Source organism: Sphingomonas elodea ATCC 31461, assembly GCF_000226955.1.
In the GTDB taxonomy this organism is placed as follows: Bacteria; Pseudomonadota; Alphaproteobacteria; order Sphingomonadales; family Sphingomonadaceae; genus Sphingomonas; species Sphingomonas elodea.
In genome coordinates this window covers 1-56602 of record NZ_AGFU01000003.1, presented here as the reverse complement: position 1 = coordinate 56602, position 56602 = coordinate 1, and the positions used below count along the sequence as shown (strand labels likewise).

At 67.9% G+C, this 56602-nt stretch carries 55 protein-coding genes and 1 tRNA gene (1 of these 56 cut by a window edge); 19 read left to right on the top strand and 37 right to left on the bottom strand.

The genetic code is table 11. From position 1 onward, the window contains the following. From argS to KK7_RS0101475, 3 genes are all read right to left on the bottom strand, one after another. Positions 1–343: the 5' portion of an arginine--tRNA ligase gene (gene argS, locus KK7_RS0101485; protein ID WP_010542879.1), read on the bottom strand. Its footprint begins 1382 nt before the window's first position; the window shows 343 of its 1725 coding nt (coding positions 1–343); it begins with the start codon at positions 341–343; the stop codon falls past the left edge of the window. Positions 344–404: 61 nt separating this feature from the next. Then, positions 405–929, bottom strand: coding sequence for a GNAT family N-acetyltransferase (locus tag KK7_RS19880; RefSeq protein WP_010542878.1), 525 nt, complete (start codon positions 927–929; stop codon positions 405–407). Further along, positions 922–1329: a rhodanese-like domain-containing protein gene (locus KK7_RS0101475; RefSeq protein ID WP_010542877.1), complete on the bottom strand. Its 408-nt coding sequence runs from the start codon at positions 1327–1329 to the stop codon at positions 922–924. The genes KK7_RS19880 and KK7_RS0101475 overlap by 8 nt, the downstream gene beginning before the upstream one ends. Before the next feature lie 84 nt (positions 1330–1413). Between KK7_RS0101475 and ftrA the strand changes: the two genes are divergently transcribed. Further along, positions 1414–2400, top strand: a complete 987-nt coding sequence (gene ftrA, locus KK7_RS0101470) for a transcriptional regulator FtrA (protein ID WP_010542876.1) — start codon at positions 1414–1416, stop codon at positions 2398–2400. A 12-nt stretch (positions 2401–2412) separates the two neighbouring features. On the opposite strand, the gene KK7_RS0101465 is transcribed toward ftrA, so the two are convergent. Together KK7_RS0101465 and KK7_RS0101460 are read right to left on the bottom strand one after the other, a co-directional pair. After that, on the bottom strand, positions 2413–3564 hold the full coding sequence (locus KK7_RS0101465) for a DUF1501 domain-containing protein (RefSeq protein WP_029622604.1): 1152 nt from the start codon (positions 3562–3564) through the stop codon (positions 2413–2415). A gap of 7 nt (positions 3565–3571) precedes the next feature. Then, complete coding sequence (locus tag KK7_RS0101460) at positions 3572–5032, bottom strand: DUF1800 domain-containing protein (protein ID WP_010542874.1); 1461 nt, start codon at positions 5030–5032, stop codon at positions 3572–3574. Between the two features lie 248 nt (positions 5033–5280). On the opposite strand from KK7_RS0101460, the gene KK7_RS0101455 reads away from it, so the two are divergent. Further along, on the top strand, positions 5281–5562 hold the full coding sequence (locus tag KK7_RS0101455; RefSeq protein ID WP_010542873.1) for a hypothetical protein: 282 nt from the start codon (positions 5281–5283) through the stop codon (positions 5560–5562). Between the two features lie 95 nt (positions 5563–5657). On the opposite strand, the gene KK7_RS0101450 is transcribed toward KK7_RS0101455, so the two are convergent. Beyond that, on the bottom strand, positions 5658–5918 hold the full coding sequence (locus tag KK7_RS0101450) for a hypothetical protein (RefSeq protein WP_010542872.1): 261 nt from the start codon (positions 5916–5918) through the stop codon (positions 5658–5660). A gap of 258 nt (positions 5919–6176) precedes the next feature. Here KK7_RS0101450 and KK7_RS0101445 point away from each other — a divergent pair, with 258 nt between their 5' ends. Further along, entirely contained in the window at positions 6177–6992 is an 816-nt protein-coding gene (locus KK7_RS0101445) for a TorF family putative porin (protein ID WP_010542871.1), read from the top strand. A gap of 39 nt (positions 6993–7031) precedes the next feature. On the opposite strand, the gene KK7_RS0101440 is transcribed toward KK7_RS0101445, so the two are convergent. From KK7_RS0101440 to KK7_RS0101335, 22 genes are all read right to left on the bottom strand, one after another. Beyond that, positions 7032–8198, bottom strand: coding sequence for a deoxyguanosinetriphosphate triphosphohydrolase (locus tag KK7_RS0101440; RefSeq protein WP_083836018.1), 1167 nt, complete (start codon positions 8196–8198; stop codon positions 7032–7034). 40 nt (positions 8199–8238) lie between these two features. Then, positions 8239–10020: an SPOR domain-containing protein gene (locus tag KK7_RS0101435; RefSeq protein ID WP_010542869.1), complete on the bottom strand. Its 1782-nt coding sequence runs from the start codon at positions 10018–10020 to the stop codon at positions 8239–8241. 87 nt (positions 10021–10107) lie between these two features. Next, a complete protein-coding gene (gene ftsZ / locus KK7_RS0101430) occupies positions 10108–11580 on the bottom strand; it encodes a cell division protein FtsZ (RefSeq protein ID WP_010542868.1) in 1473 nt (490 codons plus the stop codon). A gap of 109 nt (positions 11581–11689) precedes the next feature. Continuing rightward, positions 11690–12952, bottom strand: a complete 1263-nt coding sequence (gene ftsA / locus KK7_RS0101425) for a cell division protein FtsA (RefSeq protein WP_010542867.1) — start codon at positions 12950–12952, stop codon at positions 11690–11692. After that, the gene (locus KK7_RS0101420; RefSeq protein WP_010542866.1) at positions 12952–13926 is read right to left on the bottom strand and encodes a cell division protein FtsQ/DivIB; all 975 of its coding nucleotides are present in this window, start codon (positions 13924–13926) and stop codon (positions 12952–12954) included. The genes ftsA and KK7_RS0101420 overlap by 1 nt, the downstream gene beginning before the upstream one ends. Further along, positions 13923–14843 (bottom strand): D-alanine--D-alanine ligase, encoded by a 921-nt coding sequence (locus tag KK7_RS0101415; RefSeq protein ID WP_010542865.1) that lies wholly within the window; start codon positions 14841–14843, stop codon positions 13923–13925. The genes KK7_RS0101420 and KK7_RS0101415 overlap by 4 nt, the downstream gene beginning before the upstream one ends. Next, positions 14836–15732: a UDP-N-acetylmuramate dehydrogenase gene (gene murB, locus KK7_RS0101410; RefSeq protein WP_010542864.1), complete on the bottom strand. Its 897-nt coding sequence runs from the start codon at positions 15730–15732 to the stop codon at positions 14836–14838. Before murB ends, KK7_RS0101415 begins: the two co-directional genes overlap by 8 nt. Positions 15733–15922: 190 nt before the next feature. Next, positions 15923–17335 carry a UDP-N-acetylmuramate--L-alanine ligase gene (gene murC / locus KK7_RS0101405; protein WP_010542863.1) on the bottom strand — a complete coding sequence of 471 codons (1413 nt, stop codon included), beginning with the start codon at positions 17333–17335 and terminating at the stop codon, positions 15923–15925. Beyond that, positions 17332–18486: an undecaprenyldiphospho-muramoylpentapeptide beta-N-acetylglucosaminyltransferase gene (gene murG, locus KK7_RS0101400; RefSeq protein ID WP_010542862.1), complete on the bottom strand. Its 1155-nt coding sequence runs from the start codon at positions 18484–18486 to the stop codon at positions 17332–17334. The genes murC and murG overlap by 4 nt, the downstream gene beginning before the upstream one ends. Next, positions 18483–19715, bottom strand: coding sequence for an FtsW/RodA/SpoVE family cell cycle protein (locus tag KK7_RS0101395; protein WP_010542861.1), 1233 nt, complete (start codon positions 19713–19715; stop codon positions 18483–18485). The genes murG and KK7_RS0101395 overlap by 4 nt, the downstream gene beginning before the upstream one ends. Continuing rightward, positions 19712–21109: a UDP-N-acetylmuramoyl-L-alanine--D-glutamate ligase gene (gene murD, locus KK7_RS0101390; RefSeq protein ID WP_029622602.1), complete on the bottom strand. Its 1398-nt coding sequence runs from the start codon at positions 21107–21109 to the stop codon at positions 19712–19714. Before murD ends, KK7_RS0101395 begins: the two co-directional genes overlap by 4 nt. Then, a complete protein-coding gene (gene mraY, locus KK7_RS0101385; protein WP_010542859.1) occupies positions 21106–22179 on the bottom strand; it encodes a phospho-N-acetylmuramoyl-pentapeptide-transferase in 1074 nt (357 codons plus the stop codon). Before mraY ends, murD begins: the two co-directional genes overlap by 4 nt. Continuing rightward, on the bottom strand, positions 22167–23552 hold the full coding sequence (locus tag KK7_RS0101380) for a UDP-N-acetylmuramoyl-tripeptide--D-alanyl-D-alanine ligase (protein WP_010542858.1): 1386 nt from the start codon (positions 23550–23552) through the stop codon (positions 22167–22169). Before KK7_RS0101380 ends, mraY begins: the two co-directional genes overlap by 13 nt. Beyond that, on the bottom strand, positions 23549–24964 hold the full coding sequence (locus tag KK7_RS0101375; RefSeq protein WP_010542857.1) for a UDP-N-acetylmuramoyl-L-alanyl-D-glutamate--2,6-diaminopimelate ligase: 1416 nt from the start codon (positions 24962–24964) through the stop codon (positions 23549–23551). Before KK7_RS0101375 ends, KK7_RS0101380 begins: the two co-directional genes overlap by 4 nt. After that, positions 24961–26664, bottom strand: a complete 1704-nt coding sequence (locus tag KK7_RS0101370; RefSeq protein WP_010542856.1) for a peptidoglycan D,D-transpeptidase FtsI family protein — start codon at positions 26662–26664, stop codon at positions 24961–24963. Before KK7_RS0101370 ends, KK7_RS0101375 begins: the two co-directional genes overlap by 4 nt. Continuing rightward, positions 26661–27314, bottom strand: coding sequence for a hypothetical protein (locus KK7_RS0101365; RefSeq protein ID WP_010542855.1), 654 nt, complete (start codon positions 27312–27314; stop codon positions 26661–26663). The genes KK7_RS0101370 and KK7_RS0101365 overlap by 4 nt, the downstream gene beginning before the upstream one ends. Beyond that, positions 27314–28261 carry a 16S rRNA (cytosine(1402)-N(4))-methyltransferase RsmH gene (gene rsmH, locus KK7_RS0101360; RefSeq protein ID WP_010542854.1) on the bottom strand — a complete coding sequence of 316 codons (948 nt, stop codon included), beginning with the start codon at positions 28259–28261 and terminating at the stop codon, positions 27314–27316. The genes KK7_RS0101365 and rsmH overlap by 1 nt, the downstream gene beginning before the upstream one ends. After that, positions 28258–28740, bottom strand: a complete 483-nt coding sequence (locus KK7_RS22240) for a division/cell wall cluster transcriptional repressor MraZ (RefSeq protein WP_010542853.1) — start codon at positions 28738–28740, stop codon at positions 28258–28260. The genes rsmH and KK7_RS22240 overlap by 4 nt, the downstream gene beginning before the upstream one ends. A 575-nt stretch (positions 28741–29315) precedes the next feature. Then, positions 29316–29594, bottom strand: a complete 279-nt coding sequence (locus tag KK7_RS0101350; RefSeq protein WP_010542852.1) for a hypothetical protein — start codon at positions 29592–29594, stop codon at positions 29316–29318. A gap of 85 nt (positions 29595–29679) precedes the next feature. After that, positions 29680–30672: a cysteine synthase A gene (locus KK7_RS0101345; RefSeq protein ID WP_010542851.1), complete on the bottom strand. Its 993-nt coding sequence runs from the start codon at positions 30670–30672 to the stop codon at positions 29680–29682. Positions 30673–30718: 46 nt separating this feature from the next. Beyond that, entirely contained in the window at positions 30719–31048 is a 330-nt protein-coding gene (locus KK7_RS0101340; protein ID WP_010542850.1) for an Mpo1-like protein, read from the bottom strand. Between the two features lie 3 nt (positions 31049–31051). Continuing rightward, complete coding sequence (locus KK7_RS0101335) at positions 31052–31495, bottom strand: hypothetical protein (RefSeq protein ID WP_029622598.1); 444 nt, start codon at positions 31493–31495, stop codon at positions 31052–31054. Between the two features lie 215 nt (positions 31496–31710). Here KK7_RS0101335 and KK7_RS0101330 point away from each other — a divergent pair, with 215 nt between their 5' ends. Both KK7_RS0101330 and KK7_RS21410 read left to right on the top strand, forming a co-directional pair. Next, complete coding sequence (locus tag KK7_RS0101330; protein ID WP_010542848.1) at positions 31711–32217, top strand: DNA-deoxyinosine glycosylase; 507 nt, start codon at positions 31711–31713, stop codon at positions 32215–32217. A gap of 109 nt (positions 32218–32326) precedes the next feature. After that, on the top strand, positions 32327–33661 hold the full coding sequence (locus tag KK7_RS21410; protein ID WP_010542847.1) for a GAF domain-containing sensor histidine kinase: 1335 nt from the start codon (positions 32327–32329) through the stop codon (positions 33659–33661). Here the strand turns inward: KK7_RS21410 and KK7_RS0101320 are convergent. Then, on the bottom strand, positions 33658–34173 hold the full coding sequence (locus KK7_RS0101320; RefSeq protein ID WP_010542846.1) for a hypothetical protein: 516 nt from the start codon (positions 34171–34173) through the stop codon (positions 33658–33660). The genes KK7_RS21410 and KK7_RS0101320 overlap by 4 nt on opposite strands. Positions 34174–34391: 218 nt before the next feature. Between KK7_RS0101320 and KK7_RS0101315 the strand changes: the two genes are divergently transcribed. The 3 genes from KK7_RS0101315 to aat all read left to right on the top strand — a co-directional run bounded on the left by KK7_RS0101315 (position 34392) and on the right by aat (position 36340). Continuing rightward, positions 34392–34781 (top strand): hypothetical protein, encoded by a 390-nt coding sequence (locus KK7_RS0101315; protein WP_010542845.1) that lies wholly within the window; start codon positions 34392–34394, stop codon positions 34779–34781. Between the two features lie 102 nt (positions 34782–34883). After that, the gene (locus KK7_RS0101310; protein WP_010542844.1) at positions 34884–35624 is read left to right on the top strand and encodes a ParA family protein; all 741 of its coding nucleotides are present in this window, start codon (positions 34884–34886) and stop codon (positions 35622–35624) included. Further along, on the top strand, positions 35618–36340 hold the full coding sequence (gene aat / locus KK7_RS0101305) for a leucyl/phenylalanyl-tRNA--protein transferase (RefSeq protein ID WP_010542843.1): 723 nt from the start codon (positions 35618–35620) through the stop codon (positions 36338–36340). Before KK7_RS0101310 ends, aat begins: the two co-directional genes overlap by 7 nt. A gap of 30 nt (positions 36341–36370) precedes the next feature. On the opposite strand, the gene KK7_RS0101300 is transcribed toward aat, so the two are convergent. From KK7_RS0101300 to KK7_RS0101280, 5 genes are all read right to left on the bottom strand, one after another. Continuing rightward, positions 36371–37003 carry a DUF2155 domain-containing protein gene (locus KK7_RS0101300; protein ID WP_010542842.1) on the bottom strand — a complete coding sequence of 211 codons (633 nt, stop codon included), beginning with the start codon at positions 37001–37003 and terminating at the stop codon, positions 36371–36373. Then, the gene (locus tag KK7_RS0101295; RefSeq protein ID WP_010542841.1) at positions 37000–37392 is read right to left on the bottom strand and encodes an NADH:ubiquinone oxidoreductase subunit NDUFA12; all 393 of its coding nucleotides are present in this window, start codon (positions 37390–37392) and stop codon (positions 37000–37002) included. Before KK7_RS0101295 ends, KK7_RS0101300 begins: the two co-directional genes overlap by 4 nt. A gap of 83 nt (positions 37393–37475) precedes the next feature. Next, the gene (locus KK7_RS0101290; protein WP_010542840.1) at positions 37476–37892 is read right to left on the bottom strand and encodes a hypothetical protein; all 417 of its coding nucleotides are present in this window, start codon (positions 37890–37892) and stop codon (positions 37476–37478) included. A gap of 143 nt (positions 37893–38035) precedes the next feature. Beyond that, the gene (locus tag KK7_RS0101285) at positions 38036–38620 is read right to left on the bottom strand and encodes a cold-shock protein (RefSeq protein ID WP_010542839.1); all 585 of its coding nucleotides are present in this window, start codon (positions 38618–38620) and stop codon (positions 38036–38038) included. A gap of 66 nt (positions 38621–38686) precedes the next feature. Further along, positions 38687–39229, bottom strand: a complete 543-nt coding sequence (locus KK7_RS0101280) for a regulatory protein RecX (protein ID WP_010542838.1) — start codon at positions 39227–39229, stop codon at positions 38687–38689. A 121-nt stretch (positions 39230–39350) separates the two neighbouring features. Between KK7_RS0101280 and KK7_RS0101275 the strand changes: the two genes are divergently transcribed. From KK7_RS0101275 to KK7_RS0101240, 8 genes are all read left to right on the top strand, one after another. Next, complete coding sequence (locus KK7_RS0101275; RefSeq protein WP_010542837.1) at positions 39351–41117, top strand: fatty acyl-AMP ligase; 1767 nt, start codon at positions 39351–39353, stop codon at positions 41115–41117. A 155-nt stretch (positions 41118–41272) separates the two neighbouring features. Then, positions 41273–43639 carry a putative bifunctional diguanylate cyclase/phosphodiesterase gene (locus KK7_RS0101270; RefSeq protein WP_010542836.1) on the top strand — a complete coding sequence of 789 codons (2367 nt, stop codon included), beginning with the start codon at positions 41273–41275 and terminating at the stop codon, positions 43637–43639. Between the two features lie 121 nt (positions 43640–43760). Further along, positions 43761–44309, top strand: coding sequence for an FxDxF family PEP-CTERM protein (locus tag KK7_RS0101265; RefSeq protein ID WP_010542835.1), 549 nt, complete (start codon positions 43761–43763; stop codon positions 44307–44309). Positions 44310–44450: 141 nt separating this feature from the next. Continuing rightward, a tRNA-Trp gene (locus KK7_RS0101260) sits at positions 44451–44527 on the top strand. A 650-nt stretch (positions 44528–45177) separates the two neighbouring features. Further along, positions 45178–48168 (top strand): TonB-dependent receptor, encoded by a 2991-nt coding sequence (locus tag KK7_RS0101255; RefSeq protein ID WP_010542834.1) that lies wholly within the window; start codon positions 45178–45180, stop codon positions 48166–48168. Positions 48169–48296: 128 nt separating this feature from the next. Next, entirely contained in the window at positions 48297–49019 is a 723-nt protein-coding gene (locus KK7_RS0101250; protein ID WP_010542833.1) for a SapC family protein, read from the top strand. Between the two features lie 5 nt (positions 49020–49024). After that, positions 49025–50056: a cupin-like domain-containing protein gene (locus tag KK7_RS0101245; RefSeq protein ID WP_010542832.1), complete on the top strand. Its 1032-nt coding sequence runs from the start codon at positions 49025–49027 to the stop codon at positions 50054–50056. A gap of 8 nt (positions 50057–50064) precedes the next feature. Then, on the top strand, positions 50065–51573 hold the full coding sequence (locus KK7_RS0101240; RefSeq protein ID WP_029622591.1) for a tryptophan halogenase family protein: 1509 nt from the start codon (positions 50065–50067) through the stop codon (positions 51571–51573). Between the two features lie 31 nt (positions 51574–51604). Here KK7_RS0101240 and KK7_RS0101235 read toward each other — a convergent pair whose 3' ends face one another. Continuing rightward, a complete protein-coding gene (locus tag KK7_RS0101235; protein WP_010542830.1) occupies positions 51605–53563 on the bottom strand; it encodes a glycoside hydrolase family 127 protein in 1959 nt (652 codons plus the stop codon). A gap of 132 nt (positions 53564–53695) precedes the next feature. On the opposite strand from KK7_RS0101235, the gene KK7_RS0101230 reads away from it, so the two are divergent. From KK7_RS0101230 to nusG, 3 genes are all read left to right on the top strand, one after another. Next, positions 53696–54325: a DedA family protein gene (locus tag KK7_RS0101230; protein WP_010542829.1), complete on the top strand. Its 630-nt coding sequence runs from the start codon at positions 53696–53698 to the stop codon at positions 54323–54325. Between the two features lie 155 nt (positions 54326–54480). Beyond that, on the top strand, positions 54481–54678 hold the full coding sequence (gene secE, locus KK7_RS0101225) for a preprotein translocase subunit SecE (protein WP_010542828.1): 198 nt from the start codon (positions 54481–54483) through the stop codon (positions 54676–54678). A gap of 16 nt (positions 54679–54694) precedes the next feature. Further along, complete coding sequence (gene nusG, locus KK7_RS0101220) at positions 54695–55234, top strand: transcription termination/antitermination protein NusG (protein ID WP_010542827.1); 540 nt, start codon at positions 54695–54697, stop codon at positions 55232–55234. A gap of 85 nt (positions 55235–55319) precedes the next feature. Here the strand turns inward: nusG and KK7_RS0101215 are convergent, their stop codons facing one another. Both KK7_RS0101215 and KK7_RS0101210 read right to left on the bottom strand, forming a co-directional pair. After that, positions 55320–56075, bottom strand: a complete 756-nt coding sequence (locus tag KK7_RS0101215) for a helix-turn-helix domain-containing protein (protein ID WP_010542826.1) — start codon at positions 56073–56075, stop codon at positions 55320–55322. A 147-nt stretch (positions 56076–56222) separates the two neighbouring features. Further along, positions 56223–56602: flagellin (locus KK7_RS0101210; protein ID WP_010542825.1), on the bottom strand; the 380-nt coding region annotated here is incomplete at its 5' end.

The window sequence follows — 56602 nt, the reverse complement described above, 5'->3', positions numbered from 1 at the left end:
GGCCATAATCGGCACCCGCCTGCAGGATCGCGGCGACTTCGCCGCGCCAGCTGTCCTCGGTCAGCGTCAGGTTGATGAAGCCGGGGCCGGCGACCGACACGGCGGCGACCTCGTCCAGCTTCTGCAGCTCGGCGACCAGCTTCTCGGCAAGCGCGCGCGGATTGGTGCCGGCGGGCTTGGCGAGCACCATCGCGGCATTGGTGGCGAGATCGCCATGGCTCGGATCGCGCGGCGGCTCGACCGTGATCGCGCGTCGCTCCAGCCCGCCGGGCAGATCGCCGGCGAGGACGAGCGCATCCAGGGCCAGATTCAGATGCGCGGCGAAACGAGCATAGAGCGTCATTGAGCAATCCAATGGGGAATGGGAGCGGCGGCTGTAGCGCAGTGGCGTGGCGCCGTCATCCCTATTGGGAGTGTGGGGGCGGGACGGCAAGGCCTGCGGTTTCGCCAAGCTGGTCCGCGCGGAGGCGGAATCGCATCTTCGGCAGGGCCGTCGCGCCTTCGCGGCGATAGAAGCGTATCGCCTGTGCGTTCCAGTCCGGGGTTTGCCATTGCAGTTCGTCGACGCCAAGCTGCCGCGCATGACGACGCACCGTCTCCAGCAGCGCCGATCCAACTCCCGCGCCGCGCGCCTGGGCATCGACGAACAGGCAGTCGAGGTGCAGGAAGCGCCGGCACGCCCAGGTCGAGAAGTCGAGCGTTGCGGCGGCATAGCCGATCGGCACATGGTCCTGTTCCGCAATCCAGGCCAGCAGCAGCGGCGGTCGCTGGTCCAGCGCGGATCGGAGCGCGTCGATGGCGACCGTCGCCACACCGCCTTCATAGGCGGCATGGCGCTCGATCAAGGGCCGCATCGCCGCTGCGTCGCATCCGCGGGCGGGCCGAATCTGCACCCCGCCCACTTGCGTCGCGCCGCCGCGTTCAGGCATCGGACTGGCCGCTTTCCAGCGCGAAGCCTTCGTCGATCCAGCCGGTGATCCCGCCGGTCATGATCTTCACCGGCCGCGACAGCCTCGCCAGCCGCAACGCCCCCCGCGCGGCGCCGTTGCAGTGCGGCCCGGCGCAGTAGGTCACGAACAGCGTGTCGGCCGGCCAGTGCGCCAGCTTGGACGCAATGATCTTGCCGTGCGGAAGGTTGATCGCCCCGGGCACATGCCCTTTCGCGAACATCTCCGGCCCGCGCACGTCGAGGAGCACGAAACCGGGCTCCGGGCGGGACAGAGCATCGTGCACGTCCCAGCAATCGGTCTCGAAGCGGAAGCTGTCGGAAAAATGCGCTTCGGCCTGGGGCGACGGCGCGGCGGCAATGCTGGTGACCGGGTTAGACATGGCGTTCTCCTGTGGATGAGGCCGCCTTGTGTCGCAGATACCCTGGGGTGGCTATCGGCAGAATTGCCGTTTATCGTAAGTATCATGCCACCCGGTACCGCACCCAACCGCCTGGTCGTCGCGCTCGCCTATGACGGCCTCTGCACGTTCGAATTCGGCATCACCGCCGAGATTTTCGGACTTGCCCGGCCCGAGATGGGCGCGGACTGGTATCGCTTTGCGACCTGCACCGAACGCCCGGGCAGGCTCTCGACCAATGCAGGCTTGTCGGTGCAGGTCGACACGGGGCTGGAGACGCTGGCCGCCGCCGGAACAATCGTCATCCCTGGCTGGCGCGCCGACGGCGAGGCCCCGTCGCGCGACCTGCTGGACACCCTGATTGCCGCCCATCGGCGCGGTGCCCGGCTGGTATCGATTTGTTCTGGGGCGTTCCTGCTCGCGGCAACCGGGCTGCTCGACGGCCGCCGTGCGACGACGCACTGGCGATATGCCGACCGGCTGCAGGCCAGGCATCCGGCGGTTCTCGTCGATGCCGACACGCTCTATGCCGGCGACGATCGTGTTTTCACCTCCGCAGGTTCGGCGGCGGGGATCGACCTTCTGCTCCATCTGGTCCGCCTCGACTTCGGACCGGACGCCGCCAACAGCGTGGCGCGACGACTGGTGGTTGCGTCGCACCGCAGCGGCGGCCAGGCGCAGTTCATCGAGCGCCCGGTCCTTACAAGCCCGAACAGCCCGCTCCAGAGCCTTCTCGACCAGTTGCGACGCGATCCCAGCCGATCCTGGACGATCGGACAGATGGCGCGGGTCGCAGCCATGAGCGAGCGGACACTGGCACGACGTTTTCAGGAGGAAATTGGAGACAGCCCGATGGCGTGGCTTATCAAGCAGCGGATCGCGCTGGCCCGCGACCTTCTCGAAACCACGAGCCAGCCGATGGAGCGTATCGCCGAACGGACAGGCCTTGGAACGGCGACCAACCTGCGACTGCACTTCACGGCGCAGCTCGGGATCCCGCCGAACCTCTACCGCAAGCAATTCCGTCGTACAGACACCGTCGCCGCTGCATAGGCACAATAGCCCCTACCCCCGCACCAACCCCTCCATCCCCGCCGCCATGGTCATCGCCGGGAACAGCGCCTTCGCCGTCCCCGCCGGGGCCAGCCCGAAATGCCGCGAAACCGCGCTCGCAATCAGCACATCCAGCGCGGTCGTTGGCTTCAGATCGCGCCCCTCATACAGCGCCGCGTCGCCCAGCCCCGGCCAGTCGGCCTGGACCCGGCCGCCCTGCACCGCGCCGCCGAGCAGCATCGCGACCGATCCGGTGCCGTGATCGGTGCCGCCGGTGCCGTTGGCCTTCACCGTCCGGCCGAACTCGGTCGCCACTACCACCAGCGTATTGTCCCAATGCGCCCCCAGCCCGGTCTTGAGCGCGGCGACCATCGCGTCGAGGCCCTTGAGCTGATTGCCCAGCCGCCCGCGCTGGCCCGAATGCGTGTCCCAGCCGCCGGTCTCGATCATCGCGATCCGCGCGCCGCCGGGGGCGACAAGCAGCTTGGCCGCCAGCGTGCCGGTGTCCGCGGCGCGCTTGCCGCCGTCGCTGCCGAGGTCGCCGGTTAGCATCCGCGTTGCCATCGCCTCCTGCCAGAGCGGGTGGAGTTGGCGGTCGCCTTCGTACATCGCGGTCACCCGCGCGAGCAGGTCGTCCGAGGCGTCGGGCAGCGAGGAGGGCGCATAGCTCGCCACCTCCACCGGGCCGCGCAGCGCCATCGGCACGGTCGCGGCGAGCGCGATCGCCTTGTCCCCGGCGGGCAGCAGCCGCAGCAGCCGGTTCATCCAGCCGTCCTTGAGCTGATAGGCCGAGACGCCGCCGGTCTCGAGCACGTTCTGCCCGTCGAAATGCGAGCGGTCGCGATAGGGCGAGGCGACAGCATGGACGAACAGCGCCTGCTTGGCCTGGTAGAGCCCGAGCGTGCTCGCCATCGCCGGGTGCAGCGCAAACATGTCGTCCAGCCTGGGGGCGCTGGCGAAATCGCCGGCAAGGTCGCCGCGCGCGCCGGCATAGGCCGGGTCGCCCACCGGGGCTACGATGCCGAGACCGTCGGCCGCCCCCCGCTGAATGATGAAGACGAAGCGGCGCTCGGTCGGCGCGGCGGCAAGGGCCATGCGCCCGCCCAGCGGCGAGACGAGCAACGCGGTGGCGCCGGCGGCGAGCAATTGACGACGATGCAGCATCATGACCCTATCTCCGCAGGAACTCGGGCGCGACCAGCATGAGCGCGACCCCCTGGCTGTTGCTTTCCGCCCGCGCGATCGCCTGGGCCGTTGTGGGGCTGAGCGCATCGGGGAACATCTCCGCGGCGCGGGCGCGCGGATCGATCTGGTCGCGGGTGCGCTGGGCCATCCGCTCGGCAGCCTCGACCCGGCGCAGCACCGCATCGGGCCCGGCCCACGCCCCGGCGACATCATCCCACCCCGCCGGCGAGCCCGGCTTCCATACCGGCTGGCCAAGCTGGACCATCAACCCCGGCACCGCATTCGGCTGCAACTGTTCGGTGCCGACCGCGCGCATGGCGGAGATCGACCATTCCCAGGGCGACTTGAACTTGACCGCCCCGGGCGTCCAGCATTCGGGGGCGGCGATAAGGGCGCGGTAGAGGCTGGGCAGATCGCCCCCGGTCTTGCGGAAATTCGCCTCCAGCCGCGCGACCAGCTTGGGCGGCGGATCGTCACCGGCAAAGTGGCGGGCGAGCTTGGTGGCGATGTGCCTCGCGGTCGCCGGATGGGTGGCGAGATGGTCGAGCACCGCGGCCGCCTGCGCCTCGCCCTGCTGGCTCCACTGCCTGCCGAGAATCGTACGGGAGCCCGGCTCGTGCATCGCCTCGGCGAAGACGAAGTCGCCCTGCCGCCCGGTGGCGCCGGTGAACTTCGCCACCGGCCCGCGACCGAAGCCCGCGACGGTCCAGCCGGTCATCGCCCGCGCGAACTCGGTGACGTCGGCCTGGCTGTAGCCGGTGCGCACGCCCAGCGTGTGCAGTTCCAGAATCTCGCGGGCGAGGTTCTCGTTGAGGCCCAGGTTGCGGCGTGCATTGGGGCGATTGCCCGCGCGCACCGCCAGCGGGCTGTTCGGCCCCACCGATACCGCCTGGTCGAGAAAGAGCAGCATCGCCGGGTGGCGCTCGACCGCGAACAGCATGTCGCGGAAGCTGCCCATCACATGCGGGCGGATCGCCTCGAACTCGAACGCCCCGGCGAGGTTGGTCACCTCCATCTTGTCGCCCGAGACGGCGAAGTGATTGGCCCAGAAGTGCACGAGCCGCTCGGCGAAGGGCGCAGGCGACTGAATCGCGGCGAGCGCGCGGGCGGTGACCGCGCCGTTGTACAGGTCGCGGCTCTGCTGGTTGAACTGCCTGCGCAGCGCGTCGACCGGATCATCACCGGCCTGCACCATCGGCGGCGGCGCCATTGCGCTCGGGGGAGCGGGCGGCGGCCCGGCAGCGCGCTTCAGCTGCACGAACCGCTCGCGATAGTCGGCAAACGCCGCGACGAGCGTGCCGCTCGCCGGCTGCCCCGCCAGCACCGGCGGCGCGGCGACGTAGCGGGCAAGCTGCTGATCGAGCCAGGCGCGCGGATCGCCGCCGGGGTCCTCACCGGGGCGGGCGCCCAGGCCAAAGCGGTTCAACGCGATACTCTTGTCCGCCATCGGCGAAACCTCCGCTGGGATGGAGGTGCTTCTACGCCCCAGCTGTCGCAGAAGTTTGCCAGCGGCAACGCTTCGTCGCATCCGCCAACGGCTCGTCCCACGCCGTTACACTTGCAAAACGTGCATGCATGACCCCCGGCTTTTGCGATTGTCGAATCTGCTGCAGCGCAACATTTTGTCTACAAAGATCGTAAGAACATAAGAAGGATGCCGATCTGGCTCTTTTGGACCCACGAAGGAGAAAGATCGTGACCCGTTTCACCATCGCCCTTGCCGCTACCCTGTTCGCTGCCGCTCCCGCTTTCGCCGCCGACGAAGCCGCCACCCGCAGCTTCACCCGTGACGGCGTGACCTATGTCTACACCTCGACGCCGAAGGGCGATGCGCGGGTGCTGGACGGCGTCGCCAAGCCCGGCAACCAGAAGTTCCACCTCGTCGTCCGCAACGGCTGGGTCGACGGCAATGCCGCCGGTACCCGCGTGTCGTTCCGCGTGCCCAAGGCGACCAAGGTGCAGGTCGCGTCGCGCTGAGCGACGCCCCACCGGCTCCCCGGAAATGAAGGACCCCGCGGCTGCCTAGGCAACCGCGGGGTTTTCCGTTCTGGGGGGACGGAAACTGAAAAAGGTTAGTCGCTGGCGCCCGTGATCGCGCTGCCGCTGCGGCGCGCTTCGTCGGTCGGCGCCTTGTGGACCCGAAGGTGCTGGTGCTTGCCGGCCTGGTGATGCGCCTGGGCGGCTTCGACCTTGTGGCCCTTCATCCGCCAAGCAACGACCTGGTTCTTGCCCGCCGGCGCCCACACCCGTTCATGGGTCTCGTGGAGCGACTGCGCCGCAGCCGGTGCGGCGATCAGCGTCGCTGAAAGCATCGCAATGGTGGCAAGCTTCACGGCGGCGGTCCTTATGGTTGCGGCATCTCTCCTGCCGCGATCCCTACCCGCCCGCTTTTTCCTCAGACTTGCGCCGCTGTAACGAAACATGTCGCACCACCGCGGCAGAGGCCAGCAACACTTTCTTACATTTTTGCCAAGAAATGGCCATGCTGCACCGCGAAGATGATTTTCGGAACGGCAGGGTAGTCCATTGAGAACTGCTCGCTGCACCGCCGCAGGCTGGGACTTTCACTCGCAACCGAGAGGGAATGTTCCATGAAGACCCGTCTTGTCGCCGCAGCCCTGCTCGGCCTGTCCTCTCCCGCTTTCGCGCAGGAAACCGAGGCGCCCAAGTCGATCACTGTTTCCGGCAGCGTCGCGCTCGTATCCGACTATCGTTTCCGCGGGGTCTCGCAGAGCGACAAGGAAATGGCCGTGCAGGGTGGTCTTACCGCCACGCATGAAAGCGGCCTCTACGCCTCGGTCTGGGGCTCCAACCTTGCCGGCTGGGGTACGTTCGGCGGCTCCAACATGGAGCTGGATCTGGTAGGCGGGTACAAGCTGCCGATCGGCGGCGGCGCCGCGCTCGACGTGGGCGTCACCTGGTACATGTATCCGGGCGGCGCCTCCAAGACCGACTTCGCCGAGCCCTACGCGAAAGTCAGCGGCAGCATCGGCCCCGTCTCGGCGCTGGCCGGCGTCGCCTATGCCCCGCCGCAGCAGGCACTCGGCAACTGGAGCAACACGCCCGAGAGCAAGGCCGGCGACAAGAAGCACAATCTCTATCTGTGGACCGATGTGAGCACCGCGGTGCCGAAGACGCCGATCACGCTCAAGGCGCATCTCGGCTATTCGGACGGCAACCCGGGCCTCGGCCCCAACGGCACGAGCGTCGCGCCGACCGGCAGCTACGCCGACTGGCTGATTGGCGCCGACCTGGCGCTCGGCAAGGTAGTGCTCGGCGTCGCCTATGTCGATACCAGCATCACCAAGCGCGAAAGCGCGTACCTGCTCCCCAACTTCTCGAGCACCAAGGACGGATCGAGCATCTCCGGCAGCCAGGTCGTGTTCTCCCTGAGCGCCGCGTTCTGAGACAAGTCCCAGGTTCTAATCCTCCCCCGCGGGGGAGGATTAGAACTCCTCGGGAAGGTCGATCGTCCCGCACAGTTCGCGGTAGCGAGCGATCGCATAACGGTCGGTCATGCCGGCGATGAAGTCGGCGATGTGGCGGCTGCGCCACGGCTCGTCGCCCGGAAGCGCCTCGCGCCACTCCCACGGCAGCAGCGCCGGATCGGCCACATAGGCCGAGAACAGCCCCGACACCACCTGCTGCGCCGAGTCGGCCGCCGCCAGTTGGCTGGGATGGTGGTAGAGGTTCGCATACATGAACCGCTTCAGCCCGCGCTCGGCATCTCGCATCGCGGGCGAGAACCCAGCCAGACAGCGCCCCGCGCGCCGCACGTCCTCGGCAGTCTCCACGCCGGACTCGACGATCCGTGCCTTGGTCTCGGCAATGAAGTCGTTGACCATCGATCCGATCTGCGAACGGATCAGCTCGCCGGTCAGCCGCTTGGCGCTCACGCCGGGGAAGCGCGCCTCCACGTCGGCCCATGCCGACGCGATCATCGGCACCGCCATGATCTGATCGAGCGTCAGCAGCCCGGCGCGCAGGCCATCGTCGATGTCGTGATTGTCATAGGCGATGTCGTCGGCGATCGCCGCGACCTGCGCCTCCAGCGAGGGCCAGCTGTCCAGCTCCAGCGGGAATTCCGCGTCGGCGGCGGCCAGCGCCCATTGCGGCTCGTGGATCGGCCCATTGTGCTTGGCCAGCCCTTCCAGCGTGTCCCAGGTAAGGTTCAGCCCGTTCCACGACGGGTAGGGACTGTCGAGCAGGGTCAGCGTGCGCAGCGTCTGGCCGTTATGGTCGAAGCCCCCCTTCCCCGCCAGCGCCGCCTCCAGCGCATCCTCGCCGGCATGGCCGAACGGCGGATGGCCGATGTCATGGGCGAGGCACAGCGCCTCGGTCAGGTCCTCGTTCAGCCCCAACGCGCGGGCGATGGCGCGGCCGATCTGAGCGACTTCCAGGCTGTGGGTAAGCCGCACGCGGAAATGGTCGCCATCGGGCGCCAGAAACACCTGCGTCTTGTGGCGCAGGCGACGGAAGCTGATCGAGTGGATGATGCGATCGCGGTCACGCTGGAACGCGTCGCGGGGACCGCGCGCGCCTCCGCCCGCTTCGGGATGCAGGCGGCCGCGGGTATCGCCGGGCATACAGGCCCAGGAGGAAAGCTGTTTCACGCGCCCGCCCCTAGCCGAGCCTGCCGCCCATGTCGAAGGGTCAGGGTACGATCTTGGTCACCTTCTGACCGGCCTCGCTGGTCACGGCGAAGGCGGAGACGCCCTCCCCCGCCAGCTTGTTGACGAAGGCCTGCGCCTCGGCGCTGGTCTTGAACGGGCCGGTGACGATGCGATTGGTCGCCTTGAACGGCATCCACCAGCCGCCCCGCGCCCTGAGCAGCTTGGGCGACTTGGCCGCGACGCTCTTCCAGGCGCGGTCGACGGTCGATTCGTTCGCGCCGCTCGCCACCTGCACCCAGACCCGCTCGGGATCGGTCTTCTTCGGATCGGGCTTTTTCGGCTCGCCCTTCTTGCCCTTGGCGGTCTTGGCGCCGGCGAGTTCCTCGCACTGGCCCTTCCTGGCCCCGGGCTTGCAAGACTTGCCGGGCTTGACGTCGGCCTCTTCCTCGGCCTTGGCGCCCTTTTTCGGCGGCACCTTGGCGAGCTTCGTATCGGCCTCGTCCTCCGGCTTCGCCCCCTTCTTTAGTGGTGCCTTGGCAGGTTTGGCGTCCGCTGCGTCCTCGATCTTCGCAGCTTTCTTGAGCAGAGGCTTGGCAAGCGCCGCCGCTTCTTCCTCCACCGGCTTGGGTTGGGGCTGGGGCTGGGGCTTGGGACGGGCACGATAGGTATCGATCCAGGGCGGAAGCGCCACCGGCTTGGCCGCCGCCTCGCGCTCGCTCGCCGGCACGTCGACCCGGGCGATGATCGAGGCGAGTGCCGAATCCTCGGCACCTACCCGCCGCGGCTGCGGCGCGGGCTGCACCGGCGCCGGCTGCGGCGCGGGGCGTGCGACAGGCGAAGCGGGCGTTACCGGCATGGCCGCGCTCGTCACCGGTCGGGCAAGCGGCGCCACATCGGCGCGCGCCACCTGCGCCGGCGCGGGGGTCGGGGTGGGCAGCGTGGGCCGGGCACGCGGATCCTCGCGAACCGGGACGGCTGCGGACTTTACCGGCTGGGCCTGCGCCATCTGCACCGGCAGCGGACCGCTATAGGCGGGCAGCGACGGCGCCAGCCGCGCATCGGCAAGCCGCGCCGGCGTAGGCGAAAGCCCGCCGAAATGGACGGCGAAGGCGCGATCGGCGGGCGGCAGCATCGCCATGCGGCGGAAGAAGGGCAGCAAATTCTTGCCCGCCGCTCCGGGCATCATCGTGTCGGCAATCTTCTCCGCACCCGCCAGATCACCGTTCATCGCCAGGATGAAGGCGCGCGCGCGCCATGCCGGACGGTCCTGCGCGCGCAGCAGCGCATCCAGCTCGCGCTCCGCCTCGACGCGGTTGCCGCTGATGCCGAGCGACAGCGCATAGCGTCGCACCAGTTCGTCCTCGCGCCGGGTTGCCAGCGCCAGCTTGTAGTCGCGCTGGGCAAGCAGCGGCTGGCCAAGCAGGTCATAAGCGAAGCCGCGATCGGCGGCGAACTCGCGTACATCGACGCCCTGCGCTTCCGCCCGCTGGAACAGCCGCAGCGCCTCGCCGGGGCGCTCCTGCCGCACCAGCACCGCGGCGCGATTGCTGGCGATGCGCGGGTTGCTCGGCTCGGTGCTCTCGGCCCGCTGGAGCAGCGCCAGCGCGCCGGACAGGTCGCCCAGCCGCGTGCTCAGCCGCGCCGCCGCCAGCAGCGCCTCCACGTCGCGCGGATTCTCGGCGAGCACCCGCATCTGCGTGGCGAGCGCATCCGCATCCGGGTTATGCGCTTGGACGACTTCGCCCTGCGCCAGCGCCGGAGACGCGCCAAGGAGAAGCGCCGACGCGAGCGCGCCGATGCCGAGATGTTTCTTGCTGATCATGCTGGCCACATTGCTGGCACAGCGGCGCTGAACCGCCGCTGAAAAAGCGACGGGTGGCCGGCGAACCGTGCCACCCGTGCGCCGATCTTACTGGTTGTTCTGGCTGCGCAGGAAGCGCGGGATATCCAACGGATCCTTGTCCTCTTCCTCGGCCGGCTTGCTGCCGCGCGAGGCCGAGGCCATGCGCTCGAACAGCGTGCCGCCGGTCTTGGGGCGCGGACGGCTATCCGTGTCCTCGTCACCGCCGGTCAGCCAGCGACGACGGCCGGCCGGGGCCTCCGGTGCGGGCGCGGGCGCCGGGGTAGGCGCAGGCGTCGGGACCAGCGCCTCGGTGCCGAGCAGCAGCTCGTCCGACGGCGGGGCCGGTGGGGTCGGCTCAGGAACGGGCGCGGTCGCAACGGGCTCGGGCGCGGCGATGACCGGCGCCGGCGCTTCCTCGATCACGGGCGGCGGCGCGACCGGCTCGGGCGCAGCGGCGATCGGCGCGGGCGCGGCAACCGGCTCCGGCGCGGACGTCGCCGCGGTGGTGCGGCGCGGGGTGGAGAAGGAGAAGACGCGCGGCTGTTCGGCCGGGGCGGCCGGGCGGTTCTCGACATTCGCGTCGATGCCGGTGGCGACCACCGACACGCGGATGCGGCCTTCCAGCTCCGGGTTGAACGCCGAACCCCAGATGATGTTCGCGTCCGGATCGACCAGTTCGCGGATATGGTTCGCGGCCTCGTCCACCTCGAGCAGGCGCATGTCCTCGCCGCCGGTGATCGAGACGATCACGCCCTTGGCGCCGTTCATGCTCACGCCGTCCAGCAGCGGGTTGGCGATCGCCTTCTGGGCGGCGATCAGCGCGCGGTCGTCGCCGTCCGCCTCGCCGGTGCCCATCATCGCCTTGCCCATCTCCTGCATCACCGAACGGACGTCGGCGAAGTCGAGGTTGATCAGGCCGGGCATCACCATCAGGTCGGTGATGCCGCGCACACCCTGCTGCAGCACCTCGTCGGCCATCTCGAACGCTTCCTTGAAGGTCGTGTTCGCATTGGCGATCAGGAAGAGATTCTGGTTGGGGATGACGATCAGGGTGTCGACGTACTTCTGCAGTTCCTCGATGCCCGCCTCGGCCGATTGCGCGCGGCGCTTGCCTTCGAAGGCGAACGGCTTGGTGACGACGCCCACCGTCAGGATGCCCATGTCGCGCGCCGCCTTGGCGATCACCGGTGCCGCACCCGTGCCGGTGCCGCCGCCCATGCCGGCGGCGATGAAGCACATGTGCGCGCCTTCGAGCGACTGCTGGACCTGCTCGATCGTCTCCTCGGCCGCCGCACGGCCGATTTCGGGCCGCGAGCCCGCGCCCAGGCCCTGCGTGATCTTCGCGCCCAGCTGAATGCGCTGCGGCGCAACCGACTGCTTCAGCGCCTGCGCATCGGTGTTGGCGACCAGGAACTCGACCCCCTGCACCTCCGCGCGGATCATGTTGGCGATGGCATTGCCGCCCGCCCCGCCCACGCCGATCACGGCGATCTTCGGCGTCAGCTCGTCCACGTCGGGCGGAAGGAAATCGATACTCATTCTATGGTCTCCCTGGCGGCGCACTCTCGACGCTGCACCGCCTGATAATCTGTGATGCACGAACCGAAGCGACGACTCTAGTGAGTATCACCCCGCCGGACGCTTTTCCTTAATAATTCGCCCGGAACGCAGCGATCAACCGCTGGAACAGTGCGCCCGGGCTCGCCCGCGTGACGAGTTGGTGCCGGCTGGGCTCCAGCGTGCGCAGGTCGATCGGGTCCGCCGCGGCGAACTGGGTGAGTCCCGCCAGCGTCGAAAAGGCCGGGCCGGCATGCGCGGTGGGCATCGCGAGCAGCCCGCGCGGCCGCCCCACGCGCACCGCATTGCCCAGCGCCTGCTGCGCGTAATCGGCGATCCCCGCCAGTTCGGCGCCGCCGCCGGTCAGTACGATCTGGCGCCCCACCGGGTCCTGGAAGTTGAGCTTCTTCAGCTCCTTGCTGATTTCCGCGATCAGCCGCTCCAGCCGCTGGCGGATCACGGTGTTGAGCGCGGCCTTGGTGATCCGCGGCCCTTCCAGTCCCTCCTCGGTGGTGGCCGGCACCACGTCGATCGTCTCGCGATTGTCGCGCGGGGAAAGATTGGCCGAGCCGTGGAAGCATTTGGTCCGCTCCGCCCAGGCGCGCGCGGTGCCGAAGGCGGCGGCGATGTCGTCGGTAATGTCGGCAGACCCCATCGGGATCGACGCCAGCCCGGCCAGCACGCCTTGCGCGAAAACGGACACGTTGGTCACGCCCGCGCCGATCTCGACCAGCGCAACGCCCAGCTCGCGTTCTTCCTCGGTGAGGCAGGCCAGCCCGGTCGCCACCGGCGCCGCGATGATCGAGCGGACCTCCAAATGCGCCGAGCGAACGCACAGGTCGAGGTTGCGCACCGGCGAGCCCTCGGTGGTGACGACGTGCACGTCGACGCCCAGCCGATCGGCATGCAGCCCCAGCGGCCGCTTGACGCCGCCCAGCCCGTCCACCGTGTAGCGCGTCGGCTGCGCGTGCAGCACCATCCGGCCCTGCGGATCGATCGCGCCGCGCCCAGCCTTCAGCAGATCGTCAATGTCCGCCTGCTCGACGCGGTGACCGCCCAGATCCGCCTCGACCTTGACCACGCTGGAGACCAGCCCGCCCGCCGAGAAGCTGACCCAGACATCCTCGATGTTGAACCCAGCGATCCGCTCGGCCTGCTCCACCGCCTCGCGGATCGCGATTTCGGTAGCGTGCATGTCGGCGACATAGCCGCGCTTCACGCCGCGGCTCTCGCGCTGACCGGTGCCGAGCACGATCAGATTGCCCTCGTCCGTGCGCTGCGCGATCAGCGCCGAGACCTTCGACGATCCCACGTCGAGCGCGGTGATCAACCCCTCGGGTGCTACCTTAGCCATCAGCCTTCCCCCGTGCCGGTACCCGCCGGCGGCGTCGTTGTGGGCGTTGTCGTCGTCGGAACGCTCGGCGCTGCCGGCGCCGTGGAAACCGGCGGCGGCGGCTCGACCACGCCCTGCCTGCGCACAACCAACTTGTTTGCGACGCGCATGTCAAATCCGACATAGCCGCGGCCGAGCAGGCGCTGTGTCGCGTCGATCGATACGAACTTGCGGAGCGCCCCGACCGCTTCGTCCTCGCCTTCCGGCAGCTGCAGCTTCTCGCCCGAGGTGAAATACACGTCCCAGCGGCGATTGCCGACCCAGCTCATCGCCTTGACCAGCGGCTTGAGGCTCGGCTGCGTCTCCAGTAGATGCTTGCGCGCAGCCTCCTGCGTGTTGGCGCCCTCACCGATCAGCAGCGGCAGATCGGGCATCGCCTCGGGCGAGACAGGCTCCAGCGCGACACCCGTGGGGTCGATCAGCATCAGCTGACCATGGTTCTGCCAGACCGCGGCGGGGGCGCGTTCCTCGATCGCGATGTGCAGCGTCGAGGGCAGCCGGCGCGAGACGCGGGCATCCTTCACCCAGGGGAAGGTCAGCAGCTTGGCGCGGACCTCGGCCAGATCGACCAGCGGCATCGCCCGCGAATTCTGGTCGAGGACCTGGTCATAGACGGTCGCGCGATCCATCCGCTTCAATCCGTCGATCTGGATTTCGTCCACCTTGAGGCCGGCATCGCCGACCGCCTGCGCGAAGCCGATCCCGATCATCTGCGGCACACCGGCGAGAATGCCGATCGTCAGCACCACCGCGCCGACCGTGCCGACGATGCTCCACGTCGTGAGCTTGTGCAGCGTCTCCGGGCTGAGCGGGATGCCTGCGATCGCCTGGTCGAGCACGCCCGCCCGCTGCGGCCGGCGCGCGGTACCGCGCGGCTTCGGCTTCTCGCCGCGCCGGGTGGTCGCGCGCTGCGCTTGGGCGGGCCTGCGGCTCACAATGCCTCCTCGACGATCCGTTGGACCAGACTAGCATAGTCGATGCCGAGATGGCGCGCCTGTTCGGGCACCAGGCTGAGCGGGGTCATGCCGGGCTGGGTGTTGACCTCGAGCAGAAACAGCCCGTCGACGCCTTGCGTGTCGTCCCAGCGGAAATCGGCACGCGAGGCGCCCTTGCAGCCGAGCAGCCGGTGCGCGTCGAGCGCGATCCGCTTGCAGGCTTCCGCCACATCGTCGGGGATCTGCGCCGGGAAGACATGCTCGGTCAGGCCGTCGGTGTATTTGGACTCATAGTCGTAGAAGCCGCTTTTGGGCTTCAATTCGGTCACGCCCAGCGCCTGGTCGCCCAGCACCGCGGTGGTCAGCTCGCGCCCGCGGATGAACGGCTCGGCGAGCAGTTCGTCGAATTCCTGCCAGGGGCCGCGCGCCTGCGGGTCGATCGGGTTGCCGACATTGCTCTCGGCGGTGACGATCGCCACGCCCACCGACGAGCCTTCGTTGACCGGCTTGAGCACATAAGGACGGGGCAGCGGGTCCTGCCGGTACAGCTCCTCGCGCGACACCATCCGCCCGCCGGGCATCGGGATGCCGTGCGGCACCAGCGCCTGCTTGGTCAGCTGTTTGTCGATCGCGATGACCGAGGTGACCATGCCGGAGTGGGTGTAGCGGATGCCCATCAGGTCGAGCATGCCCTGCACGCTGCCATCCTCGCCCGGCGTGCCGTGGAGCGCGTTGAACACCACGTCCGGCTTGGCCTCGGCGAGGCGCGCGGCGAGGTTCCGGTCCATGTCGATCCGGGTAACGCGGTGTCCGAGGCTCTCCAGCGCATCCGCGACGCCGTTCCCCGACATCAGCGACACCTCGCGCTCGGCCGACCAGCCGCCCATCAGCACGGCGATGTGAAGAGGTTCAGTCATGCCGCGCAATACCCACTCGCTGAATTTCCCATTCCAGTTCCACGCCCGACTGCGCCTTGACCCGCGCGCGGACATCCTCGCCCAGTGCCTCGATATCGGCGCTGGTCGCCTCGCCCAGGTTGAGGAGGAAGTTGCAATGCTTCTCGCTCACCTGCGCGTCGCCGCGGCGCAGGCCCCGGCAGCCGGCCGCATCGACCAGCGCCCAGGCCTTGTGCCCTTCCGGGTTCTTGAAGGTCGAGCCGCCGGTCTTCGAGCGCAGCGGCTGCGATTCCTCGCGCGCGGCGGCGATGCGGTCCATCTCGGCCTGAATGTCCTCCGAGGCCTTGGGGAAGCCGCGAAAGGTGGCGCTGACCACGATCGCACCCTCGGGCAGGCTGCTGTGTCGATAGGTATAGCCGAGATCGGCATTGGCCAGCACGCGCCGCTCGCCCGAGCGGAGCACGACCTCGCAGTCGACCAGAATGTCGCAGGTCTCGCGGCCATAAGCGCCGCCGTTCATCCGCACGAAGCCGCCGACCGTGCCGGGGATCGAGCGCAGGAACTCGATGCCGCCGATACCCCAGTCCCGCGCCTTGGAGGAGACGAGGATGCCCGAGGCGCCGCCGCCACAGCGCAGGGTAGTATCGTCGAGCTGCTCGACCGCGGCGAAGGCCTTGCCGAGGCGGATCACCACGCCCGGCACCCCGCCGTCGCGGACGATCATGTTCGAGCCGAGGCCGAGGCCCATTACCGGGGTGGCGGGATCGAGCGCGGCGAGGAAGGCGGCTAGGTCGTCGGCATCGGCGGGCTCGAACAGCCACTCCGCCGCACCGCCGCTCTTGAACCACACCAGCGGCGCAAGCGGAGCGTTCGGCGTAAGTTTGCCGCGAACGGGGGGCATGTCCGACATCAAAGCCCCTCCCCTTCAGGGGAGGGGTTGGGGGTGGGGCATGATCGATCCGCGAGTCCTCCGCGCGTGGCGGAGTCCCCCACCCCAACCCCGTGCTGGGTGAACAGCGCCCCGCGCTGTTCAGGCTCTGCCGGGGGCAGAGCCGACCCAGCACGCCTGAAGGGGAGGGGCTTAAGAAGAACCGCGTCGCTCACGCATCCCCCCGCGCAGCCGCGATCGCGGGCGCCAGGCCCGCCGCCCACTTCGTGATGTCACCCGCGCCGAGGCACACCACCATGTCGCCCTCGCGCACCACGCCGCCGAGCGCGGTTGCCAGTGCCGTCGCATCCGTGGTCGACGCCACCGCCCGGTGCCCGCGATGCGAGATCTGCTCGACCAGCGCATCGGCATGGACGCCCTCGATCGGCGCCTCGCCCGCCGGATAAACGGGGGCGACATACACCATGTCCGCATCGTTGAACGCCTGGGCAAACTCGTCCATCAGATTACCCAGCCGCGAATAGCGGTGCGGCTGCACCACCGCGATCACCCGGCCGCGCGTGCTCTCACGCGCTGCCGCCAGCACCGCGCGAATTTCCACCGGGTGGTGGCCGTAATCGTCGATGATCGAAGCACCCGCGACTTCGCCCACCTTGGTGAAGCGCCGCTTGACCCCGCCGAACTTGGCGAAACCCTGCTGGATCGTCGCGTCCGGAATGCCGAGTTCGAGCGCCACGCCGATCGCCGCCAGCGCGTTCTGGACATTGTGGCGGCCGGGCATCGGCAGCTCGATATTCTCGATCGAGCGGGTCGAGCCGTCGCGATTGCGGATGATCGCCTCGAACCGATTGCCCCCGGCATGCGGGGTGACGTTCACCCCGCGCACATCGGCGCTGGCGGCGAAGCCATAGGTCACGATCCGCCGGTCGCGGACGCGCGGGATGATCGCCTGCACTTCCGGGTGATCGAGGCAGAGCAGCGCCGCGCCGTAGAAGGGCACATTCTCGACGAATTCGACAAAGGCCGCCTTCACCTTCTCGAACGAGCCATAATGGTCGAGATGCTCGGGATCGATGTTGGTGACCACCGCGATCGTGCCGTCGAGCCGCAGGAAGCTGCCGTCGCTCTCATCGGCCTCGACCACCATCCACTCGCTGTCGCCAAGGCGCGCGTTGGAGCCGTACTGGTTGATGATCCCGCCGTTGATCACGGTCGGGTCCACCCCGCCGGCATCGAGCAGCGCCGCGACCATCGAGGTCGTCGTCGTCTTGCCGTGCGTGCCCGCCACCGCGACGGTGGACTTGAGGCGCATCAGCTCGGCGAGCATCTCGGCGCGGCGCACCACGGGGATGCGGTTCTGATAGGCGGCTTCCACCTCGGGGTTGGTGCGGACGATCGCGGTGGAGACCACCACCACGGCAGCCTCGCCCAGATTCTCGGCGGCATGGCCAATCGTGACCGGGATGCCCCGGTCGCGCAGCCCCTGCACGACATAGCTGTCCGCCACGTCCGAGCCCTGCACCTGATAGCCGAGATTGTGCATCACCTCGGCAATGCCGGACATGCCGATCCCGCCGATGCCGACGAAGTGAATGGTACCGATGTCGGTGGCGACGCCCTTCATGCGTAAGCTGGCCTTCCGTTCTTGTTGGCTTTCTGCACCTTGCCCACCGGGGCGCGCGGCGCATGGATCGATTCGACGAGGTCCGCCAGGTCGCGCACCGCATCGGGCCGGCCGACGCCGCGGGCGCGCGCCGCCGCATTCTCCAGTGCCTTGGTGTCGAGCCCCAGCTTCTGCATCTGCTTGGCGAGCTCCTGCGCGGTGAAGGCGCGCTGCGGAATGGTGCGTGCGCCGCCCGCCTCGGTGATCTCGCGCGCATTCGCCGTCTGATGATCGTCGGTGGCGCTGGGCAGCGGCACCAGGATCGCGGGACGCCCGGCGGCGGTCAGCTCGGCGATGGTCGAGGCCCCTGCCCGCGCGATCACCAGATGCGCCCAGGCCAGCCGCTCGGGCATGTCGGGCAGATAGGTCGCGACCTCTGCCGGAATCTCGTGTTCCTGATATTTGGCACGGACCATCTCGATGTCCTCGATGCGCGCCTGATGGGTCACCTGCAGCCGCCGCCTGAAATGCACCGGCAGCAGTGCGAGCCCGTCCGGCACCACCTGGCTGAGGATCGAGGCGCCCTGGCTGCCGCCGGTCACCAGCACGCGGAACAGCCCGTCTTCCTCCAGCATCGGATAGGGCTTGGCGCGCAGTGCCAGCACCGCCTCGCGCACCGGGTTGCCGGTGAGGTGGGTCTTGGCCGCCCAGCCGGGCTTCATCCGCTCGACCTTGTCATACGAGGTGGCGATCGCCGCCACCCGGCCCGCGACCAGCCGGTTCACGCGGCCCAGCACCGCATTCTGCTCGTGGATCACGGTAGGGATGCGCGCGCTGAACGCCGCCGCCAGCGCCGGAAACGCGGGATAGCCGCCAAAGCCGATCACCGCGGCGGGGCGCATCTGCTTGTAGAGCTTGCCGGCCATCGCCCGGCCCGCCAGCATCTGCCGCGCCGCCTTGAGATACCCCAGCGGCCCGCCGCCCAGCCGCCCGGCGGGCAGCACATGCGTCTCGACGCCCTCGAACAGCCCGGGAAAGCGCACGCCGCGTTCGTCGCTGACCAATGCCACCTGATGCCCGCGCCGTGCGAGCTCCACCGCCAGCGCGGCCGCGGGCACCATGTGCCCGCCGGTGCCACCGGCGGCGAGGACGTAAGTACGGCGTTCGGTCATGCGGCTTTGCTCCAGCGGCCGGTATAGGGAGACCGCTTCAGATACGGGTTTCGTCGCGTGAAAGCGAGCAGCAGGCCATAGCCGATCGAAAGCGCGATCATCGACGAGCCGCCATAGCTGATGAACGGCAGCGTCATGCCCTTGGACGGCGCGATGCCGGTGTTCACCGCCATGTTGATCAGCGCCTGCACGCCGAACTGCGAAGCGAGGCCCGCCGCCGCGAGCAAGCGGAACGGATCCTCCTCGTCGAGCAGCTTCATCAGCACGCGGACGACGATGGCGAGATAGAGCAGCACGATCACCGCGCAGGCGATCAGCCCGAACTCCTCGCCGATCACCGAGAAGATGTAATCGGTATGCGCCTCGGGCAGGCGGAACTTGATCTGGCCGCTGCCCGGCCCCGCGCCGAACAGCCCGCCGGCGCTCAGCGTGTCGTGCGCCATCTCCACCTGGTAGCGATCGGCCAGCGCTGCTTCCTTGGTCGGGAACAGGAAATTGTCGATGCGGGTGCGGGCGGTGCCGTAGAAGAAATAGGCCGCGACGACGCCGCCGATAGCCACGCCGCCCAAGCCGGCGATCGCGGCCGGCGAGATGCCCGAGAGCATCAGCAGGATCACCCATATGGTGGAGAACAGAATGGTCTGGCCGAAATCCGGCTGGAGCATCAGCAGCACAGCGATCAGCGCGGTGATCGCGCCGGTGACGATCATCACCGGCAGTTCGGGATCCTTGGCGCGAAACGACAGGATCCACGCGGTCGAGACGATGAACATGGGCTTGAGAAACTCGGACGGCTGCAGGTCCGATATGCCCAGGCCGATCCAGCGCTTGGCGCCGTTCACCTCATGCCCGATGATCGGCAGCAGCATCATCAGCCCGAGGAACACCACCGCGCCGGCAAGCGACAGCCGCCGCGCCGCCGAGGTCGGCAGCATCGAGACGATCACCAGCACCGGCACGCAGATGCACACCCACATCAGCTGGCGCCAGAAATAGTACATCGGCGGCACGATGTGCGCCGCGTCCGAGTAGCGCCGTGCGGTGGCGGGCGAGGCTGCGGCGACTGCCACCAGCCCGATCGCGATCAGGAACAGCGGCAGGAACAGCAGCACGCGGTCCACTTCCCAGAACCACATGCCCGCACGGGATTTGCTGGCGCGGCTCAATTGGTTGGAGATGCGCGGCCGGCCGCTCTTGTTTTCGTCCGCGTCTCCCGGCTGGCGGCTCACCCGAGCGCCTCCACCGCGGCCCGGAAGGCATCGCCGCGCGCCTCGAAATCGCGGAACTGGTCGAAGGAAGCGCAGGCCGGGGAGAGCAGCACGGCGTCGCCCGGCCGGGCATTTGCCGCAGCGGCGCGGACGGCTGCCTCCAGCGTGCCGGACTGCTCGACGGGCATCTCGCCCTCCAGCAGACCCGCGAACAACAGGCCCGCCTCGCCGATCGTATAGGCGCGCACGACATGGCCGAAGCCTGGGCGGCACGCCTCCAGGCTGTCGGTCTTGGCGACGCCGCCGAGGATCCAGTGGATGCGCGGATAAGCCGCGAGCGCAGGCGCGGTCGATTCCGGGTTGGTCGCCTTGCTGTCGTTGACGAACAGCACGCCGTTCCGCGTGGCGATCCGTTCCATGCGGTGCGGCAGGCCGGGGAAGCTCTCCAGCCCCCGGTCGATCGCGGCGCGGTCGATGCCGAGCGCCTCGCACGCGGCGATGGCAGCGAGCGCGTTCTGGGCGTTGTGCGGCCCCTGCAGCGCCGGCCAGCGCGATTGGTCCATGCACACGCCCGGCGCGATCTTGGTCACGTCCTCGGCGCGGCCGGAAAGCGCGACCCGCCGGGCGATGGTCGCCGAAGCGGCGTCGCCGATGCCGATGATCGCGGCATGGCCCTTGGACTGCATCGCGAACAGTCGTGCCTTGGACGCGGCATAGCCCTCGAACCCGTCATAGCGGTCGAGATGGTCCGGCGTGATGTTGAGCAGCACCGCGACATCGCAGTCGAGGCTCTGGGTCAGGTCGATCTGGTAGCTCGACAGCTCCAGCACATAGACGCCGCCCTCCGGCAGCGGCTCCTGCCCGAGGATCGGCAGCCCGATATTGCCGCCGAGGCGCGTCGGAATGCCCGCGGTCTCGATGATGTGGTGGATCAGCGCGGTGGTGGTCGACTTGCCGTTCGTCCCGGTGATGCCGACCACGCGGTGCGCCGGCAGATCGGCGCGCGCTTGCGCGAACAGCTCGATATCGCCGATCAGCGGCACGCCCGCCCTGCGCGCATGCGGCGCGATCGGGTGCCGGTTCAGCGGCACGCCGGGGGAGACGACCATGCCCGCGAAGCCGGTGAGATCGGCAGTGAGCGGGTCGGCGAACTCCAATAGCCCCTCCCCTTCAGGGGAGGGGTTGGGGTGGGGCATGGCCGATCCACGCACCGGCTCGCTGGTGGAGAGTCCCCCACCCCAACGCCTCCCCTGAAGGGGAGGGGCTTTAGCTAGCGACTCCCGCGCCGCCTCGTTCGAATCCCACGCCAGCACCTCCGCCCCGCTCGCCAGCAACGCGTGCACCGTCGCCGCGCCCGAGCGCGCAAGCCCGAGCACCGCGAAGCGTTTGCCGCGCCAGACCGGGCTGGTGATCACCGCAGCTTGAGCGTCGCGAGACCGGCCAGCGCCAGCACGAAGGCGATGATCCAGAAGCGGATCACCACCGTCGGCTCCGACCAGCCGAGCTGTTCGAAATGGTGGTGGATCGGCGCCATGCGGAACACGCGCTTGCCGGTGCGCTTGAAGAAGAACACCTGGATGATGACGCTCAGCGCCTCCATCACGAACAGGCCGCCGATGATGCCCAGCACCAGCTCATGGTGGGTGGTGACGGCGATGGTGCCGATCGCCCCGCCCAGCGCCAGGCTGCCGGTATCCCCCATGAACACCGCCGCCGGCGGCGCATTGAACCACAGGAACGCCAGCCCCGCCCCGATCATCGCGCCGCAGAAGATGGCGAGGTCGCCCGCCCCCGGCACGTGCGGGATGCCCAGATAGGTCGCGTAGATCTTGTTGCCCGCGAGGTACGCGATCAGCATGAACGCCATGCCCGCGATCACCACCGGCATCGTCGCGAGCCCGTCGAGCCCGTCGGTCAGGTTCACCGCATTGCCGAACGCCACGATCGTGAACGCCGCGAAGGCGATGTAGAAATAGCCGAGATTGGGATGCACCCAGCTGAAGAAAGGCACGTAGAGCTGGGTATTGCCCTCGGCGAAAATGATGATCGCGCTGGCGATGCCGGCGATCAGGAACTCGCCGAGCAGCCGCACCTTGCCCGAGACGCCCGCGGTCTTCTGCTTCCGCACCTTGTCGTAATCGTCGAGGAAGCCGATCATGCCGAAACCGAGCGTCACGAACATGCACGCCCACACATAGGCGTTGCGCAGGTCCATCCAGATCAGCAGCGAAAGCGTCAGGCTGGTCAGGATCATCAGCCCGCCCATCGTCGGCGTGCCGCGCTTGGCGAGGTGGCTCTGCGGCCCGTCGGTGCGGATCGGCTGGCCCTTGCCCTGGCGCAGGCGCAGCCAGCCGATGAACTTCGGCCCGATCAGCAGGCCGATCAGCAGCGCGGTCGCCACCGATCCGCCGGTGCGGAACGACAGGTACCGGAACAGATTGAGGACGCCGGGGAAGCCCAGCTGCTCCGCGATCAGATAGAGCATGTTTGCCTTTCCGCCAGCGCCGCGACGATCGTCGCCAGCCGCACGCCGTTCGACCCTTTGATGAGAACCGCATCGCCCGGCGCGAGCGTCGATTCGAGCTCGGCCTTCGCAGCTGCGGCATCGGCCACATGAACGAAATCCAGCCGCCCCTCAAGCGCAGCGGCCAGCGGGGCCATCGCTTCGCCCACCAAAATGGCTCGGCTCACCCCGGCTTCCGCGATCGGATCGGCAAGCTCGGCATGGAGCGCATCCGAATGCGTGCCCAGTTCGCGCATCTCACCGAGCACGGCGACCTTGCGACCCGCTTCGGCGGCGAGCACCTTCAGCGTCGCGCGCATCGATCCGGGATTGGCGTTATAGCTTTCGTCGATCACCAGCGCGGTGCCCTCGCCCACCGGCACGGTCATCCGTGCGCCGCGCCCCGCGAGGCCACCCAGTTCAGCAAGCGCGAGGCCGGCGATTTCGAGATCGCCGCCCACCGCGTCGACGGCGGCGAGGATCGCCATCGCGTTGGAGACCCAATGGTCGCCCGGCTGGGAGATGGTGAAGCTCAGTTCCCGGTCGCCGAAACGCGCCATCACGAAGGTGCCGCCACTCCGCGCACGCATCGTCTCGACCGCGCGATAGTCGGCGCCCTCGCCGAGACCGAAGGTCACGATCCGGCTGGCATAGGGCCGCGCGGCATCGAGCAACCGCTCCCGATAGGGGCTGTCGAACGGCACGATCGCGGTGCCGCCAGGCTCGAGGCCCTGGAATATCTCGCCCTTGGCGTCCGCGATGCCTTCCACGCTGTCGAAAAAGCCGAGATGCGCGGGGGCGATGGCGGTAACGATCGCGACATGCGGGCGCACCAGCCGGGTCAATTGCGCGAGTTCGCCGGCATGGTTCATGCCCATCTCGAACACGCCGAAACAGCTCTCGCGGGGCATGCGGGCAAGGCTCAGCGGCACGCCGGTATGGTTGTTGTAGCTCTTCACCGAGCGGTGCGCGCAGCCGGGATCGATCCGGTCGAGCGCGGCGAACAGCGCCTCCTTGGTGCCGGTCTTGCCGACCGAGCCGGTGACGCCGATGATCTTCGCGGCCGAACGCTGGCGGGAAGCGGCGCCCAGCGCGTTGAGCGCGTCGGTGGTGTCGGCCACCTGCACGCTCGGATACGTCGTCGCATCCGAAACCACCGCCCCCGCCGCGCCCTGCGCGAACGCCTGATCTAGGAACCGATGCCCGTCGGTGCTCTCGCCCTTCAGCGCGAGGAACAGGTCACCCGGGCCGACCTCACGGGAGTCGAAGGCGACGCCGGAGACGGCGAAGTCCGCAGCGGCGGTGCCGTCCGTGGCGGCGGCGATTTCGTCCGAGGTCCAAAGCTTGGAAGTCACGCCGTACACTCCCGTGCAACCGATACATCGTCAAACGGCAGCACCATCTCGCCCACGATCTGCCCCTGCTCATGCCCCTTGCCGGCGACCAGCACGATATCGTGCGGCGCGGCCATCGCGATCGCGGCGGCGATGGCCGCGCGGCGGTCGCCGATCTCGGTCGCTTCCGGTGCGCCCTTCAGGATCGCGCGGCGGATCTCGGCGGGGTCCTCGGTGCGCGGATTGTCGTCGGTGACGATCGCCACGTCGGCGCCCGACGCGGCCACCTGCCCCATCAGCTCGCGCTTGCCCGGATCGCGGTCGCCGCCGGCGCCGAACACCAGGATCAGCCGGCCCTCGGTATGCGGCTTCAGCGCCGCGATCGCCGCCTCCAGCGCATCGGGGGTATGGGCATAGTCGACATAGACCGGCGCGCCATTGGCGGCGATCACCGCTCGCTCCAGCCGCCCGCGTACCGGCTGCAACCGCGCGCAATCGGCAAGCGTCTGGGCAACATCGCCGCCGGTCGCGATCACCAGCCCCGCCGCGGTCAGCGCGTTCGCCGCCTGGTACGCGCCGATCAGCGGCAGCTTGACGGTATGGACCTTGTCCTCCGCCTCGATCTCCAGCGTTTGGCCGAGCAGCGAGGGCGTGCGGCCGACCAGCCGCAGCGTCTTGCCATGCTCGCCCACCGTGATCAGCCGGTTGCCCCGCATCCGCGCCAGATCCTCGACCTGCGGGCTGTGCGGATCGTCCGCCCACACTACCGCCGTGCCGTCGTCCGCCAGCACTTCGGCGAAAAGGCGCATCTTGGCGGTGAAATAGGTCGCCATGTCGCCATGATAGTCGAGATGGTCGCGGCTGAGATTGGTGAACGCTGCCGCGCGCACCGGCAGCCCCTCGGTGCGGTATTGCGACAGCCCGTGCGAGGAAGCCTCGAACGCCACATGCGTCACGCCCTCGCGCGCCAGCCCGGCGACGTTCGACAGGAAAGTGACGATGTCGGGCGTGGTCAGGCCGGTGGAGACGCGCTCATCCGCCGTGGTCACGCCGAGCGTGCCGATCGAAGCGGCGTGGAAGCCCGCCATCCGCCACAGCTGGCGCACCATCTCGACGGTGGAGGTCTTGCCGTTGGTGCCGGTCACCGCCGCGGTCGTGGTCGGAAACGGCGCGAAGAACCGCGCGGCGAGTCCTGCGAAGCGCTGGCGCGGATTGGCGTCGGCGATGTGCAGCGCGCCTTCCACCCTCGCCTCGGGCCGGGCCACCACCGCGATCGCCCCCGCCTTCACCGCGGCAGGGATGAAGTCCTCGCCGTTCACCTTCGCGCCCTCGAACGCGCCGAAGATCGTGCCCGGCGCCACCTTGCGGTGGTCGATCGCGAATCCGGTGACGACCGCGTCGTCCGCAGTGCCGATCAGTTGTCCCAGTCTCATTCGGTTCCGGCTCCCGGCTCCGGCGAGCGATCGACCAGCGGCAGCAGCCCGCTTTCGTCGATGTCGCGGGCATTGTCGGGCGCAATGCCCAGAAGGGCGCCGGTCCGCGAAATTACCCGCGAGACAACCGGCGCGACGGTCCAGGCCGCGGTGGTGCGCGGCGTATTGGCATTGGCCTTGGGCGAGTCGAGCATGGCAACCACCACATAGCGCGGCGCGTCGATCGGAAAAGCAGAAGCGAAGGTCGAGACGTTGCGATGCTTGTCATAGCCGCCCTCGCTCGCGGCCTCCGCGGTGCCGGTCTTGCCCGCGACGCGGTAGCCGGGTGCCTCGCCCTTGCGACCGGTGCCCTTCAGCACGATCAGCCGCAGCAGCTGGCGCATCCGATAGCTGGTCGCCTCCTGAAAGATGCGCTTGCCCTGCACCGGATGCTCGGCATCCACCTTCATCAGCGTCGCCGGATGCCAGGTGCCGCCATTGACCATCGCCGCATAGGCGGCGGCCAGGTGCAGCGGCGTCACCGCGATGCCGTGGCCATAGGCGGTGGTCATCACCGTAATCCGCCCCCAGTTCGCCGGCCAGAGCGGACGCACCGCGCCGATCTCGATGCTCGGCCGCTGATCGAAGCCGAGGCGGCGGAACACGTCCTGCATCTTCTCCGCGCCCAGTTCGTCGGCGATGCGCGCGGTGGCGATGTTCGAGGAATAGATCAGGGTCTCGGGGATGTTGAGCCAGCGGAACTGCTCGTCGCCCGGATCGTCATGGATGGTGAACCGGCCGACCTTCATCGGCGCGGTTGCGTCGAACCGCCGCGACATCGAGGTGATCGTACCCGAATCGATCGCCGCCGCCACCGCGATCGGCTTGAAGGTGGAGCCCAGCTCGTAGACGCTCTGCGTCACGTTGTTGCGCGGCGGCGGGCCGCCCAGCTGGTTGGGGTTGAAGCTCGGCAGCGAGGTCATCGCGACGACTTCGCCGGTATGCACGTCCAGCACCACGCCGGCCGCGCCACGCGCCTGCAGGTCCACCATCGCGCGGCCCAGCTCGCTTTCCAGCGCCGCCTGGACGCGCGTGTCGAGCGACAGCGTTACCGGCTTGCCGCGCAGCGCCGGGTCGGTCAGCCGCGCCTCCAGCACCTTTTCCATGCCGGTGACGCCATGGCCCTTGTCGTCGAGATAGCCGAGGACATGCGCCGCCATGTCCGACTGGGGATAGAGCCGGTCCGTCTCGCGCTGGAACTCGATCGCCGGCTCGCCCAGCGCGTTCATCTGGTTGACCAGTTCGGGCAGCGCCCGGCGCTTGAGGAAGGCGAAGCCGCCGCCGCTGTTCAGCAGCGCATAATATTGCGCCTGGCTGCGCTCCGGGATCAGCTCGGCGAGCTTCTGCGCCAGGGCCGCCTTGTCCCCGATCACCTGGTTGGGATGGATCGCGATCGTCCAGGCGTCGATGCTGCGCGCGAGCGGCGTGCCGTTGCGGTCGACGATATCGCCGCGCGCGGGCACCAGCGCGTTGGTCAGGTCGCGCGGGCTGGCCGGCCCGGCCGAGAGCGCAAGAAAGGCGAGCTTGCCCAGAATCGCGAGAATGCCCGCCCCGAACAGCAGCGCGAGCACCATCAGCCGCAGATGCGCGGTGGCGACGAGCGCCTCGCGCCCGCCGCCCGATCCGCGCGCCCGCGCCGGGGGGGCGACGACGACGATCATTGCTTCGCGGTCTGCTCGCGCTTCGCCACCCGGCGCAGATCGCTGATCGTGGTCGCACTCAGCAGCGACCGATCGGGCTTGGCGAGCCGTGCCTTGTCGACCTTCTGCATCAGCCTGCCCAGATCCTCCTCGGGCTTGTTGTCGCGCGCGGCGACGCGGACGACGGTCGACACCGACGGCTTGGCCGCCGGCGCCTTCACCGGCGCGGCCGATGCGGTCGCGACCGGCTTCACCGGTGCCGCCGGGGTCGGGGTCGGCGTCGCTACCGCCGCCGTCTCCACCGGCCGGGTGCCAGTGGGGATCACCAGCGCCGCGGTCTGCACCCTGGCGTCACCGCCCGCCGCCGGGGTCGCGGTTACCGGCTGGTCGAGCGCAGCAAGGCCGCTCGCGCTCGCCAGATATTGCTGCGGCTGCGGCGCGTTCATCGCCAGCACGTCGCCGTTCCACCGCTCGATCTGGGCCATGTTGGCGCGGGTGTCGAACTCGGTTTCCAGGCCGCGAATGTCCTTCTGCGCCTCGATGATGGCGACCTGCGTCGCCTTCAGCTTGGCGCGCTCGGCCGCACCGTGCGAATTCACCATGTAGCAGGTCGGCGCCACGACCGCGACGCACAGGAACCAGCCAAGCCCCCTGAAGCCATAGACCGCCATTACGCCACTCCATCCCCAGCCCACGGCGCCGCATCCGTCCGCCGCGCCGCGCGCAGCGTTGCCGAACGGGCGCGCGGGTTACGCACCAACTCCGCCTCGCCAGGGCGCACGGCCTTGGCGGGCGTCTCAAAACTCGGTTCCGCCCGCGGTCCCACCGCCGGGCGATGCCGCGAACCCGCCGGCGTGCTGCCGCTGCGTTCGCGGAAGAAGCGCTTGACCAGCCGGTCCTCCAGGCTGTGGAACGTCACCACCACCAGCCGCCCGCCGGGCTTCAGCACGCGCTCGGCGGCGACGAGCACGTCGGTCAGCTCGTCCAGCTCGCGGTTGATGTGGATGCGCACCGCCTGGAAGGTCCGCGTCGCGGGATCCTTCTTGTCGTGCGGGCGATAGCCGAGCGCGCGGCGCACCACCGCCGCCAGCTCCGAGGTGCGGGTCAGCGGCCGCGCTTCCACGATGAACTTCGCCACCCGGCGGGCGCGCGGTTCCTCGCCATAGTGGAACAGTATGTCGGCGATCTCGCCCTCGTCGGCGCTGTTCAGCCAGTCGGCCGCGCTCATCCCTTCACCGGCCATGCGCATGTCGAGCGGCCCGTCCTGCTGGAACGAGAAGCCGCGCTCGGCCTGGTCGAGCTGCATCGAGGAGACGCCGATATCGAGCACCACCCCGTCGACGGGCGCCAGGCCGCGTGCTTCCAGTTCCTGCGCCATGCTGCTGAACGGCGCATGGATCAGGGTGAACTGCCCCGCGCTTTCCGCGACCAGCCGCACGCCGTTCGCGATCGCGGTCGGATCGCGGTCGAACGCCGCAACGCTGGCGCCCGCACCCAGCATGGCGCGCGTATAGCCGCCGGCACCGAAGGTACCGTCGACATGGGTCTCGCCGGGCTGGATCGCCAGCGCGTCCAGCACCTCGTCCAGCAGCACGGGGATGTGGGGCGCGTCGGTCACAGCGCCCCCTTCTGCTGCATCAGGTACAGGCAGATTTCCTTGAGTTCGGGATCGGCGGTTTCGCTGGCGAGCAGCTCGTCGGGCGCCCAGATGTCGAACGTGTCGCCGCTGCCGACGAAGAACGCCCATTTCTGGATCTTCGCCTTGGCGCGGAAGAAGGGCGGCAGCACGAACCGCCCACTGTCGTCGTACGGCGCCTTTTCGACCAGGCCGAAGGCGCGGCGCTTGGGGCGCACGCTCGGCTGTTCGCCGCGATCCAGCGCCTGCTGGTCGAGCCGGTCGATGCGCTCATATTTGGTGCGCGACCAGCCGGTGTCGTGCGCGGAGAGGCACGGATCCTCCGCATGGACCCCGATCACGATCTGGCGGACGTCGGAATTGCGCTCGGCAGCAGCGCGCAGGTCGGCGGGTATGGCGACGCGACCCTTCTGGTCGACCGCCTGGAGCGCAAATCCTTCGAAGAGCTCCCTGTCTGCCACGCCAAAACCCCAAGCCGGGCACGACTCTCCCGCCGCCGGAATCACGCGGACCGTGCCCAGCTGACGATGTTCGGGAGAAAAGGGTTCGTGCCCCCCTTTAGTGTGCCCTTTTAATCACAATATAGCGGGGGAAACAACGGGAGAGTTGGGGACAGGCAGGGATTTCACCCCACTGATCGCCACCGTTGACCGTTTTTCATGGAATGGTCTTGCTATGTTCGTGTTTTACCCCCTTCAAATGGGGTAGTCGTTCCGGAAAAATGCTTAATGCCGCGGCTACCACCGCCTCTCCGCATCCGTCGGCAGGCCGAGAACGGCGGGGCGCGCCACGCGACGGCCAGCCACCACCATATTGAAATCGCGGTATATTTACCACGCTCGCCGCACCATGGCCGGAGTCGGCCGGGGGGTCGTCCCGGAAAAGTGGGGCCATTTCCCCGACCGTCCCCGATCGCGTGCCCGCAGGGCGTGAAGTCCCCGCATGCCCCGCTGCACGCCGATGATACGACTTCAGCAGGTGCGCAACTGCATGGCAGCGGATACCCGGGCGCCGCGCGCGCTCCGGAGTCGCGGGGTCAGTTGCCCGCCGCGTCCTCGCGCTGCGCCTGTTCGCGCGCCTTGGCGGCGGCATCGTCGGCCCCCGGCGCCACGCCCAGCTCGGCGAGCGGCTCGTCGCGGGTGCGATCGGCCGCGGCATTGTCGACGCCGGTCAGGTTGGCGACCACGGCGGCGTTGGAGGCGCCCGCCGCGCTCACCGGCGCCTCGCGATTGGCCGAGGAGAAGATCATGAACGACAGCGCCATCAACAGGATCACCGCCGCGAGTCCGGTCATGCCGACGCGGATGCGCTGCATCGCCTCTGCTGGATCCTGGTGCGAACCGAATTTCATGACTGTGGCATAAATGTAACGCACAAGCGCGCGCTTGTCGAGAGAAGCCTCAACGCGCGGCCGGCGCCTCCGGCTGCGCCAGTCCCTTGGCCTCCAGCCAGGCGGGATTGTACAGCGTCGAGAGGTAGCGGAAGCCGGTGTCGCACAGGATCGTCGCGATCCGCTTGCCCGGCCCCAGCGCTCGCGCCAGCCGCACCGCGCCGGCGACGTTGATGCCCGAGGACAGGCCGAGGCACAGCCCCTCCTCCGCCAGCAACCGGCGCACCCATTCCATCCCCTCCGCGTCGGAAATGCGGAACTGGGTATCGATCGGCGCCCCTTCCAGATTGCCGGTGATCCGCCCCTGGCCGATCCCCTCGGCCACCGAAGAGCCCTCGGCGCGCAGTTCGCCACAGGCGTAATATTCGTAGAGCGCGGCGCCGTGCGGATCGCTGAGCGCGATGGTCACGCGCTCGTCCTTGGCCTTCAGCCCCAGTCCCACGCCCGCGATCGTGCCGCCGGTGCCCGCCGCGCAGGTAAAGCCGTCGATCCGGCCATCCATCTGCATCCAGATTTCCTCCGCCGTGCCCACGATATGCGCCTTGCGGTTGGCGATATTGTCGAACTGGTTGGCCCAGATCGCGCCGGGCGTTTCCTCGGCGATGCGCCTGCTGGTGTGGACGAAGTGGCCGGGGTTCGAATAGGGTGCCGCCGGCACCAGCACCAGCTCGGCGCCGAGCGCGCGCAGCGTATCCATCTTCTCGCGCGACTGGGTCTCCGGCATCACGATGATCGTGCGATAGCCCTTGGCGTTGGCGACCAGCGCGAGGCCGATGCCGGTATTGCCCGCCGTGCCCTCGACGATCGTGCCGCCGGGCGCGAGCGTGCCCTGCTCCTCGGCGTCGTTGACGATGTAGAGCGCCGCGCGGTCCTTCACCGAGGCGCCGGGATTGGCGAACTCGCACTTGGCGAAGATGTCGCAGCCGGTCGCGTCGCTGGGCCCCTTCAGCCGGACGAGCGGGGTATTGCCGATCAGCGCGAGCGTATTCTGGGAAACGTGCATGGCCGGTAGATAGGGGCCTGCCCGCCCGCTTCGCAAGCAATGCAATCTATTCGGCGACCCCTGCCTGCTTCAGATGCGGCCCCAGCCGCCCGGTGAGCCACAGAAAGAACATCCGGTAATCCGAGGCGAGCGACCAGAGCGGGTAGGTGAAGGTCGCCGGACGATTATGCTCCACCGCGAAATGCGCGCCCCAGGCAAAGCCGTATCCGGCCAGCGGAATGGCGAGCAGCCACAAACTGTCGAGCGTCAGACCCGCCGCCAGCGCAACGAAGGTCAGCGCGGTCCCGGCATAATGGAGCCGGCGCGTGGCTGGCTTGCCGTGCTCGCGGAGGTAATGGAGCCAGAAGTCCGGGTAGCGGGTGATCGTGCGGGCCATGGCTCAATGCTCCCGCAGCAGCGCCCGCAACGCCTCGATGCTGGCCGCGAACGCCGCCTGGTCCTCGGGCCGGTCCGACGCGCGCAGCAACGCCAGGTCGTGGCGCAACCCCTCGATGCGATCGGCGGCGGCTTCGTGCTTGATCCGATCGATCCGCGCAGCGAGGTCGGCGATGGCCGCGAAGGCGGGGTTCTCGGCATGATCGGGCTGTCGTTCGACCAGCACGGCGACGGCATCCAGCAGCTTGCCGATCTGCCGGCCGTAGCTTTCCTGGGAGAGGATGCGTTGCTCCGTCTGCGGCGCGCTCGAATTCTGCTCGTTGATGGTGATGTTGCCGAAGGTCCAGCCGGGATTGATCGACTGCCAGAGCTTCTGCGGCGCGAATGCCGCGTTGATCCAGGGGCGCCAGCTCTCGGCCCACAAGTCACCAGACGAAGGTTGCGTCATCTCGGCTCCGATCGCGACAGAACACGGGTTGGACCGGCACAGCATGACCGTTTGGGGAGGGAACTTCCAGTATGTCCTGTTCGCGCGTGCGAATTTCTTTATCCCCGTCGTGGGCGGAACCCCAGCCTACGCCAAAGACCTCCTCGCCAGCCGGTGCTGCGGGATGCGGCTGCGCCCCCTTCCCGTGCCCCGCCCCCGTCCCTACACCCACGCCCATGCCCGAGCGCAAGCACAGCTTCCCGCCCATCGTCGCGCCCGATACGCGCCTGCTGGTGCTCGGCTCGCTGCCCGGCGAGCGGTCGCTGGCGGCGGAGCGCTATTATGCGCATCCGCAGAACCAGTTCTGGCAGTTGCTCTCCCCCGCCGCCGGTTGCGACCTCGCCGCGCTCGCCTATGACGCGCGCCTCGCCGCACTCCGCGCCGCGCGGATCGGACTGTGGGACGTGGTCGCCAGCGCGACCCGGCCGGGGAGCACGGACGCGGCGATCCGCGATGTCGCGCCGCACGACATCGCCGCGCTTGCCGCCACCCTGCCCGATCTGCGCGCGATCGCGTTCAACGGCGCCACCGCGCACCGCCACGGCCTGCGCCAGCTCGGCGCCGCTGCCGCCCACTACGCGATCCTATGCTTGCCCTCGTCGAGCCCGCTGCACACCGTCGGCCTCGCCGCCAAGCTGCCGGCCTGGACCGCGCTATGCGCCTGTTTGGATGATAACGCTTAGCAATAGCGAACCATCAGAACCGCCGCATCAGGGCAGTTAAGACCAAGTAGCAATACGGAATAGGGGCATCTGCGCAGATGCAATACCGTCATTGTCGAGCAATCATATCATGTTGGACTGCAGCGACCTCTCCCGCGATAGCGCCAAGGCCTGCGAGACCGGCAGCGAGGACCATTGGCACCGCCAGTTGCTCGAACTGCTGGCCGATACCGCCAGCGAGTTGCTCCAGGCCGAAGACCTTGCCCCCGCGCTCGATCGCATCTTCGCCCAGATCCGCAATGCCCTCCAGCTCGACGTCTTCTTCCATTATGCCTTTGACGAGGCGGCGGAGATGCTGGACCTGGTCGCCTGGGGCGGCGTCGACGAAGCGAAGATGGCGGACTGGCGCCGCATCGGCATCGGCCATTCGGTGTGCAGCGTGCTCGCGCAGGAGCGGCGCGTATCCATCGGCGAAAACATCCAGCGCTCGGACGATCCCCGCCATGCCGTGGCCAAGGGCATGGGGATCGACGCCTTCTACGGCACGCCACTGCTCCACAAGGACAGGCTGCTTGGCACGCTCGCCTTCGGGCGACGCTGCCGCCCCCGCTTCAGCGACGCCGAGATCCGCTTTCTCCAGACGCTGTCGAGCTATGTGACCCTTGCCGACCACCGCATCGGCGTCGACCGCGAGCTCCGCGCGCGCCTGCAGGAGCGCGACCGCATGCTCGCCGAGCGCAGCGCGATCGAGCGGCAGATGCTGGAGCTCACCCGGGCGAGCGCGCTGGGTTCGATCGCCGCCACCGTTGCGCACGAACTCAACCAGCCGCTGGCCGCCGCGGCCAACTATCTGGCAGCGCTGCGCCTTTCGCCCAACAGCGCCGAGTCCACGCGCGCCCTGGCGGTTTCCGCCGAGCAACAGATGCACCGCGCCGGCGAGATCATCCGCCGCATCCGCCGGATGGTCCGCCACAACGACCTGATGCTGGAAGACCGCGCGCTCGCTCCGGTGATCGAGGACGCGGTGCTGCTGGTCCGCGCCGCTGCGCCACAGCTGCTGTCGCGGGTGCATCTCGATCTCGGCGACGACGCGCGCCACGCCCGGTTCGACAATGTCCAGATCGCGCAGGTGCTCGCCAATCTGCTGCGCAATGCCGGCGAGGCGTGTATCGGGCGGACGGATGCCGCGGTGACCGTCGCCACCCGGGCACACGGGCCGGGCGCGGTGGTGGTGCGGGTGATCGACAATGGCTGCGGCGTCTCGCCGGAGGTGCAGCCCAGCCTGTTCCAGCCGGGCCTGGGCAAGGGCGACAAGCCCGGCGGCATGGGGCTTGGCCTCGCCATCTCGCACCATCTGATCGAGGGCCATGGCGGCCGTATCTGGGTGGAGGATACGCCGGGCGGCGGCGCCACCTTCGCTTTCACCCTGCCCGCCATCCTGGAACCGGCCGAAGTCGCCCTCTAGTCCGCGGTGTTGCCCACGGCGTTGCCGGCATTGTCCGCCTCATAGGGAACGGCGAGCGCTTCGTTGTACATGTCGCGGTGGACCTGCTCGATCGTCTGGGGATGGCCGCAGCCTTCGAGGACGCGCGCACCGATCCGCACCTCGGCGAGGACGACTCCGCCGTCCCCGCAGGTGCCCGGCCGCAGCGTAATCGTCACCGGCGCCCCGTCCGGGGTCTCGGTCGGGTAGACCGCCTTGCCGTCCGTCAGCTGCGGGGAAATCGGATAGAAGGGCACGGGCTTGCCGTCGGCCGGCCGATAGAGAATGCGCCCCGGCGCAAGATCGATCCGCCAGCCGGTTTCCAGGGCCCCGCCCCGCAGCTGCAACGGCCGGGAAAGATCGACGCTGCCCAGCATCGGCCCGGGCTGCACCGCCGCATTGGCGGGATCGTCGGCGGCATTCTCGGTGGGCGTTCCGCCGCACGCGCCCAGCAGGGCCAGCGGCACCAGGATCCAGCACAGGCTCGGCTTCATTCCACTCTCCTCGCCCGACTTCCCTGCGCAGTCGCCGCGGCGCGGTCAAGCAGGGTAAACGGCGTGCTGCACCTGCCCTCTGCACTGTTCCCGGCTGCCGCAATGTTTCCAGCAAGCGCAACATTGCGTCCACCCCGTTGCGCTGCACCATGGTATGAGACCTTGTACCCCGTTTTCGCTTGACGATGATTACCGCCTGAGGAAAAGCACCCTACGCTATGAAAAACGCCTCCCCCCTCGCCCTCGCCGCCGCGGCGCTGCTCTCGCTCGGCGCCTGCAACAACAAGCCGGAAGTGGTCGACAGCCGCGCGCCCGATCCCATGGCGTCGCAGCTCGCCAACGCCGCGCCGGTCGAAGCGCCGCCGACGATCGAAGCGACCGTCAGCTTCCGCTGCCAGCCGGGCAACACGCTGCTGTTCGTCGACTTCTTCAAGGGCGGCAAGATGGCCTCGCTGCGCGAGAAGAAGGATTCGATGAAGTCGGTCCTGCTCAACGCGCCGGAAGCCGGCAAGCCCTATGTCGGCGAAGGCGGCTACAAGCTCGACGGCGACGCCAAGGCAGCCAAGATCACCCTGGCCGACGGCTCGGTCCACACCTGCAAGGCCTGAGCCCGCAGGCGGGTCGCATGCCCGCTGCAACGCAAAAAACAAAGCCCGGCGGTATTTCCGCCGGGCTTTTTTCATGCCAGCTTCACGCCCGAGGAGACTCCAGTGGCGACGGTTGCGATTTACAGCCTGAAGGGCGGCGTCGGTAAAACCACGCTCGCGATCAACCTTGGCTGGGCATCGGCGATGCGTTCGGCCCGACGCACCCTGTTGTGGGACCTCGATCCACAGGCTGCGTCCAGTTTCCTGCTCGGCTGCGACGCGCCCGGCAGTCACCCCGCCCAGGCGATCTTCTCCAAGGACACCCCCGCCGCCAGGCTGGTCCGCGCAACCGCCATCGACCGGCTGGCGCTTCTCCCCGCGGACAGCTCGCTGCGCCAGCTCGACCATCTGTTCCACGCGCTCGACAAGAAGAAGCGGCTGAGCAAGCTGCTCGGCGATCTGGGCAGCGACTATGACCGGATCCTGCTCGATTGCCCGCCCGGCCTCACCGAGACCAGCGAGCAGGTGATGCGCGCCGCCGACCTGATCGTGGTGCCGGTCGTGCCCTCGCCGCTCTCCCAGCGGGCATTCGAAGAGGTCGCGGCGCATCTCGCCCGGCGCGGTGCCAGAGTGCCGCTGCTGCCGGTCCACGCGATGGTCGATCGCCGCCGCAAGCTTCATGCCGAGGCCCTGGCTCGCGAGCCCGGCTGGCCGGTGATCCCGATGGCGAGCCTGATTGAATCGGTCGCGGTGCAGCGCGCGCCGGTCGGCGCCTTCGCACCCGGCAGCGCCGCCGCCCGCGCCTTCAACGATACGTGGCAGGTGGTTGAACGATTCCTCGCGGACGGCGTACCGCGATGGTGACCCGGCATCGCCCCCGCCCGAAGGACCTCGATCCAGCACTCGTCCTGCGCGCCTATGCCATGGGCGTGTTCCCGATGGCCGATACCCGGGACGCGGAGTCGGTCTATTGGGTGGAGCCAAAGTTGCGCGGGGTCCTGCCGCTCGATCGTTTCCACTGCGCGCGCTCGCTACGCAAGACGATCCTGTCGGATCGTTTTCGCGTGACCGTGGACCGGGATTTCGCCGGCATCCTCCGCCTTTGCGCCGAATCCGCGGCAGACCGGCCGGACACCTGGATCAACGGCACGATCGAACGCGCCTTTCTGGAGCTTCACCGCCAGGGCCACGCCCATTCGATCGAATGCTGGGACGGCGACCGGCTCGCCGGCGGGCTGTACGGCCTCGCCCTCGGTCGCGCCTTTTTCGGGGAATCGATGGTGACGCGGGTGCGCGATGCCTCGAAGGTGGCGATCGCGCATCTGGTCGCGCGGCTGAAAGCGGGTGGTTTCCGGCTGCTTGATTGCCAGTTCATCACCGATCACCTCGCCTCGCTCGGTGCGATCGAGATCCCGCGCGACGACTATGTCGCGCTGCTCGCCGATGCGCTGGGCAGCGCCGGTATGCCGCTTGCCACGGCCGACCTCTTCGCGCTCGACGCGCCGGAAAGCGACGCCGGGCCTGCGCCGGTGCCGCTCTCGCGCAAGGTGATCGCGAAGCTCCTGGAATCGACGTCGTAGAGAGGCGCCGCCGCGCGGACGAGCGGACGATCAGGTCGCGTTGGCGGGCGGCGGCGCGGTTTCCGGCTCGGCCGGCGCCGTTTCGTTGCCTGTCGGGTCGGTCGATCGTCTGCCCCCCGCGGCACCCGGAGCGGAGGCGGGCACCGTATCCGGCCCGGTGTCGCGGAAGGTCATCGCGCAGCTCTTCGGCCAGACGTCGTAGATCGGGTGTTGCACTACGTTGAGCGCGGGCTGTTCCTTGTAGAGCCAGCCGGAGAAGACGCGGTGCCAGCGCTGGTCCTCGCGCCGGACGTCCATCTGCACGAAGGCGCCGGTCAGTCGATCCTGCTCCCAGGGTGCGGTGCGCTCGCAGGCGCGCAGCCGCACCGTGACCTGCCCGTCGATGCGGGCGGCCTGGCCGGGCTTCAGCGTGATCTCGCGCTCGACACCGTTGCGCTTGTTGAGCACGCCCAACACCGCGATGCGCTCGCGCATCGGCGTGGCGGCGGCATCGACGGTCGCCGCGTCGGGTCCGACCGAAACCGTGTCGACACCCTGATTGTCGCCCGAGCCGGTGATGACCAGTTCGTCGCCGGCATTATCGCCGGCAGCGGCGCCCTTGCCGCTCCCGCCACCCGAACATCCGGCCAGCGCGAGCGCGGCGAGCGCCGCGGCAACCCTCATGCGTCGGGGGTCCAGGCCTCGTAGTCACCGGTGGCGCGGGCGCGCTGCGCACCCTTTTCGAGCGCACCAGGGGGGCGATAGGCGAGTTCGGTACCGGTCAGATTGGGCTCGGCGGGCTTTTGCCAGGCGCGCACCGGCGGCAGCGACTCATCGGGCGCGCCCTCGATCTGGTGGTGCAGCCAGCTGAACCATTCCGGCGGGATGCGACTGGCGTCGTTGGACCCCTTGTAGATCACCCAGCGGCGCGGAATGCCGTTGGGGTCGCGGCCACCCTCGAAATAGAGGTTGCCGAGCGAGTCCTCGCCGACGCGCGTCTTGCCGCGCAGTCCCATGCGAGTGCCGAACGTGGCGCCGTTCCACCAGGTGAAGATCGGAAAAGGAAGTCCCATGGCCCTGCCCGATACCGCCAAGCGCGCGGCTCGGCAAGGTTCGGATGCGTGCGGAGGCCGCTTGGCGATAGAAGGAGGTACGGTCAGCGTGCCGGATGCGCCAAAAGGAACCACGATGCCCTCGACCAATCCGGGCGCCAGCGGGAGCGCGGGATCGCGAAAGGTGGCGAGGTTGGCGGCTCGGTCGTCCGATTCGGCGATCGCGGCCCTGCTGCCGAATATGCCCGCTTGTCGAACCGCCGCGATCCGATGTCCTGTGCGGCGAGCGCCGGTCCGAGCAGCTTCGTGCTGTCGGAATGGGCGCGCAGCCGGCCCTTCCCCTCACGATCGGTGGGGCGCGAGCCTCGCAGCAGCACCACCGGCCCGCCCGACACGGGCACGATCAGCGTGCCGGCAACCGCCCCCAGCGGGCCGGGCGCCTCGATCGACACCTCGACCGGGCCTGTGCGTGGCGAAAGCTGTGCGCGCGAGCGGCAGGGGGCGCGAACCCAGGACAGCATATCGGCGCCCCCCGATAAAGACGATATCATCTTTCGGCTTTGAGCGCCTGCGCAAGCCGGACGGGCGGGCAATGCAAGACAGGCGGCACCCGATGGGCCCGCCTGTTGCCGTTCCGCCGGTTTATTCGAACAGTCAGCCCGCGTCAGAGCGGTCGTTCTACCGCCACGGCCAGCGGCCCCTTGTCGCCACCGACGATCCGCGCCCGCAGCGCCTGACCCGGCTCGACTTCCTCGATCCCGGCACGGCGCAGCGTCTCCATATGGACGAAGATGTCCGCGGTATCGCTCGCACGGACCAGGAAGCCATAGCCCTTCAACCGGTTGAACCACTTCACCGACACCGGTTCGAACGGACCCGCCTCGCCGATCAGTTTCAGCCGCTCCACTCGCTCCACGGGCCGTTTCACCGGCTCCACCGCCTCGCTCAGGTCGATCGAGACCACCGTCTTCGCCTGCAGCCCCCGCTGCCGCTGGACGGCGATGCATTCGATACGCGCGCCTTCGGGAAGGCTGCGGCGGCCATGATCCTGCAATACCGAAAAATGGATCAGGATATCGCCCACCGTGGGATCGTCGGCGACGAGGAAGCCGAAGCCCCGTGTCACGTCGAACCACTTAATGACCCCACGATACACCCGCTCATCGAGTTCGGAATCGCCCACGAACCGGAGTTCCCCTTCCGATGCGACCGGATAGTGTTCAGACGCCAGCTGTTGCTCAGCACGCATTATCGTTATCCCCCAAGCCAGCAACATTAACACAGCATTACCCGGAAGGGGAATCGCTTTATGCGATCAGGAATGTCCCGTCGTGAACAGGGCATCCGGATCCTCTCCCGGTTCCATGCTCAATATTCTAAACGCAAATTCAGCCGGATGCCCCGCCCGTAAAAATGCGGCGACTTGCTTTTTGTGAAGTTCGCGATCCGCCGTGCTCGAAGCGAAAGGTCCGAATCGGCGGCGACGCGCGAAGACGAGCGCGCTGCGCAGCGCATCCGCCGCGATCGCCTCGGCCAGATCGGCGGTGTCCTCCGCATCGATGCCGTCCTGGCGCAGCGCCATCGTCACCCGACGCGCGCCCATGCCCCGCCGTGCGAGCGCGCGCACCCGCGCCTCTGCGAAGGCACGATCGTCGACATAGCCGCGCTCGGCCATCCGCTCTGCCACGCCCTCCGGGTCGGGCGGCATATCCCCTTCCCATCCGCGCTCGCGGAGCTTACGGGTCAAATAAGCAGTCAGGCGCGCACGGGTGGTGGCAAAGCGCTCGACATAGCGCAGCGCCAGCCGGTCGAGATCGGCGGCGACGAGCGGTGGCTTGGAACGGGACGGTTCGGGCATGCGCCTTGATTGTGCCACACTGCCAACCGATTTTGAACGATACTGCGTAGCAGAGCACCTGCGGAAAACTGCGTTGTGGGGGCACAACGAACTGCTACCTCACAGGGGCACGAGAAAAAGAATGGTATTGAACGAAACGGGATCGCTCGAAACAGTGGATATGGAAGTGCTTGCGCCCACGCCCACGGAAGACCGTCTCCCGCGCCGTTTCGCTGATTTCGAAACGCTGGGCGCCGCACTCGATTATGCGGCCCAGGGCGTGCGCGGTCTGAACTTCCACGATGCGCGCGGCAAGCTGGCACGGCCTTACCCCTTCGCCGAACTGCGCCGCGACGCGCTGGAGCAGGCGCGCCGGCTGATCGCGGCCGGCATCCAGCCGCAGGATCGCATCGCGCTGATCGCGGAGACCGGGCCGGAATTCGCCGCGATCTTCTTCGGCGTGATCTATGCCGGCGCCTGGCCGGTGCCGCTGCCGCTGCCGACCAGCTTCGGCGGCGCGCAATCCTATATCGACCAGCTGCGCGTCCAGCTCGAGAGCTGCGACCCGATGCTGCTGATCTACCCGCCCGAAATCGGCAGCATGTGCGCCGAGGCCGCGCGCATCACCGAGGTCAACGGGATCGACTGGGCCGCCTTTTCGGAGCGCGCCGCACCCGAGACGGTGCTGCCGCAGGCCAAGTCGGACGACATCGCCTATCTGCAATATTCGAGCGGCTCCACCCGCTTCCCGCACGGCGTGGCGATCACCCACCATGCGCTGCTCAACAACCTCGCCGCGCACAGCCACGGCATGGAGCTGGTCGAGGCGGACCGCTGCGTCTCCTGGCTGCCCTGGTACCATGACATGGGGCTGGTCGGCTGCTTCCTGTCGCCGGTCGCCAACCAGGTGTCGACCGATTACATGAAGACCGAGGATTTCGCCCGGCGCCCGCTCGCCTGGCTGGACCTGATCAGCCGCAATCCGGGCAACAGCATCTCCTACTCGCCGACCTTCGGCTACGACATCTGCGCGCGCCGCATGTCCAGCCAGACCAAGGCGAGCGAGCGGTTCGACCTCAGCCGCTGGCGCCTTGCCGGCAACGGCGCCGACATGATCCGCCCGGACGTGATGCAGCGCTTCGTCGATGCCTTTGCGGATGCGGGCTTCAAGGCGACCGCGTTCCTGCCGAGCTACGGCCTGGCCGAGGCGACGCTGGCCGTTTCGATCATGCCCCCGGGCGAAGGCATCGTCGTCGAGCTGGTCGAGGAAACCCAGCTGTCCGGCGGCACCGCCCGCGCCGATCGCCCGCAGCGCTACCGCGCGGTCGTCAACTGCGGCAAGCCGGTGCGCGACATGACCGTCGAGATCCGCGAGGAAGACGGCACGCCGCTCCCCGAAAAGGCGATCGGCAAGGTCTGGTGCAAGGGCCCGTCGGTGATGGTCGGCTATTTCCGCGACGAGGCCGCCACCGAGGCGTGCATGGTCGATGGCTGGCTGGATACCGGCGACATGGGCTACATGTCGGACGGGTACATTTACATCGTCGGCCGCGCCAAGGACATGATCATCGTCAACGGCAAGAACCACTGGCCGCAGGACATCGAATGGGCGGTGGAGCAGCTGCCCGGCTTCAAGCAGGGCGACATCGCCGCCTTCGCGATCACCACCCCCGGCGGCGAGGAAACCCCGGCGGTGCTGGTCCAGTGCCGCACCTCGGACGAACAGGAACGCGTCCGACTGCGCGAGGAAATCCGCGAGCGCGTCCGCTCGGTCACCGGCATGAACTGCGTGGTCGAACTCGTTCCGCCGCGCACCCTGCCGCGCACCAGCTCGGGCAAGCTCAGCCGCGCCAAGGCACGCAACCTGTACCTGAACGGCGAGATCAAGCCCTACGCGATCGCCGCCTGATCGGCGTGCGCCGGCCGGGCATTCTGCCCGGCCGGCCCGTCCTGCGGCATCCTGTTACCGTGCCGATCCGTCTCACAGTGCCGAAGAAATGAACCCGTTCACGTCCATTTCGCTACGCGCCTAACTTCTCGCTAACCTCCCATCGCTATGTCAGCGTGGTGAGCAGTTCCACGCCAACGCCGCTGATCCAACCGCGCGTCGATCTTCGCGCGCTGCTGGCGCTGAGCGACCCCAAGGACACGATAGACTGGGCGCGGATGCGCGCCGCACAGCTCGATGCAGGCCGCCGCTCGGCGCTGCTGCTGCTCTCCGCCCATGCCGTGGGCGCCGGGCTGAGCGTGCTGGCGCTCGCGCCCCTCGCCTCGGGTCTCCTGTTGTTCTGCTGGATGGCCCTCGCCCTCGGCACCGCATCATGGGTCGCGCTGCGCCGGTTGGGCTGGCGCGAGGGCGAAACGCACACCGCCACGCTGGCCGATGTCCGCCGTACCGCCCCCGAAGGCGTGGTGATGGGCGCGGCCTGGTCGATCCTCCCGGTCGCCTTCGGGTCGATCGTGACCGCCTCGGCGAGCCTCGATCTCTGGGCCGCGACAACGCTGGTGCTCACCGCCACCGCGATGACGATCGGGATCCTGCCGCTGGCCGGCCTGAGCTTCATCGGGATTCTCGGCTCGGTCTGCGCGGTCACGCTGCTGCTCGTCGGCAATCCGATGCTCTCGCTCGCCGCGGTGCTGCTGACCTTCCTGCTCGGTGCCGGCAGCTTCGGCCGGGCGCGGGCGCTCGTGCTGCTGCGCGCCAACCAGATGGCGCTGGCCGAGCGCGACCAGACCGTCAGCCTGCTGCTGCGCGAGTTCGAGGACGCCGGCTCGGACTGGCTGTGGGAGATCGACGCCCAGCGCCGCGTCGTCCGCGCCAGCCCGCGCCTCGCCGCCTCGCTGGGGCTGGAGCCCGGCACGCTGGCCGGGATGCCCTTCCTCCAGCTGCTCGCCGGCCCCGCCTGGGAGAGCGGCCGCTTCGCCCCCGAATTCCACGCGCTGGCCGAACGGCTGAAGGGCCGCGACCCCTTTGCCGACTTCGCCGTGCCGATCGACGTCGAGGGAGAGCGCCGCTGGTGGCAGATGTCCGCCAGCCCCAAGTTCGACGAGCGCGGCGCCTTTTCGGGCTTTCGCGGCGTCAGCTCGGACGTTACCGAGCAGCGCCGCGCCACCGAGCAGATCCACCGGATGGCCCGCTTCGATGCGCTCACCGGTCTGCCCAACCGCCTCCACATCAACGAGACGCTGGCCGAGGCGATGGCCGAGGCCGACAAATGGGGCGCGCGCTGCGCCTTCATGATGATCGATCTGGATCGCTTCAAGGCGGTCAACGACACGCTCGGCCATCCCGTCGGCGACCGGCTGCTCCAGCGCGTGGCGGAGCGGCTGCGTCGGCTGGTCAGCGAGAACGAGATGATCGGACGGCTCGGCGGCGACGAGTTTGCCGTGGTGGTGCGCGACGCGCGTGACGGCGAGCGGGTCGAGCGGCTCGCCCAGGCGATCATCGACGCCGTGTCCCAGCCCTATGAGCTGGACCAGCACACCCTCTATATCGGCGCGTCGGTGGGCCTCGCGCTCGCCCCGCGCGACGGCCGCACCGCCGAGACGCTGATCCGATCGGCCGATCTCGCCCTCTATCGCTCCAAGGACAAGGGCGGCGGCGTCTTCCACGCCTATGAGCCGCAGCTGCATGTCGCCGCCGAGGAGCGCCGCGTGCTCGAAATCGCGCTGCGCGCCGCGGTCGAAAAGGGCGAGATGCAGCTCGCCTACCAGCCGGTGGTCAACGCCCGCAGCGGCGGGCTGCTCGGTTTCGAGGCGCTGCTGCGCTGGACGCATCCCGAGCTCGGCAGCATCCCGCCCGCCAAGTTCATCCCCCTCGCCGAGGAGGCCCGGCTGATCGGCGCGATCGGCGAATGGGTGCTGCGTACCGCCTGCCACGAGGCCGCGCGCTGGGAAGAGCCCGCCCGCGTCGCGATCAACGTCAGCCCCGAACAGCTCCACCACCCCGCCTTCGCCACGCTGGTGGCGGAGACGCTGGCAAGCTCCGGCCTACCGGCGGACCGGCTGGAGCTGGAAGTCACCGAAAGCGTCTTCCTGCGCGAGGGCACCTCGGCCGTGCGCGTGCTGGAGCAGATCCTCGATCTCGGCGTGCGCCTCAGCCTCGACGATTTCGGTACCGGCTATTCCTCGCTCGGCTACCTCACCCACACCCGGTTCAGCTCGATCAAGATCGACCGCAGCTTCGTCCAGTGCGCCGCGCGCGGCGGGCGCGAGGCGATCGCGATCATCCGCGCGGTGGTTGCCCTGGCCGACAGCCTGGGCATGGCGACGACCGCCGAGGGCGTCGAAACCGAGAGCGAGCACGAGATGGTGCAGGCGCTCGGCTGCGCGCGGGCGCAGGGCTATTATTTCGGCCGGCCGCTGCCCGTAGACGAAGCGCGCGGACTTGTTTCCCGGAACGGCCGTGAAACGATCCGCGCGCGCGCGTGATTGGCGACGGCCCGTTCCCGATCTGAGACATATGGCTGATTTTCGACGGGAACTTCCGGAACCCTGAAGGGTCTCGCCTCCACCGCAATGGTTCGATTGCCGTTCTAGGGAGACACCCCGCATGTATCGTTCGCTTATGGCCGCGGCGCTCGCCGCCTCGGCCCTGGTTGCCGTCGCGCCCGCACAGGCCCAGACCTATTTCGGCCCGGCCGACATGAACATCGCCCTGGACGGCGATGGCACGATCTCGACCAATTTCGGCCAGTCCGGCATCAAGGCCGGCGCCTTCACGCATATCTACCAGTTCACGCTGCCCCAGAACGGCTTCGCCAGCGGCTCGGTCGCGACCAGCGCGGTCAAACTCAACGGCCCGACGGATCTCGACCTGACCTCGGTGTTCTTCAACGGCGTGCAGCTGCTGGGCACCTTCGGCGGCGGCCGCAATGAAGTGGTGTTCGCCAACGACGTGCAGATCCTCGCCGGCGTGCAGAACAACATCACCGTCACCGGCGTGTCGCGCGGCAACGGCTCCTATGGCGCGCAGGGCGTGTTCTCTCCCACCGGCGTACCGGAACCGGCAGCCTGGGGCATGATGATCGGCGGCTTCGGCCTGGCCGGCGCAGCGCTGCGCCGTACGCGCCGTACGCGCGTCACCTTCACCGCCGCCTAAAAAAACAAGACGTTCGAACCGTTGCTCCCGAAGCGCCGTCGCGGATCCCCGCGGCGGCGCTTTTCGGTTCGGTACCGTGCCGGCGGATGCATCTTGCCTATTGCCCCCGCGCAAATCGCCCGATAAAGGGGCAGCCCGCACAGGGGTGTAGCTCAGCTGGTTAGAGCGTCGGTCTCCAAAACCGAAGGCCCTCGGTTCGAATCCGAGCTCCCCTGCCACTTCTCTGTCGTTGAACGATAGAACCCCACGCAATTTGACGTTAAGTCGCGCCTTCAGCCGTAGTGCTGGACGCCGGATCGGCGCGCGCGGCCTGCGCTCAAAGCCGCGTCGAATACGCAGCTATCCAGCAGGGCCGCCCGGTGGAGCGCCGGCAGCATGTGCGGCGGATGGACCGCCGATCGACGATCCTTGCCTCGCTGCCAGCCCTGGCCGAACTTCGCGCCATAGCCGGCACGACCGTCCAGCGTCGTGACAGAGCAGCTGCAACAACGGCCGCACTTCGACAGCCGCTGAACGATAGCAAAAAACGCTCGAGCGGGAGCTGCGAAGCGGCCGCCCCGTGACAGTGAAAGAAATGTCACACCCTCGCGCCAATCGGCGCCAGCAATCTCGAAATCGCAAACCTCATGTTGACATATCGACGTTCCAAGGTAGCGTTACCATCAATGCGGCGACAGTCCGCATGGGGCGCAACTGCGACAGAAGTTCGCGGCCATCAGGGAGAGAAGAGATGAGGGGCTATTCCGCCGTATCGGCGCTTGCACGTTCGACATCGTTTTACGCGATCGGGATCGCGTCGCTGCTGCCCGTGGGGGCAATGGCGCAGACGACACCACCTGCTGCTCAGGCAGAGACGACAGAAGAGATAGTGGTCACTGGCATTCGCGCCAGTCTCGACCGCGCCATCGACATCAAGCGCACCTCGGCAGGCGTGGTCGATGCGATCTCGGCTGAAGACATCGGCAAATTCCCCGACACGAACCTGGCCGAATCGCTGCAGCGGATCACGGGCGTTTCCATCAGCCGCTCGAACGGCGAAGGTTCGCAGGTCGCGGTTCGCGGCTTTAGCGGCGGTTTCAACCTGGTGACGGTCAACGGCCGCCAGCTCGCCGCGACCAACATCGATCTCAGCACGGGCAACGCGTTCGCCACCGGCACCGGCCGCTCGTTCGACTTCCAGAATCTCGCCTCGGAAGGCGTTTCCCGCCTGGAAGTGTACAAGACCGGCCGTGCCAACATCCCGTCGGGCGGCATCGGCGCGGCGATCAACATCGTGACCCGCCGACCGCTCGAGGCTTCCCAGCCCGGGTTCTCCGGCTCGGTCGGTGCGAAGGCACTCTACGACCGAACCGTGGAGAATGCCGAGGGCAAGCTGAGCAAGATCACGCCCGAACTGCAGGGTCTGCTCAACTACAAGAATGCAGGAGAAACCTTCGGCGTGTCGGTATTCGGCAGCTATCAGCTGCGTGAATCGACCTCGGTCCAGTCGAATCCGAACTACTGGAACATCGTTCCGCTGGCCGACTTCCTGAACACCGCCGGCACGTACATCCGCCCGACGACGACCATTACGAACCGGCCCACAACGGCCTATGTGCAGATCCCGAACGACAGCCGGTATCAGTTCTCCGAAAATCGTCGCGAGCGCCTGAACGGCCAGGCTGTCATGCAGTTCAAGCCGACCGAAAATCTGGAGTTTGCGGTCGACGGCCTCTATGCGCGCAACAAGCTCAGCGACGAGCGCAGCGAGCAGACCAACTGGTTCCAGCGTCCGTTCACTGCCGTGACGTTCGATGACAACAAGCAGATGCAGTCTGCCGTCGTCCTCGCCGAGTCGATCCTCGCGGACAAGGGCTACGAACAGCAGCGCTTCGCCACCAGCACCGAACTCTATGCGATCGGTGGCAATGTGAAGTGGGATTTCGCCGACCGCATGTCGCTGAAATTCGATGCCAACCACTCGAAGTCGACGACCAATCCGGACAATTCGAACGGTTCGTCGGCGACGACGTTCTCGATCGGCGCGCCCGTCCGCGCATCGCACAGGGTCGATTTCACCACCGGCTTCCCGCAGCAGTCGGAAACGATCAACGACAACCCTGCCACCAATGGCGGCCGTGGCGGCAACAACAACGGCGTCCTCGATATCGGCGACGTTGGTACGCAGATCGCGCGTGTCATCACGTCACGGCAGGAAGCGCGGATCAATCAGTTCAGCGGCGAATTCAAATGGGATTTCGGCGACCGCAGCAGCTTTGCCTTCGGCGGTCAGTATGTCGATGCGAAGATGCGCTCCGCGTCGCGCAACACCCAGCAGATGCTGGGTGACTGGGGCATCGAGGATGCGGGCATCGTCAGGCAGCGCACGCCGAACCTCGTCAGCACCTATTGCCTGACCTGCAAGTTCGACAAGTACAACCCGAACTCGCAGGGTTCGGCGCTGGTTGCCTTCCGCGGCAATGCCGTCGATCTCAACAACTTCTATTCGCCCTTCTACGCCAACTCGGGCATCGCCGGTCGCGGCGTCAATCTGAACGGGTCGTCGGACGATACGGTCGGCGAGAAGACCTGGGCGGTCTATGGCCAGATGGCATGGGGCGGCGAGATCGGTGGTCGCAAGGCCAATGCCCTGATCGGCGTTCGCTACGAACAGACGAACGTTGACTCGGTGGCCCTGCAGTCGGTGCCGGCCGCGCTGGTGTGGCAGTCCGACAACGATTTCACCGTGCTGGGTGGCCCGGCAGGTGGTGCGGTGCGGGCAAAGGCTTCGTACAGCAACTTGCTGCCGTCGCTCGACTTTAACATCGAAGTAATTGACAACGTTGTTGCACGCACCTCGTTCAGCCGGACGCTGGCCCGTGCCGACTATGGCAACCTGTTCGCCTCGGTCACGGCGAATGCGCCGAACCGCCCGACCGCGCTGGGCGCCGCACCTGCCCCGGCCAGCAGGAACGATCCGGGCCTGCTCCCGCTGGTTTCGGACAATTTCGACGCGTCGGTGGAATGGTACTACAAGCCGTCGAGCTTCATCTCGGCCGGCTTCTTCTACAAGACCGTGCGCAACTTTGTCGGCACCCAGATCACCAACGGCAACCTGTTCGGCCTGCGGGATCCGGGCGCGGGCACGCCGGGATCGCGTTCGGGGATCGCGCTTGACTATCTCCGCTCGACCGGGCGGGCGCTTAGCGACATCAACCTGTTCGCCTACACGGCACTCCTGCAGCTGAACAACGGCAATCAGGCTGCGGCAACGGCAGCGTTCCAGGGCGGTATCGACCCGGCAACGGGCGAGCTGCGGACCGCCTTCTACAATCAGCTGGCCACGTCGATCGACCTCACCGGCGACGCGGCCGATCCTCTCGTCAACTTTGCGATCAGCGGTCCGATCAACAATCGCGAAGGGAAGATCAACGGCTTCGAATTTGCCTGGACGCACTTCTTCGGCAATTCCGGCCTTGGTTTCGCTGCGTCGTACACGAAGGTGAACGGCGACGTGAATGTCGATCCCTATGCCAATCCCAACGTCAACATCTTCGCGTTGACCGGGCTGGGCGACAGCGCCAACCTCACCGGCATCTACGAGAAAAACGGCATTTCGGCCCGCGTGTCGTACAACTGGCGCGACAAGTATCTGACGGCGACGAACCAGGGTGGTAACCGCAATCCGCTGTTCACCGACACGTTCGGAACGCTGGATGCGAGCATCAGCTACGACATCAACGAGCGGATTTCGCTGTCGTTGGAAGCCGTCAACCTGACGAGTGAGCCGTTCCGCCAATATGCCCGTACGAAGACCAATCTCGTCTTCGTGCAGGAACTGAAGCCCCGCTTCTGGGCAGGCGCACGGTTCCGCTTCTGATGCGTGCGAGCGTGGGCTGCGCCCACGCTCTGCCGAACCAAAGGAAGGGCCGCTGCGCTGATCGCAGCGGCTTTTTCTTTCTGGTCGCACCTGCGATACCATCGCTGCGCTGAACAGGGTCGGAGCTGATGAATCCAATACAGATCAATAATGTAGACCACGCCGATCTGCGCGTGCGCCGGGCGGCGGGCGCCGCATATGGAGATGCCGCCAACCAGGCACTGGTGTTTCCGGCTGAGTTCGAGGAACTGCAGCGCGAATTCGCCATCATCTTCCGCCGACGCGAAACCGGGCTCCAAGCCTATGCCTTGCTCGGGCTCGACCGCGATGAAAACCTGTTCCTGGCGGACCATCAGTGGCTCAGCCGCTATGTTCCCGCCAGCCACCAGCGCGGCCCCTTCTCGATCGGGATCGTACGCGACGGTCCCGGTGCCGAGCCCGGCGAGCCGATGGTCCATGTCGACATGGACGATCCGCGCGTGGGCGCCGAGGATGGCCTGCCGCTGTTCCTCGAACATGGCGGCAATGCCCCGTATCTGGAATATGTGACGGGCGTCCTCCGGCTGTTGTACGAGGGCGTGGAGACAGCACCGGCGGCATATGCCGCGCTCGACGACGCCGGATTGCTGACAGAGGTCACGCTCAACATCGATGTACGCGAGGATCTGCGCTTCACCGTCCCCGATGTGCTGGTCGTTGACATCGCACAGCTTGCCGCGCTGCGCGGTGCCTTGCTCGAGCAGTTGCACAGCACGGGGCTGCTCCGCCTCGCCACCCTCGCGGCAGCCTCGCTCGGCAACATTCAGCAGCTGATCGCGCGCAAGCAGATGCGGCTGGCCGAGAGCGCCTGATCGACATGCCTGCCATCGCTCGCCGTACGCGCGTGATCGAGGGAGCGGACGCGCACAGCCTGCCCGTCGCGGCGCTGATCGCGGAAGGTCGTCCGGCGATCCTGCGCGGCATCGCCCGGCACCTGCCGCTGGTCGCGGCAGGGCTGGAGGGTGCGGAAACAGCGATCGCCGCGCTCCGGGCGCTCGATGGCGGTCGGCCGGTCACGGCATTTGTCGGCGATCCGTCGATCCACGGGCGCTGGGGCTATGACCCCACCTGCACCGCGCTGAACTTCGCGCGGGAGAGCGGCTCGCTCTCGGCATATCTCGACCGGATACGTGCCACGCTGGGCGACCCGCACGCCCCTTCCATCTTCATCGGCTCGACCGACATCGACCATTATCTGCCGGGGCTGCGGGTATCGGACGCGCTGCAATTCGCCGACCCGCAGCTCGCAGCCCATCCGCCCCTGGTCAGCATCTGGATCGGCAACCGCACGACCACGGCAGCACATTACGACATGTCGAACAACATTGCGGTGTGCATGGTCGGGCGCCGCCGCTTCACCCTGTTTCCGCCCGATCAGATCGCCAATCTCTACCCCGGCCCACTCGATCCGACCCCTGCCGGCCAGGTCGTCACCATGGTCGATATCGCCAACCCGGACTTGGACCGCTTCCCCAATTTTGCCGAGGCGATGGCAGTCGGCGAAGTCGCCGATCTTGAGCCGGGCGACGCGCTGATCTACCCTGCCATGTGGTGGCACCAGGTCGAGGCGCTCGACGCGTTCAATGCAATGATCAACTACTGGTGGAACGACACGCCGGCATTTGTCGACACCCCGATGATCACATTGCTGCATGGGCTGATCAGCCTCCGCGACCGGCCTTCGGCCGAGAAGGACGCTTGGCGCGCGCTGTTCGACTATTATGTTTTCGGCCCCGCCGACCGTGCGGGCGCGCATCTGCCGGCGGAGGCCCGCGGCGCGCTGGCACCGCTCGACACCATGGCGGCGCGTCGACTGCGCGCGGAGATATTACGCAAGATGAACCGATAGGACCGGCGATGGGTGAAGCAACACGCAATGGGCAGGCCGTGAGGCGCGTCGTGATCGCAGGCGGTGGTACCGCCGGATGGGTCGCCGCCGCCGCACTGGTACGGCATCTGGGAAGCCTGATCGACATCACCCTGATCGAATCCGATGCGATCGGCACCGTGGGCGTCGGCGAATCCACCATTCCCACCAGCCGCGCGTTTCACAAATTTCTTGGCATCGACGAACAAAGCTTCATGCGCGCGAACGGTGCCAGTTTCAAACTGGGCATCTCGTTCGAGAATTGGGGCCAGATCGGCGAGCGCTATTTCCACAGCTTCGGCACCACGGGCCAGCCGACCGGCCTTGCCGATTTTCATCACTACTGGCTCGAGGCGACGGCGCAGGGCTTTGGCGGGCCGGTGGGCGACTATTGCGTCGAGTATCTCGCTGCACAGCAAGGGCGGTTTGCGACCGAGCTGAACGGAACGCCGCTGAGCTATGCCTATCATCTCGACGCAACCGCCTATGCGCGCGCGCTCCGGCAATTGTCGGAAAAGGCAGGCGTGCGGCGCGTCGAGGGCAAGATCGCCGCGATCGAGCAGGATCCCGACACCGGCTTTCTCACGGCGCTGGGCCTCTCGTCAGGCGAACGGATCGAAGGCGATCTGTTCATCGACTGCACCGGCTTTCATGGCCTGCTGATCGAGGAGACGCTGAAGACCGGCTATGAGGACTGGAGCGCGTGGCTACCGACCAACAGCGCCTGGGTCGTCCAGACCGAATCGACGGGGCCCGCCCTCCCCTACACCCGCGCGATCGCGCATGAGGCAGGATGGCGCTGGCGCATTCCGCTGCAGCACCGCGTCGGCAACGGCCTGGTCTATTGCAACGGGTTTCTGAGCGACGAGGAGGCGCGCGCCAAGCTGGTCGACAGCATTGACGGCGCGCCGGTCACCGAGCCGCGCCTCATCCGCTATGTCAGCGGACGGCGGAAAAAGTCCTGGAACAAGAACTGCATCGCGCTCGGCCTGTCGTCGGGCTTTGTCGAGCCGCTCGAATCCACCAGCATCCACCTGATCAAGATCGGCATCACCCGACTGATCCACGCCTTCCCGTTCGACGGCGTCACGCCGGCGCTGACCGAACGCTATAACGGGGTTGCGCGGGCGGAGATGGAGCACATACGCGACTTCATCATCCTGCACTATCATCTCACGCAACGCACCGATTCGCCCTTCTGGCGGCGGATGCGCGCAATGGAGATTCCCCAATCGCTGGCGCAGCGTATGGCCCTGTTCGAGCAGAACGCCATCGCCTACCAGGATTCGGACGATCTCTTCCGCGTCGATTCCTGGGTGCAGGTATTGATGGGACAGGGCATGCGCCCGCGCGCGCACAATCCACTCGCGCGCCTCGCGCCGCCCGACCAGCTCAAGCGGGCGCTGGGCGACCTGCGGGGGAACGTTGCGCGCTGCGTTGCTGCGCTTCCCCCGCACGCCGCCTTTCTCGACCGCTATTGCGCGAACGAGGCAGCCTGATCGAGCGGCCTTGCGCGCGGCGCCATCCGCGTCACGCCGTCACCGGCGCGAGCTTCCAATAGGTCGCATAGCGTTCGTGCGCGATGCGGTGATAGGGGATAAGCCGCACCGGCGCGCCGTCGGCCGCGGGCAAGGTGAATTCGAGCGGCGCCTTGCCCGGCCGCATCTGCGCCAGCAGCGCCTGCGGGTCGCCCGCCAGCACCGGCACCTGCACCGGACCGTCATTGTACCGGCCATAGTCGCGTTCGTTGACGACGATGTCCGCCCCCGGCGCCAGCCCCTGCGCACCCAGCGCGCCCGCCAGCACCAGCGGGCCATAGGTGAAGGCGACCACGTCCGGCGCGGCGGGGGCGCGCTCGACGCCCGGTTCCATCACCAGTTGCAGTTCCACGACATCGCCGTCGCGCCAGTTGCGCGGCAGCGCGATGCGGCTGCCGGGTGCGACCGAGCGCGCCGCCACCTTGCCGTTCACCCGCACGGTCGCCGTGCGGCTCCAGCCGGGGTGGCGGAGGCTCAGCGTCACGTCGACCGGCTTGTCCAGCCGCCAGCGCAGCGTCGTCGTCGGCACCTCGGGAAAGCGGGTCTCCTGCACCAGCACCGCCCCCTTGTCGCGCCAGCGCAGCGTCGATGGCAGGAACAGGTTCACGTACAGCGTCGAGGCGTCGTGGAAGTAGATTGAATCGCGGTATTTTACATGGTTCTCCATCCCCGTGCCGGTGCAGCACCAGAAGCTGTGCTCGGGGGTGTGATAGAGCTTCATGTAGCCGGGCCGCGCGCCCTGGAAATAGGTCGCCATGCCGCTGTCCGGATCCTGCGAGGCGAGGATGCCGTTGTAGAGCGTCCGCTCGTAATAATCGGCATAGGCCGGATCGGGATCGTGGAGGAACAGCGCGCGGGTCAGCTTCAGCATGTTGTGCTGGCAGCAGGTCTCCGATCCCTTGGCCGAGAAGACGTGGGTCTCGAAGTCCGCCATCGCGAAGAAATGCTCGTTGTCGCCGTGCCCGCCGGTCGCGAAGGAGCGGGTTTGCGCCACCGTCTTCCAGAAGAATGCCGCGGCATCCCGGTACGCGGCATCGCCGGTCGCCTCGTAGACGCGCTGGAAGCCGACCACCTTGGGCACCTGCGTATTGGCGTGCAGCCCGTCGAGATGGTCCTGCGCCCTGGCGAGCGGCGCCAGCAGCGCCTTGTGCGAAAAGCGCCGCGCGATTGCCCGATATTCCTCCTTGCCGGTCATGAAATAGAGATCGGCATAGATCTCGTTCATGCCGCCATGCTCGGTCTCCAGCATCGCCTCGAACTCGGCGTCGGAGAGCGGCCGGCTCGCCACCACACCCCAGTCGGCGAGGCGGAGCAGCGTCGCGCGGGCCGGTTCGCTGTCGGCGAGCAGCGCGCCGTCGCGCAGGCCCGCATAGACCTTGTGCAGTGTGTACCAGGGCACGCCGGTGATCTTCTCGCCGCGCAGATGCGCCGATACCAGCGCCGCGCCCTTGGGGAAGGCGGTAACCAGCCCGCTCTTCGCGGCGTCCTGGCAGGCGCCGAGCTCGGTCGCGATATAGTCGACGCGCTGGCGATACCGGGCCTCGCCCGTCGCGCGATAGGCCAGCGCGCAGGCCGAGAGATAATGGCCGAGCGTATGCCCCTGGCAGTGAATGTCGGACCAGAGCGGATCCGATTCCCACCCGCCATAGGCCGGCGCCTTGGGTTCGAGGCCGGCATTGACGCGGAACTGGTGGAGCAGCCGATCGGGCTCGAGCCGCAGCAGATAGGCCTCGGTCGCGCGCTGGGCGTGGAGGAAAGGCCCCTCCCCCAGCGTCACATCCGCCATGTCGAACGGCTGGAGCCGGGGCGCCGCGACCGGGGCACCGTCCACCGCCACCGCCGCTGCCGGATGCGGCAAGGCCACGCCCCCGCCGATCGCCACCGCGCCGCTGCAGGTGCCGGCAAGAAACGCCCGCCGCGAAGGGCGCATCCGCCCGGTTGCCAAGCCCATGAAATCCCTCTCCGTCGCCTAATTACTCCGGGTTATCAGACACACCCGGCTCCGCCAAGCCGCAACGGGTGTTGCTGCGCCGCGCAAAAAAGCGGCTTCCAAAATCCGCGCGGGTGCCGCAACGAAGCCGCCATGGTCGAACGCATCCTGGGCATCCTCGCCACCTTCACCATCTGGGTCATCTCGAGCGGGGGCTATCTCGGCATCGCGCTCCTGATGGCGATCGAATCCGCCTGCATTCCCCTGCCGTCGGAGATCATCATGCCGTTTGCCGGCTATCTGGTCTCCACCGGCCGGTTCGATCTCTACCTGGCGGCGACGGCGGGCGCGATCGGCTGCAACCTCGGCTCGATCGTCGCCTATGAGGTCGGCAAGCGCGGCGGGCGGCCGCTGGCGCTGCGTTGGGGCAAGTACGTCCTGATCGGCCCGGGCGAGATCGACGCGGCGGACCGCTTCTTCGCCCGCTATGGCAGCATCGCGGTGCTGATCGGCCGGCTGCTGCCGGTGATCCGCTCGTTCATCGCCTTCCCGGCCGGCGTCGCGCGGATGAAGCTGGTGCCGTTCCACGTCTACACCTTTATCGGCAGCTGGCCCTGGTGCTTCGGCCTCGCCTGGGTGGGCATGACGCTGGGCGAGAAGTGGGACAGCGACCCCCGCATGAAGGCCGCCTTCCACAGCGCCGACGCGCTGATCGGTGTGGTGCTGGTCGCGCTGGTGGCCTTCTACATCTGGCACCGCGTGCGGGGCATGAAGCAGCGGTAACGGCGTCCGGTCCTCCCCACGCTTGCACTCAGCCGCACGATCCTCTAGATACGGACCCCTAGCCGAAAGCGTGGGTGGATTGCACCGGTTCCTGAGAAGGACCGGGCAGCGGACCCATGCCCGACGCATCAACCGTTTCATTCGAGGATGCCCAAGTGGCGAAGACCAGTCCCGTCGAATTCATGCGCCAGGTGCGCCAGGAAACGTCGAAGATCGCATGGCCCAGCCGCCGCGAAACGATCATGACCGGCGTGATGGTGATGATCATGACGACGCTGCTCGGCAGCTTCTTCCTCGGCATCGATTCGCTGTTCGATCTGATCGTCAACGCCCTCCTCCGCCTCGCGCAGTAAGGAAAGACCAACAATCATGTCGCGCTGGTACATCATCCACGCCTATTCCGGTTTCGAGGGCAAGGTCCGCGACCAGATCCTGGCCGACGCCACCCGCCTGGGTCTCGATCGCCTCGTCGAGGCCGTCGAAGTGCCGACCGAGACGGTCACGGAAGTGCGTCGCGGCAAGAAGATCCAGTCCGAGCGGAAGTTCTTCCCCGGCTACGTCCTCGCCAAGCTCGAGATGAACGACGACGTCTATCACCTGGTGAAGAACACGCCGAAGGTGACCGGCTTCCTCGGCAGCTCGGGCAAGCCGCAGCCGATCAGCGAGGCGGAAGCCGCCCGCATCCTCAATACCAAGGAAGAAGCGGCCACCGCCGCGCCCAAGGCCAAGCTCAAGGTCGATTTCGACATCGGCGACACGGTCAAGGTCATCAGCGGCAACTTCGCCACCTTCTCGGGCGTGGTGGAAGAGCTGGATTACGACAAGAACCGCGTGAAGGTCTCGATCTCGATCTTCGGCCGCGCGACCCCGCTGGAGCTGGGGTTCGAGGACGTCGAACGGGTCAAGTGACCGGCGGGACCTGCGGGTCCGCACAAGCGAACACGAAAAAGCCGGGGCGCGAACCCCGGCTTTTTTGTTTGGTCGCCGCGCGGCCTCAGCCGACGGTGACGCCGACGACCTTCCACGCCTCGCCCTCGCGCTCCAGCGTCACGGTCTCGACCGCCGAGGCCTTGTTGGCGAAGCGGGTGCGGAACTTGACGACCTCATAGCCGTCCGGCGGCGCGGGCAGGCTCTGCTCGCTGAGCAGGGTACGCGCCTTCACCGCGCCGAGCGGCACGCGCACCTTCTCCGACGCGCGGGCCCAGACCTCGGCCGAGTTGAGCTGCTGGAAGCTCTTGCCGGTCATCGCATAGCTGCCCGCCCAGTTCGCCTGGTCGCCCAGTTCGAGGAAGCGGCGCGCGGTATCGAGGATCGCCGGATCGTGCGTCTCGATGGCGGCGCGCTGGTGCGCGGGTGTCGGCACTTGCGCGTTGGGCAGCGCGGCGAGGATAAGCAATCCCAGGAATACGGGCATGACGATGGCTCCGATCAAGAGGGGGCGCCGACGGGACGTCCGTCCGGCGCTGGCCCTTTCTTCCCGATCGGATGGCCCGGCGGCTTCCCCGATTTGTGTGTCCTCCAAGGTTTTGGGGGGCTCGCCTTCGGCATCGAGCAGCAGCCGCGCCGCCTCGCGACTGCTGGAAACCGCCAGCTTGCGCCGCGCCTCGCGCAGCCGCTCGTTGATCGTGTGGATCGAAAGACCGAGGCTGCGCGCGATCGACTTGGCATCATGCCCGCGGACGATCAGGCGGAGCGTCTGCTTTTCCTTCTCGGTCAGGGCATCCAAGCCCCGCGCGGTCGACGTCGTCATGCAGGCAGGCCTATGGCAGGCGGCGGAGAGCGGCCACCCCAAAAAAATCGTACTCCGTCCCCGTCCCAATGAAAAAAGGGCCGGGATGGCGAACCATCCCGACCCTCTTTCTCCAGCCTTCGGCCCCCAGGGTTGGGCCTTGGGCTCTTAGCGGAACAGCGAGGTGATGGTCTGCGGCGCCTGGTTGGCGATCGACAGAGCCTGCACACCGAGCTGCTGCTTGACCTGCAGTGCCTGCAACTTCGCCGATTCCTTCGCCAGGTCGGCGTCGACAAGGTTGCCGATGCCGCTGTCGATCACGTCCGAGAGCTTGCTGGTGAAGGTCTGCTGCGCGTCGATCTTGCGCGAAGCAGCACCGAGCCTGCCGAGGACCGCGGTCAGGTTGGTCTGCGTGGTCGTGATCGTGTCGATCATCGCCTGCGCGCTGGCCTGGGTGCTGATCGTCGCGGTCGACGAAATCGTGATGTTCGCGCCGCCCAGGTTGAGTTCCTGGTTCGCCACGCTGAGCGAATCCGGGTTCCACGCCG

Excerpts from the sequence above, each read along its gene's own strand:
- KK7_RS0101245 (WP_010542832.1), top strand. The coding sequence starts at position 49,025 with ATGCCTGCCATCGCTCGCCGTACGCGCGTGATCGAGGGAGCGGACGCG.
- KK7_RS0101315 (WP_010542845.1), top strand. The coding sequence starts at position 34,392 with ATGAAAAACGCCTCCCCCCTCGCCCTCGCCGCCGCGGCGCTGCTCTCG.
- KK7_RS0101345 (WP_010542851.1), bottom strand. The coding sequence starts at position 30,672 with ATGCACGTTTCCCAGAATACGCTCGCGCTGATCGGCAATACCCCGCTC.
- KK7_RS0101375 (WP_010542857.1), bottom strand. The coding sequence starts at position 24,964 with ATGAGACTGGGACAACTGATCGGCACTGCGGACGACGCGGTCGTCACC.
- KK7_RS19880 (WP_010542878.1), bottom strand. The coding sequence starts at position 929 with ATGCCTGAACGCGGCGGCGCGACGCAAGTGGGCGGGGTGCAGATTCGG.
- KK7_RS0101295 (WP_010542841.1), bottom strand. The coding sequence starts at position 37,392 with ATGGGACTTCCTTTTCCGATCTTCACCTGGTGGAACGGCGCCACGTTC.
- ftsZ (WP_010542868.1), bottom strand. The coding sequence starts at position 11,580 with ATGAGTATCGATTTCCTTCCGCCCGACGTGGACGAGCTGACGCCGAAG.
- aat (WP_010542843.1), top strand. The coding sequence starts at position 35,618 with ATGGTGACCCGGCATCGCCCCCGCCCGAAGGACCTCGATCCAGCACTC.
- KK7_RS0101250 (WP_010542833.1), top strand. The coding sequence starts at position 48,297 with ATGAATCCAATACAGATCAATAATGTAGACCACGCCGATCTGCGCGTG.
- murG (WP_010542862.1), bottom strand. The coding sequence starts at position 18,486 with ATGACCGAACGCCGTACTTACGTCCTCGCCGCCGGTGGCACCGGCGGG.
- mraY (WP_010542859.1), bottom strand. The coding sequence starts at position 22,179 with ATGCTCTATCTGATCGCGGAGCAGCTGGGCTTCCCCGGCGTCCTCAAT.
- KK7_RS0101285 (WP_010542839.1), bottom strand. The coding sequence starts at position 38,620 with ATGCGTGCTGAGCAACAGCTGGCGTCTGAACACTATCCGGTCGCATCG.
- KK7_RS0101275 (WP_010542837.1), top strand. The coding sequence starts at position 39,351 with ATGGTATTGAACGAAACGGGATCGCTCGAAACAGTGGATATGGAAGTG.
- ftrA (WP_010542876.1), top strand. The coding sequence starts at position 1,414 with ATGCCACCCGGTACCGCACCCAACCGCCTGGTCGTCGCGCTCGCCTAT.
- KK7_RS0101320 (WP_010542846.1), bottom strand. The coding sequence starts at position 34,173 with ATGAAGCCGAGCCTGTGCTGGATCCTGGTGCCGCTGGCCCTGCTGGGC.
- nusG (WP_010542827.1), top strand. The coding sequence starts at position 54,695 with ATGTCGCGCTGGTACATCATCCACGCCTATTCCGGTTTCGAGGGCAAG.
- KK7_RS0101230 (WP_010542829.1), top strand. The coding sequence starts at position 53,696 with ATGGTCGAACGCATCCTGGGCATCCTCGCCACCTTCACCATCTGGGTC.
- KK7_RS0101340 (WP_010542850.1), bottom strand. The coding sequence starts at position 31,048 with ATGGCCCGCACGATCACCCGCTACCCGGACTTCTGGCTCCATTACCTC.
- KK7_RS0101465 (WP_029622604.1), bottom strand. The coding sequence starts at position 3,564 with ATGCTGCATCGTCGTCAATTGCTCGCCGCCGGCGCCACCGCGTTGCTC.
- KK7_RS0101290 (WP_010542840.1), bottom strand. The coding sequence starts at position 37,892 with ATGCTGTCCTGGGTTCGCGCCCCCTGCCGCTCGCGCGCACAGCTTTCG.
- KK7_RS0101350 (WP_010542852.1), bottom strand. The coding sequence starts at position 29,594 with ATGCAGCGCATCCGCGTCGGCATGACCGGACTCGCGGCGGTGATCCTG.
- KK7_RS0101460 (WP_010542874.1), bottom strand. The coding sequence starts at position 5,032 with ATGGCGGACAAGAGTATCGCGTTGAACCGCTTTGGCCTGGGCGCCCGC.
- KK7_RS0101235 (WP_010542830.1), bottom strand. The coding sequence starts at position 53,563 with ATGGGCTTGGCAACCGGGCGGATGCGCCCTTCGCGGCGGGCGTTTCTT.
- KK7_RS0101330 (WP_010542848.1), top strand. The coding sequence starts at position 31,711 with ATGCCCGAGCGCAAGCACAGCTTCCCGCCCATCGTCGCGCCCGATACG.
- KK7_RS0101370 (WP_010542856.1), bottom strand. The coding sequence starts at position 26,664 with ATGATCGTCGTCGTCGCCCCCCCGGCGCGGGCGCGCGGATCGGGCGGC.
- KK7_RS0101335 (WP_029622598.1), bottom strand. The coding sequence starts at position 31,495 with ATGACGCAACCTTCGTCTGGTGACTTGTGGGCCGAGAGCTGGCGCCCC.
- KK7_RS0101415 (WP_010542865.1), bottom strand. The coding sequence starts at position 14,843 with ATGACTGAACCTCTTCACATCGCCGTGCTGATGGGCGGCTGGTCGGCC.
- KK7_RS0101445 (WP_010542871.1), top strand. The coding sequence starts at position 6,177 with ATGAAGACCCGTCTTGTCGCCGCAGCCCTGCTCGGCCTGTCCTCTCCC.
- KK7_RS0101365 (WP_010542855.1), bottom strand. The coding sequence starts at position 27,314 with ATGGCGGTCTATGGCTTCAGGGGGCTTGGCTGGTTCCTGTGCGTCGCG.
- KK7_RS0101240 (WP_029622591.1), top strand. The coding sequence starts at position 50,065 with ATGGGTGAAGCAACACGCAATGGGCAGGCCGTGAGGCGCGTCGTGATC.
- KK7_RS0101280 (WP_010542838.1), bottom strand. The coding sequence starts at position 39,229 with ATGCCCGAACCGTCCCGTTCCAAGCCACCGCTCGTCGCCGCCGATCTC.
- KK7_RS0101435 (WP_010542869.1), bottom strand. The coding sequence starts at position 10,020 with ATGATCAGCAAGAAACATCTCGGCATCGGCGCGCTCGCGTCGGCGCTT.
- KK7_RS0101475 (WP_010542877.1), bottom strand. The coding sequence starts at position 1,329 with ATGTCTAACCCGGTCACCAGCATTGCCGCCGCGCCGTCGCCCCAGGCC.
- murB (WP_010542864.1), bottom strand. The coding sequence starts at position 15,732 with ATGTCGGACATGCCCCCCGTTCGCGGCAAACTTACGCCGAACGCTCCG.
- KK7_RS0101300 (WP_010542842.1), bottom strand. The coding sequence starts at position 37,003 with ATGAGGGTTGCCGCGGCGCTCGCCGCGCTCGCGCTGGCCGGATGTTCG.
- murC (WP_010542863.1), bottom strand. The coding sequence starts at position 17,335 with ATGAAGGGCGTCGCCACCGACATCGGTACCATTCACTTCGTCGGCATC.
- ftsA (WP_010542867.1), bottom strand. The coding sequence starts at position 12,952 with ATGGCTAAGGTAGCACCCGAGGGGTTGATCACCGCGCTCGACGTGGGA.
- KK7_RS0101265 (WP_010542835.1), top strand. The coding sequence starts at position 43,761 with ATGTATCGTTCGCTTATGGCCGCGGCGCTCGCCGCCTCGGCCCTGGTT.
- KK7_RS21410 (WP_010542847.1), top strand. The coding sequence starts at position 32,327 with ATGTTGGACTGCAGCGACCTCTCCCGCGATAGCGCCAAGGCCTGCGAG.
- KK7_RS0101215 (WP_010542826.1), bottom strand. The coding sequence starts at position 56,075 with ATGACGACGTCGACCGCGCGGGGCTTGGATGCCCTGACCGAGAAGGAA.